At 65.2% G+C, this 56,145-nt stretch carries 56 protein-coding genes and 4 pseudogenes (2 of these 60 cut by a window edge); 37 read left to right on the forward strand and 23 right to left on the reverse strand.

The features are described from left to right. The 3 genes in view from ACZ50J_RS11810 to ACZ50J_RS11820 are tightly spaced (at most 5 nt apart) and all read right to left on the reverse strand, a layout consistent with a single transcriptional unit that may run on beyond the window. Nucleotides 1-116: the beginning of a DsbA family protein gene (locus tag ACZ50J_RS11810; protein ID WP_464297384.1), read on the reverse strand. The gene continues 625 nt to the left of window position 1, outside the view; the window shows 116 of its 741 coding nt (coding positions 1-116); its start codon is at nucleotides 114-116; its stop codon lies off the left edge, out of view. Next, nucleotides 113-607, reverse strand: coding sequence for a hypothetical protein (locus ACZ50J_RS11815; protein WP_464297385.1), 495 nt, complete (start codon nucleotides 605-607; stop codon nucleotides 113-115). Before ACZ50J_RS11815 ends, ACZ50J_RS11810 begins: the two co-directional genes overlap by 4 nt. A 5-nt stretch (nucleotides 608-612) precedes the next feature. Then, entirely contained in the window at nucleotides 613-1,278 is a 666-nt protein-coding gene (locus ACZ50J_RS11820; protein WP_464297386.1) for an ArsR/SmtB family transcription factor, read from the reverse strand. Between the two features lie 435 nt (nucleotides 1,279-1,713). Between ACZ50J_RS11820 and ctaD the strand changes: the two genes are divergently transcribed. The 4 genes from ctaD to lgt all read left to right on the forward strand — a co-directional run bounded on the left by ctaD (nucleotide 1,714) and on the right by lgt (nucleotide 5,216). Next, entirely contained in the window at nucleotides 1,714-3,396 is a 1,683-nt protein-coding gene (ctaD, locus tag ACZ50J_RS11825; RefSeq protein ID WP_464301344.1) for an aa3-type cytochrome oxidase subunit I, read from the forward strand. 42 nt (nucleotides 3,397-3,438) lie between these two features. Then, complete coding sequence (gene ctaF, locus ACZ50J_RS11830) at nucleotides 3,439-3,630, forward strand: aa3-type cytochrome oxidase subunit IV (RefSeq protein ID WP_464297387.1); 192 nt, start codon at nucleotides 3,439-3,441, stop codon at nucleotides 3,628-3,630. Next, nucleotides 3,617-3,841, forward strand: a complete 225-nt coding sequence (ctaF, locus tag ACZ50J_RS11835) for an aa3-type cytochrome oxidase subunit IV (protein ID WP_464301345.1) — start codon at nucleotides 3,617-3,619, stop codon at nucleotides 3,839-3,841. Before ctaF (ACZ50J_RS11830) ends, ctaF (ACZ50J_RS11835) begins: the two co-directional genes overlap by 14 nt. 475 nt (nucleotides 3,842-4,316) lie before the next feature. Beyond that, nucleotides 4,317-5,216: a prolipoprotein diacylglyceryl transferase gene (gene lgt, locus ACZ50J_RS11840; RefSeq protein ID WP_464297388.1), complete on the forward strand. Its 900-nt coding sequence runs from the start codon at nucleotides 4,317-4,319 to the stop codon at nucleotides 5,214-5,216. 188 nt (nucleotides 5,217-5,404) lie between these two features. On the opposite strand, the gene ACZ50J_RS11845 is transcribed toward lgt, so the two are convergent. Continuing rightward, entirely contained in the window at nucleotides 5,405-6,898 is a 1,494-nt protein-coding gene (locus ACZ50J_RS11845; RefSeq protein WP_464297389.1) for a SulP family inorganic anion transporter, read from the reverse strand. A 129-nt stretch (nucleotides 6,899-7,027) separates the two neighbouring features. Between ACZ50J_RS11845 and ACZ50J_RS11850 the strand changes: the two genes are divergently transcribed. Continuing rightward, on the forward strand, nucleotides 7,028-7,420 hold the full coding sequence (locus ACZ50J_RS11850) for a helix-turn-helix domain-containing protein (protein ID WP_464297390.1): 393 nt from the start codon (nucleotides 7,028-7,030) through the stop codon (nucleotides 7,418-7,420). An 87-nt stretch (nucleotides 7,421-7,507) separates the two neighbouring features. Here ACZ50J_RS11850 and ACZ50J_RS11855 read toward each other — a convergent pair whose 3' ends face one another. Further along, nucleotides 7,508-8,476 carry a phosphatase PAP2 family protein gene (locus tag ACZ50J_RS11855; RefSeq protein WP_464297391.1) on the reverse strand — a complete coding sequence of 323 codons (969 nt, stop codon included), beginning with the start codon at nucleotides 8,474-8,476 and terminating at the stop codon, nucleotides 7,508-7,510. A 404-nt stretch (nucleotides 8,477-8,880) separates the two neighbouring features. Between ACZ50J_RS11855 and ACZ50J_RS11860 the strand changes: the two genes are divergently transcribed. Both ACZ50J_RS11860 and ACZ50J_RS11865 read left to right on the forward strand, forming a co-directional pair. Continuing rightward, entirely contained in the window at nucleotides 8,881-9,384 is a 504-nt protein-coding gene (locus ACZ50J_RS11860) for a DUF2243 domain-containing protein (RefSeq protein WP_464297392.1), read from the forward strand. Nucleotides 9,385-9,444: 60 nt separating this feature from the next. Further along, entirely contained in the window at nucleotides 9,445-9,912 is a 468-nt protein-coding gene (locus ACZ50J_RS11865) for a cytochrome c oxidase assembly protein (RefSeq protein WP_123270045.1), read from the forward strand. Between the two features lie 230 nt (nucleotides 9,913-10,142). Here ACZ50J_RS11865 and ACZ50J_RS11870 read toward each other — a convergent pair whose 3' ends face one another. Further along, on the reverse strand, nucleotides 10,143-10,574 hold the full coding sequence (locus ACZ50J_RS11870) for a hypothetical protein (RefSeq protein ID WP_148043226.1): 432 nt from the start codon (nucleotides 10,572-10,574) through the stop codon (nucleotides 10,143-10,145). 11 nt (nucleotides 10,575-10,585) lie between these two features. Beyond that, nucleotides 10,586-11,020 carry a hypothetical protein gene (locus ACZ50J_RS11875; RefSeq protein ID WP_148043225.1) on the reverse strand — a complete coding sequence of 145 codons (435 nt, stop codon included), beginning with the start codon at nucleotides 11,018-11,020 and terminating at the stop codon, nucleotides 10,586-10,588. Between the two features lie 278 nt (nucleotides 11,021-11,298). On the opposite strand from ACZ50J_RS11875, the gene ACZ50J_RS11880 reads away from it, so the two are divergent. After that, nucleotides 11,299-11,817, forward strand: coding sequence for a cytochrome c oxidase assembly protein (locus ACZ50J_RS11880; protein WP_464301346.1), 519 nt, complete (start codon nucleotides 11,299-11,301; stop codon nucleotides 11,815-11,817). A gap of 78 nt (nucleotides 11,818-11,895) precedes the next feature. On the opposite strand, the gene ACZ50J_RS11885 is transcribed toward ACZ50J_RS11880, so the two are convergent. Next, nucleotides 11,896-13,092 carry an NAD(P)/FAD-dependent oxidoreductase gene (locus tag ACZ50J_RS11885; RefSeq protein ID WP_123270042.1) on the reverse strand — a complete coding sequence of 399 codons (1,197 nt, stop codon included), beginning with the start codon at nucleotides 13,090-13,092 and terminating at the stop codon, nucleotides 11,896-11,898. A gap of 71 nt (nucleotides 13,093-13,163) precedes the next feature. Continuing rightward, on the reverse strand, nucleotides 13,164-14,525 hold the full coding sequence (locus ACZ50J_RS11890) for an MBL fold metallo-hydrolase (protein ID WP_123270041.1): 1,362 nt from the start codon (nucleotides 14,523-14,525) through the stop codon (nucleotides 13,164-13,166). 130 nt (nucleotides 14,526-14,655) lie between these two features. Between ACZ50J_RS11890 and ACZ50J_RS11895 the strand changes: the two genes are divergently transcribed. The 4 genes from ACZ50J_RS11895 to ACZ50J_RS11910 all read left to right on the forward strand — a co-directional run bounded on the left by ACZ50J_RS11895 (nucleotide 14,656) and on the right by ACZ50J_RS11910 (nucleotide 18,256). Beyond that, nucleotides 14,656-15,477: a GntR family transcriptional regulator gene (locus tag ACZ50J_RS11895; protein WP_220093480.1), complete on the forward strand. Its 822-nt coding sequence runs from the start codon at nucleotides 14,656-14,658 to the stop codon at nucleotides 15,475-15,477. Between the two features lie 10 nt (nucleotides 15,478-15,487). Then, on the forward strand, nucleotides 15,488-15,838 hold the full coding sequence (locus ACZ50J_RS11900; RefSeq protein ID WP_123270040.1) for a rhodanese-like domain-containing protein: 351 nt from the start codon (nucleotides 15,488-15,490) through the stop codon (nucleotides 15,836-15,838). Next, nucleotides 15,835-16,695, forward strand: a complete 861-nt coding sequence (locus tag ACZ50J_RS11905; protein WP_123270039.1) for a sulfite exporter TauE/SafE family protein — start codon at nucleotides 15,835-15,837, stop codon at nucleotides 16,693-16,695. Before ACZ50J_RS11900 ends, ACZ50J_RS11905 begins: the two co-directional genes overlap by 4 nt. Nucleotides 16,696-17,116: 421 nt before the next feature. Continuing rightward, nucleotides 17,117-18,256 (forward strand): methyltransferase domain-containing protein, encoded by a 1,140-nt coding sequence (locus ACZ50J_RS11910; RefSeq protein ID WP_464297393.1) that lies wholly within the window; start codon nucleotides 17,117-17,119, stop codon nucleotides 18,254-18,256. Nucleotides 18,257-18,665: 409 nt separating this feature from the next. Here the strand turns inward: ACZ50J_RS11910 and ACZ50J_RS11915 are convergent, their stop codons facing one another. Together ACZ50J_RS11915 and ACZ50J_RS11920 are read right to left on the reverse strand one after the other, a co-directional pair. Beyond that, the gene (locus tag ACZ50J_RS11915) at nucleotides 18,666-18,908 is read right to left on the reverse strand and encodes a metal-sensitive transcriptional regulator (RefSeq protein ID WP_245988369.1); all 243 of its coding nucleotides are present in this window, start codon (nucleotides 18,906-18,908) and stop codon (nucleotides 18,666-18,668) included. 69 nt (nucleotides 18,909-18,977) lie between these two features. After that, the gene (locus ACZ50J_RS11920; RefSeq protein WP_464297394.1) at nucleotides 18,978-19,376 is read right to left on the reverse strand and encodes a DUF302 domain-containing protein; all 399 of its coding nucleotides are present in this window, start codon (nucleotides 19,374-19,376) and stop codon (nucleotides 18,978-18,980) included. A 258-nt stretch (nucleotides 19,377-19,634) separates the two neighbouring features. Between ACZ50J_RS11920 and ACZ50J_RS11925 the strand changes: the two genes are divergently transcribed. The 4 genes from ACZ50J_RS11925 to ACZ50J_RS11940 are packed head-to-tail and all read left to right on the forward strand — an operon-like array spanning nucleotide 19,635 to nucleotide 24,341. After that, nucleotides 19,635-21,023 carry an MBL fold metallo-hydrolase gene (locus ACZ50J_RS11925; protein ID WP_464297395.1) on the forward strand — a complete coding sequence of 463 codons (1,389 nt, stop codon included), beginning with the start codon at nucleotides 19,635-19,637 and terminating at the stop codon, nucleotides 21,021-21,023. A gap of 46 nt (nucleotides 21,024-21,069) precedes the next feature. Beyond that, entirely contained in the window at nucleotides 21,070-21,243 is a 174-nt protein-coding gene (locus tag ACZ50J_RS11930; RefSeq protein WP_181445428.1) for a hypothetical protein, read from the forward strand. A gap of 12 nt (nucleotides 21,244-21,255) precedes the next feature. Then, a complete protein-coding gene (locus ACZ50J_RS11935; RefSeq protein ID WP_464297396.1) occupies nucleotides 21,256-22,107 on the forward strand; it encodes a sulfite exporter TauE/SafE family protein in 852 nt (283 codons plus the stop codon). Then, nucleotides 22,104-24,341, forward strand: coding sequence for an MMPL family transporter (locus ACZ50J_RS11940; protein WP_464297397.1), 2,238 nt, complete (start codon nucleotides 22,104-22,106; stop codon nucleotides 24,339-24,341). Before ACZ50J_RS11935 ends, ACZ50J_RS11940 begins: the two co-directional genes overlap by 4 nt. A 1,076-nt stretch (nucleotides 24,342-25,417) precedes the next feature. Here ACZ50J_RS11940 and ACZ50J_RS11945 read toward each other — a convergent pair. Together ACZ50J_RS11945 and ACZ50J_RS11950 are read right to left on the reverse strand one after the other, a co-directional pair. Then, a complete protein-coding gene (locus ACZ50J_RS11945) occupies nucleotides 25,418-26,512 on the reverse strand; it encodes an NAD(P)-binding domain-containing protein (RefSeq protein WP_464297398.1) in 1,095 nt (364 codons plus the stop codon). Further along, nucleotides 26,509-26,871: an ArsR/SmtB family transcription factor gene (locus tag ACZ50J_RS11950; RefSeq protein WP_123270227.1), complete on the reverse strand. Its 363-nt coding sequence runs from the start codon at nucleotides 26,869-26,871 to the stop codon at nucleotides 26,509-26,511. Before ACZ50J_RS11950 ends, ACZ50J_RS11945 begins: the two co-directional genes overlap by 4 nt. An 88-nt stretch (nucleotides 26,872-26,959) precedes the next feature. On the opposite strand from ACZ50J_RS11950, the gene ACZ50J_RS11955 reads away from it, so the two are divergent. Beyond that, nucleotides 26,960-28,285: an NAD(P)-binding domain-containing protein gene (locus tag ACZ50J_RS11955; RefSeq protein ID WP_123270031.1), complete on the forward strand. Its 1,326-nt coding sequence runs from the start codon at nucleotides 26,960-26,962 to the stop codon at nucleotides 28,283-28,285. A gap of 72 nt (nucleotides 28,286-28,357) precedes the next feature. On the opposite strand, the gene ACZ50J_RS11960 is transcribed toward ACZ50J_RS11955, so the two are convergent. After that, nucleotides 28,358-28,705 carry an ArsR/SmtB family transcription factor gene (locus ACZ50J_RS11960; protein WP_123270030.1) on the reverse strand — a complete coding sequence of 116 codons (348 nt, stop codon included), beginning with the start codon at nucleotides 28,703-28,705 and terminating at the stop codon, nucleotides 28,358-28,360. A gap of 141 nt (nucleotides 28,706-28,846) precedes the next feature. On the opposite strand from ACZ50J_RS11960, the gene arsB reads away from it, so the two are divergent. The 3 genes from arsB (at nucleotide 28,847) to ACZ50J_RS11975 (ending at nucleotide 32,087) form a co-directional block, all read left to right on the forward strand. Continuing rightward, nucleotides 28,847-29,941: an ACR3 family arsenite efflux transporter gene (gene arsB / locus ACZ50J_RS11965; RefSeq protein ID WP_123270029.1), complete on the forward strand. Its 1,095-nt coding sequence runs from the start codon at nucleotides 28,847-28,849 to the stop codon at nucleotides 29,939-29,941. Further along, complete coding sequence (locus ACZ50J_RS11970) at nucleotides 29,928-30,608, forward strand: arsenate reductase ArsC (protein WP_464297399.1); 681 nt, start codon at nucleotides 29,928-29,930, stop codon at nucleotides 30,606-30,608. Before arsB ends, ACZ50J_RS11970 begins: the two co-directional genes overlap by 14 nt. 72 nt (nucleotides 30,609-30,680) lie before the next feature. Further along, nucleotides 30,681-32,087 (forward strand): FAD-dependent oxidoreductase, encoded by a 1,407-nt coding sequence (locus ACZ50J_RS11975; protein WP_123270027.1) that lies wholly within the window; start codon nucleotides 30,681-30,683, stop codon nucleotides 32,085-32,087. A gap of 771 nt (nucleotides 32,088-32,858) precedes the next feature. Here ACZ50J_RS11975 and ACZ50J_RS11980 read toward each other — a convergent pair. Next, entirely contained in the window at nucleotides 32,859-33,173 is a 315-nt protein-coding gene (locus ACZ50J_RS11980) for a hypothetical protein (RefSeq protein ID WP_123270226.1), read from the reverse strand. A 21-nt stretch (nucleotides 33,174-33,194) separates the two neighbouring features. Between ACZ50J_RS11980 and ACZ50J_RS11985 the strand changes: the two are divergent. Together ACZ50J_RS11985 and ACZ50J_RS11990 are read left to right on the forward strand one after the other, a co-directional pair. Next, nucleotides 33,195-33,456, forward strand: a pseudogene (locus ACZ50J_RS11985) (YnfA family protein); the annotation flags it as partial. A gap of 442 nt (nucleotides 33,457-33,898) precedes the next feature. After that, nucleotides 33,899-34,894, forward strand: coding sequence for an IS5 family transposase (locus tag ACZ50J_RS11990; protein ID WP_123270026.1), 996 nt, complete (start codon nucleotides 33,899-33,901; stop codon nucleotides 34,892-34,894). A gap of 138 nt (nucleotides 34,895-35,032) precedes the next feature. Here ACZ50J_RS11990 and ACZ50J_RS11995 read toward each other — a convergent pair whose 3' ends face one another. The 4 genes from ACZ50J_RS11995 to ACZ50J_RS12010 form a co-directional block, all read right to left on the reverse strand. After that, the gene (locus ACZ50J_RS11995; protein ID WP_123270025.1) at nucleotides 35,033-35,572 is read right to left on the reverse strand and encodes a type II toxin-antitoxin system RelE/ParE family toxin; all 540 of its coding nucleotides are present in this window, start codon (nucleotides 35,570-35,572) and stop codon (nucleotides 35,033-35,035) included. A gap of 71 nt (nucleotides 35,573-35,643) precedes the next feature. After that, a complete protein-coding gene (locus tag ACZ50J_RS12000) occupies nucleotides 35,644-35,979 on the reverse strand; it encodes a type II toxin-antitoxin system prevent-host-death family antitoxin (RefSeq protein WP_123270024.1) in 336 nt (111 codons plus the stop codon). 501 nt (nucleotides 35,980-36,480) lie between these two features. After that, on the reverse strand, nucleotides 36,481-38,223 hold the full coding sequence (locus tag ACZ50J_RS12005) for a recombinase family protein (RefSeq protein WP_464297400.1): 1,743 nt from the start codon (nucleotides 38,221-38,223) through the stop codon (nucleotides 36,481-36,483). After that, nucleotides 38,220-38,372 carry a hypothetical protein gene (locus tag ACZ50J_RS12010; protein ID WP_464297401.1) on the reverse strand — a complete coding sequence of 51 codons (153 nt, stop codon included), beginning with the start codon at nucleotides 38,370-38,372 and terminating at the stop codon, nucleotides 38,220-38,222. Before ACZ50J_RS12010 ends, ACZ50J_RS12005 begins: the two co-directional genes overlap by 4 nt. 165 nt (nucleotides 38,373-38,537) lie before the next feature. Between ACZ50J_RS12010 and ACZ50J_RS12015 the strand changes: the two genes are divergently transcribed. The 4 genes and pseudogenes from ACZ50J_RS12015 to ACZ50J_RS12030 form a co-directional block, all read left to right on the forward strand. Next, nucleotides 38,538-38,915: a hypothetical protein gene (locus ACZ50J_RS12015; protein WP_464297402.1), complete on the forward strand. Its 378-nt coding sequence runs from the start codon at nucleotides 38,538-38,540 to the stop codon at nucleotides 38,913-38,915. An 89-nt stretch (nucleotides 38,916-39,004) separates the two neighbouring features. Continuing rightward, entirely contained in the window at nucleotides 39,005-39,283 is a 279-nt protein-coding gene (locus ACZ50J_RS12020) for a hypothetical protein (RefSeq protein WP_464297403.1), read from the forward strand. Between the two features lie 43 nt (nucleotides 39,284-39,326). Further along, nucleotides 39,327-39,776: a carbohydrate ABC transporter permease gene (locus ACZ50J_RS12025; protein ID WP_464297404.1), complete on the forward strand. Its 450-nt coding sequence runs from the start codon at nucleotides 39,327-39,329 to the stop codon at nucleotides 39,774-39,776. A 397-nt stretch (nucleotides 39,777-40,173) separates the two neighbouring features. Further along, nucleotides 40,174-40,554: pseudogene (locus ACZ50J_RS12030) on the forward strand (carbohydrate ABC transporter permease); the annotation flags it as partial. A gap of 92 nt (nucleotides 40,555-40,646) precedes the next feature. On the opposite strand, the pseudogene ACZ50J_RS12035 reads toward ACZ50J_RS12030, so the two are convergent. After that, nucleotides 40,647-41,280: pseudogene (locus tag ACZ50J_RS12035) on the reverse strand (IS30 family transposase); the annotation flags it as partial. Between the two features lie 349 nt (nucleotides 41,281-41,629). Here ACZ50J_RS12035 and ACZ50J_RS12040 point away from each other — a divergent pair. The 3 genes from ACZ50J_RS12040 (at nucleotide 41,630) to ACZ50J_RS12050 (ending at nucleotide 45,122) form a co-directional block, all read left to right on the forward strand. Beyond that, on the forward strand, nucleotides 41,630-42,472 hold the full coding sequence (locus tag ACZ50J_RS12040) for a HalD/BesD family halogenase (protein ID WP_464297405.1): 843 nt from the start codon (nucleotides 41,630-41,632) through the stop codon (nucleotides 42,470-42,472). 72 nt (nucleotides 42,473-42,544) lie between these two features. Then, complete coding sequence (locus ACZ50J_RS12045) at nucleotides 42,545-44,257, forward strand: choline/carnitine O-acyltransferase (protein WP_464301347.1); 1,713 nt, start codon at nucleotides 42,545-42,547, stop codon at nucleotides 44,255-44,257. Further along, complete coding sequence (locus ACZ50J_RS12050; protein WP_464297406.1) at nucleotides 44,244-45,122, forward strand: hypothetical protein; 879 nt, start codon at nucleotides 44,244-44,246, stop codon at nucleotides 45,120-45,122. Before ACZ50J_RS12045 ends, ACZ50J_RS12050 begins: the two co-directional genes overlap by 14 nt. 116 nt (nucleotides 45,123-45,238) lie before the next feature. Here the strand turns inward: ACZ50J_RS12050 and ACZ50J_RS12055 are convergent. Further along, nucleotides 45,239-46,458: pseudogene (locus ACZ50J_RS12055) on the reverse strand (IS3 family transposase). 264 nt (nucleotides 46,459-46,722) lie between these two features. On the opposite strand from ACZ50J_RS12055, the gene ACZ50J_RS12060 reads away from it, so the two are divergent. The 4 genes from ACZ50J_RS12060 to ACZ50J_RS12075 all read left to right on the forward strand — a co-directional run bounded on the left by ACZ50J_RS12060 (nucleotide 46,723) and on the right by ACZ50J_RS12075 (nucleotide 50,842). Continuing rightward, a complete protein-coding gene (locus ACZ50J_RS12060) occupies nucleotides 46,723-47,925 on the forward strand; it encodes an IS110 family RNA-guided transposase (RefSeq protein ID WP_464297407.1) in 1,203 nt (400 codons plus the stop codon). A 213-nt stretch (nucleotides 47,926-48,138) separates the two neighbouring features. Next, nucleotides 48,139-49,416 carry an IS256 family transposase gene (locus ACZ50J_RS12065; RefSeq protein WP_464301335.1) on the forward strand — a complete coding sequence of 426 codons (1,278 nt, stop codon included), beginning with the start codon at nucleotides 48,139-48,141 and terminating at the stop codon, nucleotides 49,414-49,416. A 48-nt stretch (nucleotides 49,417-49,464) separates the two neighbouring features. Further along, on the forward strand, nucleotides 49,465-50,055 hold the full coding sequence (locus ACZ50J_RS12070; RefSeq protein ID WP_464297408.1) for a BON domain-containing protein: 591 nt from the start codon (nucleotides 49,465-49,467) through the stop codon (nucleotides 50,053-50,055). A gap of 253 nt (nucleotides 50,056-50,308) precedes the next feature. Then, nucleotides 50,309-50,842 (forward strand): Rv1733c family protein, encoded by a 534-nt coding sequence (locus ACZ50J_RS12075; RefSeq protein ID WP_464297409.1) that lies wholly within the window; start codon nucleotides 50,309-50,311, stop codon nucleotides 50,840-50,842. 14 nt (nucleotides 50,843-50,856) lie between these two features. On the opposite strand, the gene ACZ50J_RS12080 is transcribed toward ACZ50J_RS12075, so the two are convergent. Next, on the reverse strand, nucleotides 50,857-51,294 hold the full coding sequence (locus ACZ50J_RS12080) for a universal stress protein (RefSeq protein ID WP_464297410.1): 438 nt from the start codon (nucleotides 51,292-51,294) through the stop codon (nucleotides 50,857-50,859). Continuing rightward, complete coding sequence (locus tag ACZ50J_RS12085; protein ID WP_464297411.1) at nucleotides 51,291-51,962, reverse strand: BON domain-containing protein; 672 nt, start codon at nucleotides 51,960-51,962, stop codon at nucleotides 51,291-51,293. Before ACZ50J_RS12085 ends, ACZ50J_RS12080 begins: the two co-directional genes overlap by 4 nt. Nucleotides 51,963-52,155: 193 nt before the next feature. On the opposite strand from ACZ50J_RS12085, the gene ACZ50J_RS12090 reads away from it, so the two are divergent. From ACZ50J_RS12090 to mgtA, 4 genes are all read left to right on the forward strand, one after another. Continuing rightward, nucleotides 52,156-52,614, forward strand: a complete 459-nt coding sequence (locus ACZ50J_RS12090; protein WP_464297412.1) for an Hsp20/alpha crystallin family protein — start codon at nucleotides 52,156-52,158, stop codon at nucleotides 52,612-52,614. Nucleotides 52,615-52,639: 25 nt separating this feature from the next. Then, nucleotides 52,640-53,872: an acetate/propionate family kinase gene (locus ACZ50J_RS12095; protein WP_464297413.1), complete on the forward strand. Its 1,233-nt coding sequence runs from the start codon at nucleotides 52,640-52,642 to the stop codon at nucleotides 53,870-53,872. Between the two features lie 407 nt (nucleotides 53,873-54,279). Continuing rightward, complete coding sequence (locus tag ACZ50J_RS12100) at nucleotides 54,280-54,801, forward strand: flavodoxin domain-containing protein (protein ID WP_464297414.1); 522 nt, start codon at nucleotides 54,280-54,282, stop codon at nucleotides 54,799-54,801. 205 nt (nucleotides 54,802-55,006) lie between these two features. Beyond that, nucleotides 55,007-56,145 carry the start of a magnesium-translocating P-type ATPase gene (gene mgtA / locus ACZ50J_RS12105; protein WP_464297415.1) on the forward strand. 1,540 nt of this gene lie beyond the right edge of the window, so only the first 1,139 of its 2,679 coding nucleotides appear in the window; its start codon is at nucleotides 55,007-55,009; the stop codon falls past the right edge of the window.

The following is a 56,145-nucleotide window of genomic DNA, read 5'->3' on the forward strand; positions in this document are numbered from 1 at the left end:
GCGTTGTCTGAGTGGGTGGTCACCAACGCCACGACAGCAACCATCGCCGCGACGAGGGCAATGAACACCGGGGTCATTACCCGGCGTCGCGCTGCGCCGTTATCTGTTCCAGTCATTTCAGGCTCTTCCCATATTGATGGCCGCCCCCGGTCGGGTAGGGGCATTGCGTCTGGGCGGTCAGGCGAGCCCGCAGTGCCCACAGCAGCATCGCGACAGCCAGCAGCTGGAGGAACGGCTGTACAGGTTCGAAAATGCTGATCGCACCGGCATATCCCAACGCCAGGAGCACGATTTTGTTGCACACGGGACAGCCGACAGCGAAGAAGGTGAGGACACCAGCGGCCGTCCCCTGCCGTGCTGACCGTGGATTCTGCGCAGTAGCTTCGGGCGGTGCGAGATACGTCGCGGTCAGCATCCCCATCAGCAGGCTCGACACCAGCAATGCGGGCCAAGCCCACCACTGCGGCGACACGTCGCGGCGAAACAGTGAGTTCGGAATCAGGTCAGTAGGGATACCGATAACCGTCGCGGCAATGAGCGCCACGCCGACGGTAATCCCCCACTGCCGTGAGGTCCAGCATCGGATAGCCGCCAGTGCAGAAGACATCGTGCTCAGGCTCCCTGGGTAGCCCGCTCAAGGGGCAGCCCTGCCAGGCGCCATTCCAGAATTCCATCCTCCAAACGCCTGGCCTCCCGGCCACCGGCCGTCAGCAGCGCGACGGCGTCGTGCGCCAGCAAGCAGTACGCGCCGCGACAGTAGGCAATCAGATCGCCGGTGGGCAGCTCCGGCAGTGCCCCGGAGAATTTCTCCAGCGGCATCGACACAGCACCGGGCAGATGCGCTTCGTCGAACTCCTCGGGAGGCCGGATGTCCAGCAATGTCGTCTCCGGGCCGCCCAGGATCCTCATCAGCTCATTCCGGGTGATCACTTCCGGTCCGTCGTCGCCGGCTCCGAGGTAGGACTCACGGGCTGCCTTGACATCAGGAGAATGGACACGCGCGACCACACCGAGAGCTGTGAACAAGTCCGCCACATCTTCGCCAGCAAGCCGGTAGATGACTCGTGTTCCGTCCCGGCGAGACGCCACCAACCGGGACGCCCGCAGAATCTGTAGATGAGCCGACACCGTGCTCAACCTCTGACTCAACGCCCGCGCAATCTCCTCCACCGAATGTGGGCTTTGTGCTAGAAGTTCGATGATCTCCAGCCGGCGGGGGCTGCCGAACGCCTTGCCCACCACCGACAGCTCGTCGAAAAGCCGCGCCCGCGAATCCACATATCCTCCATGAATAGCTGGAATACTGGAACACATGGACCATGTCACACTTCGTCACTCTGCAGCAAGGCGACACTCTGCCGGACAGGCACGGCTAGCCTTCGCGTCCGGTGCCGACATCACCGACCGAGGTGGCCGGTCGAGGCCTGGCCCCGGCGCGGATTCGAGTGGCTGCAGTCTCTCCCGTGGCCACACGGGCGCGAAAAGCTACCCCCGCAGCGGTCCGCATGCGCCATTTGAGTCTGTTGCGCTACCACGTGTGCAAACACTCCACCGGGGTACGTTCGGGGTACGTTGGGTGATGGGCTCTGAGATCGTTCCGGAAGGAGCACGGTAATGGCTAGCATCGTCACACCGCCACGCGCGGAGCACACCGGTGGGACCGACGACGCCGGTCCGACGACGCCGTCATCCACTCACCATCCTGGCCGCACGATGGTCAAGTGGATCACCGCGACGGACCATAAGGTCATCGGCAACCTCTACTTCATCACCTCGTTCGCGCTCTTCCTGATCGGTGGCGTGCTCGCGCTGATGATCCGCGCCGAGCTGGTCTCGCCCGGCCTGCAAGTCGTGGACAACCCCGAGCAGTTCAACCAGCTGTTCACGATGCACGGCACGATCATGCTGTTGCTGTTCGCGACGCCGCTGTTCGCGGGCTTCGCCAACGCGATCATGCCGCTGCAGATCGGTTCGCCCGATGTGGCGTTCCCGCGGCTGAACATGTTCGCCTACTGGCTCTACCTCTTCGGCGCGATGATCATGCTGTCGGGCTTCCTGACCCCGCAGGGTGCGGCCGCATTCGGTTGGTTCGCCTACAACCCGCTGTCCAATGCGACGTACAGCCCCGGCGCCGGTGGCAACCTGTGGGTCTTCGGGCTGGCCTTGTCCGGTTTCGGCACCATCCTGGGTTCGGTCAACTTCATCACCACCATCATCTGCATGCGGGCGCCGGGTATGACGATGTTCCGGATGCCGATCTTCACCTGGGGCATCCTGATCACCTCGATCCTGGTGTTGATCGTCTTCCCGGTGCTCGCTGCGGCCCTGTTCGGGCTGGGTGCGGACCGGGTGATGGGCGCGCACGTCTTCGACCCACAAACGGCCGGAGCGATGCTCTGGGAGCACATGTTCTGGTTCTTCGGGCACCCGGAGGTCTACATCATCGCGTTGCCGTTCTTCGGCATAATCTCCGAGATCATCCCGGTCTTCTCCCGCAAGCCGATATTCGGGTACAAGACCCTGGTCTTCGCGACGATCGCGATCGCGGCCCTGTCGGTCAGTGTGTGGGCACATCACATGTACGCCACCGGTCAGGTGTTGCTGCCCTTCTTCGCGATCATGTCGATGCTGATTGCGGTCCCGACGGGGGTGAAGTTCGTCAACTGGGTCGGCACGATGTATGGCGGATCCCTGACCTTCGAGACGCCCATGCTCTGGGCGATCGGCTTCCTGGTCACCTTCCTCTTCGGTGGTCTGACCGGTGTGATCCTGGCCAGCCCCGCACTGGACTTCAACCTCACCGACTCCTACTTCGTGGTGGCACACTTCCACTACACCGTGTTCGGCACCGTGGTGTTCGCCATGTTCGCCGGCTTCTACTTCTGGTGGCCCAAGCTGACCGGCCGGATGCTCGACGAGCGGCTCGGCAAGCTGCACTTCTGGCTGCTGTTCGTCGGCTTCCACACCACCTTCCTGATCCAGCACTGGCTGGGTGTGAAGGGCATGCCGCGCCGGTATGCCGACTACCTGCCATCCGACGACTTCCAGTGGATGAACGACATCTCCTCCGCGGGCGCGCTCATCCTCGGCATCTCGATGCTGCCGTTCATGTACAACGTCTGGAAGACCTGGCGTACCGCACCGCTGGTCCAGGTCGACGACCCGTGGGGTTACGGCGCCTCATTGGAGTGGGCCACATCCTGCCCGCCGCCGCGGCACAACTTCGACTCGATCCCGCGGATCCGGTCCGAGCGCCCGGCCTTCGACCTGCACCATCCCGAAGCTGCCTCATGGACGGTCAAGGCCTCCGAGGACACGCTCACGCAGCTGGCCGGTCCGGCGGACCGTGGCGACCGCTCTTTCATGAACCGGTCGCCCAGGAACTCCAACGAATGACGTCAGCAGCCATGGACCAAAACATGCCCGAAGGAGCACGGAGTGAAAGTTGAAACAAAACTCTTCCTACTTCTCGCGGTTTATGGGCTCGCGGTGGGCACGATCTACGGCATCTTCAGCCGGTGGGACGAGCCCGTTGGCGCGGTCGCTTTCTACTTGACCGGCTTGGCATGCCTGCTGATCAGCGGTTTCCTGTGGTGGGACCGGCCGCAAAATCGACCTGCGCCCGGATGACGACCCGTTTGGCGAGCAAGAGGATGTCGAGGGTGACTACGGATTCTTCAGCCCGCACTCCTGGTGGCCGTTGTTCCTCGCCGCCTCGTTGGCTGTCATCGCACTCGGCTTGGCGGTCGGCTGGTGGCTGGTGATGCTCGCCGTGCCCTTCGTCGCGTTAGCCGCGATCGGCTGGGTCTTCGAGTACTTCCACGGGGAACATTCCTTGTAACCACCTTTGATCGACGCGGATCAGAAATGATGATGAGGTGAAGGCGATCAGGAACAGGGCACTCTACGGGTACGTGAATGACAGGTGCGTAGGAGAATGTCGGACAGCGTTGCTACGCAACGGCATTCCACGTCCGCCCGCCCTCAAGCTGGTCCTTCTGAAAAGTGCCAAATGATGTCTGGCTCGGTCCTTGCTGCAGCCGGCTCTTCACAGCTACTGCCAGCGCGTCCAGTGTCGGTGGTGCCAGGCCCGAAGCGCGGTGTCTGCCTCGCTGATACGGGTCGGGGGGCTGGGTCGAATGTCCCTGGCCATTCCGAAGGCGTGCGCACGATCCCATCATGAACGGTTGGGCTGAGGTTATGCCGGAACCCCGCTGCGGAAGTCGAAGCCCGTGCCTATTGCGTAGTAACGCGCACTCCTACGGCCCCGACCGGTCGCCGGAGTGTGTCCAGGTTGCTGGGCGACGATTGTCGGCGTGTCTGTTGCAGCGTTCGCCATACCCAGCCCGACGCAAGGCGTCTGGCATCTGGGCCCTTTCCCGATCCGCGGGTACGCCCTGTGCATCCTGGCCGGCATCGGTGTCGCCTTGTGGCTCACCCGCAGGCGCTGGGTCGCCAGGGGCGGAGAGCCGGCGACCATTGAGAGGATCGCCTGGTGGGCGATCCCGTTCGGGATTCTCGGGGGCCGTCTGTACCACCTGATCACGGACCCGGAGTTGTACTTCGTTCCCGGCCGTAACCCGTGGAACGCTTTCAAGATCTGGGATGGCGGCCTGGGCATCTGGGGTGCCGTCGCCCTCGGCGGTGTGGGCGCCTGGATCGGGGCGCGCCGGGCGGGCGTGTCGGTGGTCGCGTTTGCCGATGCGGCCGCGCCCGGTCTGGCATTCGCGCAGGCGATCGGTCGCTGGGGCAACTGGTTCAACAACGAGTTGTACGGTCGCCCGACGTCGCTGCCGTGGCGGTTGCGGATCTACCAGTGGGACTCCTCCGCCGGGCACGCCGTCCGCGACGCTGCCGGGCATGCCATCGTCAAGGGTTACTACCACCCGACCTTCCTGTACGAGTGTCTGTGGGACATCGGCGTCGGCTGCCTGGTCATCTGGGCCGGCAGAAGGTTTGACCTGTCCCGCGGCCGCAGCTTCGCGCTGTACGTCGCCGCCTACACCGTCGGCCGGGCAGGGGTGGAGGCACTGCGGATCGATCACGCGAACCACATCCTCGGCCTGCGCCTGAACGACTGGATGAGTCTGATCGTCTTTGCCGGCGCCATCACCTACCTGATCGTCCGCCGGCGCGGCGGAGCGCCCACCAGTGGCGGCGGTCGCACCCCTCGGCAGACGGTTTCGCGGGACGGGCAGACGATCCGTTCTCAATGAACGGCCTCGATCGTGACGGTGTTGAGCATGACCGGGTCAGCGGCACGAGCTGATTCGACGCGAGACCGTTGGAGCACCTCCGGCGCACGACGGCCGGGGCGTGGCTGTGTGAACTGCAACTGGGCCGCACCTCGACGATCAGACTTGGACCCGGCTTTTTGTGGTGCCAGGGTGTTGTCGCGGCCGGGTCAGTGTGATGTCAAGTGGCCGGTGAGGCGTTGGTACATGGAGTTACTGGCGGGGTTGAGGCCTTCGACGTCGACGTCGATGTGGTGTTCGTGGTATTTGGTCACGACAGCGTCGAGGGCGGCGACGGTGGAGGCATCCCAGATGTGGGAGTCACTGAAATCGATGACGACCTGCTGGGGGTCTTGGCCGTAGTCGAATTGGGAGTAGAAGTCGTTGCTGGAGGCGAAGAACAGTTCGCCACGCACTCGGTAGTGCGCAGTCACGGATCCGGTGGCGTGTTCGATGAGTTCGCGATCGACGGTTACCAGGTGCGCGACCCGGCGGGCGAACAGCAGGGCGGCGATGATGACGCCGACGCCGACGCCGATCGCGAGGTTGTTGGTCGCCACGACGACGATCACGGTGGCGACCATGACGGTGGTTTCGGAGCGGGGCATCCGGGCGATGGTGCGCAGGCTGTGCCAGTCGAAGGTGCCAACGGCGACCATCAGCATGACGCCGGCCAGGGCAGCCATCGGGATGTGCCCGACGACATCGCTGAGCGCGAGGAGCAGCACGAGCAGGAACCCGCCGGCTAGGAAGGTGGAGATGCGGGTTCGCGCGCCGGACTGGCGCACGTTGATCATGGTCTGTCCGATCATCGCGCAGCCACCCATCCCGCCGAACAGCCCGGAGACCAGGTTGGCGACGCCTTGCCCCCAGGACTCGCGGTCCTTGTCCGAGCGAGTGTCGGTGATGTCATCGACGAACTTCGCGGTCATCAGCGACTCGAGCAATCCGACCAGCGCCATACCGAGCGCGTACGGGGCGATCACTTGCAGCGTGTGCAGGTTCCAGGGCACGTCCGGGAGGCCGAACGGCGGCAGGCTGGTGGGTAGTTTCCCCTCGTCGCTGACCATCGGGACGTGTAGGCCGCCTGCCCACGCGATGGTGGTGATCGCCACGATGGCGACCAGGGGCGCGGGCAGGACCTTGTTGACGCGCGGGAACGCCACGATGATCACGATGGTGATGGCGACCAGCGGGTATACGACTGCTGGCACGTCGTGCAGGTTGTCCCATTGCGCCAGCGCCAGCAGGATTCCCAGGGCGTTGACGAACCCGACCATCACCGAGCGTGGCACGAACCGCATCAGCCGTCCGACACGGAGTGTGCCGAGCACGATTTGGAAGACGCCGGCCAGCAGCACTGTCGCGATCAGGTAATCCAGCCCGTGCTGTCGCGCCACGGGGGCGACCACCAGAGCCACGGACCCGGTCGCGGCGGAAATCATCGCGGGTCGGCCGCCGACGATCGCGATCGTCATCGCCATCGTCACCGCCGCGAACAAACCCACCCGCGGGTCAACCCCGGCGATCACCGAGAAGGAGATCGCCTCGGGGATCAGCGCCAAGGCGACGACCAGGCCGCCCAGGACTTCGGTGCGCAGCAGCCGTGGCGACCGCAACGCAGCACGAACATCAATGACAGGGCGCACAGCAGCAGACGACACGAAGGAGCAACCTCACGGGGAAGATTGGGGTCGGAAGTCCTGGGCGTGCGACGATGCCGCACGGGATCACAGAACCGCACCAACCTTACCGTTACGTGAGGGTTGGGGCGAAATTCGGTCGGAGTGACGATGAACACGGGCAGCGATGACGATGTTCGGCAGATTGGTGAAGTCGCCGAGCTGACCGGGCTGTCGCTGCGCACCCTGCGGCACTATGACGACATCGACCTGGTCACCCCGTCCGCGCGCAGCGAAGGCGGGTATCGGCTCTACACCGCCGAAGACGTCAACCGGCTGCTGTTGATCCGGCGCATGAAACCACTGGGCTACACCCTGGCGGACATGCGACAGGTCATCGCCCTGCTCGACGCCGGAGAGGAAGCCGACGCCCACCAATGGGAACAGGTCGTCGCTGAAGCAGACCAGCGGCGGGCCGATCTATCCGCCAAAGTCGCGATGGCCGATGACTTTCTCCAGCAATTGCATCAACACAGTCACTCGCGGCCGGTGCGGAAGAACTGAGTGCAGGCCGGTTCCCGCCCACTAACCCGGCAAGTCGCACATGGGCCAGTTCAGGCCGTCGAAATGGGCCACATCAATCCGTCACAGCTAAGGGTGGGTCGGGCGAGGCTCATCGGCTGATAGCAACCCATGTAGAGGCCCCTGGCGCAGCCTGCCGATGAAGCCGCGCAAGATCTTGCGCAACAGGGGGCTGACGATAAGTACGACAACGAGCGCGACGACCATCGCCGCGATGACGTCGTGCGGGTAATGCGCACCGACATACACGCGACTGACTCCCTCGAGGATGGCAAGGAGCGTGGCGATGATGCCGAGTCGGCGGTTGACAAAGTACAACGCGACAGCGACCGCGACCGCGAACGTCGTGTGCCCACTGGGTAGTGCGTAATCGGTTGGTGCGGGGCATTTTTCGATGATGAACGCGTGCGGCAATGACCGGCAGGGGCGCAGCTCGCCGATCTGGCTCTTGATCACCTCTGTGACCAGGAATGCCACGGCGACGCTGATCGGTGCGACCAGGGCTGCGGTCATCTGCCGGTCGCCGCGCGGACGAGAGATCCACCAGCCCACCAGCAGCAGAACAACGAAGACACCGATGCCGTAAGTGGTCCACGCCTCCACGGCCGAGCTGAGCCACCGGGTGTGCCGGGCAAATCGGGTCACGTCGTCGAACAGGGATCCGTCGATCCGTGCGCCGTCGTAATTGGGAATCGGCAGCGTCTGCAAGGACATGGGGTGGGTGTCGCCTTTCGTCCGGTGCGCCAAGCGCCGGCGCGCGGTGGCCCAGCCAACCATTGTGTGGCTGAGAACGCCCTGAGAGCGCGCAGAGAACGACCGCGGTGAGTAAATATTCCGTTGCGCGCACCCGACCAAAACCGCGGCTACCTTGGAAGGCCGTTGCGCAGCAGCGCGCCCTGCCCGACGCCTGTGGAGGTGCACACCGTGCAGCAGCCCACGCACCGTACCGATTGAGCCCACCATCGGCTTGTGGTGAAGGTGGTTGACGATGCGATCTGTGCGGTCCAGCGTCAGCAAATGGGTGACAACGGCGATCATGCCGAGGACGAGTGGGACGTCGAAGACCTGGCTCGGCGTCTCTTCCGTCTCGATTCATCGGCTGGGGTCGCCGGCGGGCTTCCTTCTACTCTCTTCGGCCGCTTCTCAAATCGTGGGACGAGGCCGATGGCTCCACCAAGCAGGGCTATCGGCAACAAGCTCGTCAAATGATCGCGGCCAAGCACGGTGACGCATCTCGGTGGACGATCGTCGGTCTCGTCACCGCTGGCCGAACGTCTATTGAGACGGCCGGGTCGCCGCGCGAGCGTGCGATGCGTGTTTGGGGTTCGTCTGTTGCTTGAGGTCCGAGATGTCGACGCACCGATTCATCCGTACGTCAGCGGGTAGCTGCTGTTGGCACGGGTCGCAGATCGTGCTCGTGTCGACATCGCGAGGAGGTCGTCGTGGAATCACAACCGAGGCTCGGTCCGATGGCTGGTGGCTCTGCCGGCCGTTCGATCCTGGCCGGCGTTTTGATGGGGGTAGGGGTGGCCGGCTTCATCGATGAGACGGTGTTTCACCAGCTGCTGCATTGGCACCACTTCTATGACAAGGGCAGCGCCACGGCCGGGTTGGTCTCAGACGGGTTCTTCCATGCCGGCAGCTGGATCTGCATCGTGGTGGGGCTGTTCGTTTTCGCCGATCTACAACGCCGCGGTGCCACGGTGCCCAAGCGTGTTTGGGCCGGTGCACTGCTGGGATGGGGCGGATTCCAGGTTTATGACGGACTCTTTCAGCACAAGGTGCTGCGTCTGCACCAGATCCGGTACCACGTCGATATCCTTCCCTACGACTTGGTGTGGAACATCGCCGGCGGAATCGGCATTCTGATCGGGATATGGCTGCTGTTGGGTCAGGCCCGATCTGTCAGCGAACGAAGAACCGAACGCACTGTCACGTCCGCCTGACATGGCACTTCTGATCGCGGGCTTGGACGCGTTCTTTGGCGCACTGTCCACCCTGCGGCGATGATGGCCACCGACGATGGGGCCAATCTGTCCCGCGCCACGCACGGGAGCGACGGAATGGGAGACATACCGACGATGCCGCAGCATGGCGGGGGTATGCCGGCTCATTCCATGACCGGGATGGCGCCTGTTTGGGTGCTTGTGCCTGTGATGCTGTTGGTCACTGTCAGCTACGGGTTCGCGGTCATGCGACTGCTGCGCCGCGGTGATGATTGGCCGGTGGCCCGCATGGTCGCGTTTGCCGCCGGTGTGCTCACTTTGTCCCTCGCGTTGCTGCCGCCGCTGGGGGACGCGATGGGCTTCACCGATCGGATCCTGCAGCACTTGCTGATGGCCATGCTGGCACCGTTGGCGTTTGCGATGAGCGCTCCGATCACCTTGGCGCTCCGTGCCCTTCCGCGTGCAGGCCGCCGCCGCATATTGCACGTACTACACAGCCGGGTGGCGCACGTGTGGCCGTGTAGGTGAGTTCCGACAGCGTTTGCCGATGAGTTTCGACAGCAGGTCGAGAGCGGCGTATTGGGTGTAGACGAGTTTCGACAGCACGCGCCCGCAAGCTCCGCTCAAGGTTCCTTTAACCAAGTCACTCTGATGGTCCGGCCCCAGCGGCGGCGTTCGGCCAGATCGCATGCGTGCCGATGTCAACGTGCTCGAGAGCCCGCGTCGAGACAGAAACTCCCGTTCGGCGAGCTGCCTAATTACGGGGTCAGTACTTCCCAAAAGGCTGCGGCATAAATTGGTCTCCCCATGGTTTCCTCAATTGAAGGAATGCTAATTGAGAGTGAGTCGTGAGCCGTGAAATGCTCAGGAAGCTGGAATCTCCACTCGGCTTCCCATGGCGCTTTTGTTCCACTAATGCGGGCAAAGTTGTCGCGCACGGGCTTCAGTTGCTCGCCACGCAGTTCAACAACAGGTCGGAAGGGAAGAAGGACACGATCACCGGGATGTGCGGATCGCGCAATCTCGGCATCTTCCTCTGCGGATGAAGCCGCGGACGGCTCCCACGTTTTTCCTTCAGCGCGCACTCTTGTGCCATCGGCACGTATGATGACACTCAAGATGTTGTCATGGGTGGCCACAGTTGCGAGGTAGAGGCTGATGCCGTCAGCCGCGTTACCGATCAGGATCACGTGTGCCTACGTTACGCGTGGCCGCCGCAGTAGCTGCTACCGCTGATCAGCGGTGTTCCATAGCTGTCGTAGACAGTGCCGTGGATGGTAACGCTGTCCCCGTAGAGGTAGCCATAGAAGGTGTTGGAGGACCAGTTGCCCCAGCTGCTCGCAGTGAGCCACTCGTTTTCGTGTGATCCAGTGTAGACGCCATTGCGATACACCTTTGTCACAAGCTCGAACCTGTCGTTGGACCCAAGTCCACCACCCCAGGCGCTGTATGCATACCCTGAATTTGGGATTCCCCCAACTTCCACGGGAGCCCCGCAGTAAACCGTCAGCGTGTAGTCTCCTCCGCCAGGCGGAGGGGGGATGCTGTTCGGGGAGTCAGCTGCGAAAGCGGATGGTGCGAGCAGTGCAAGAGACGCGAACAAAGACGCGATAAAACACAAGAACTTGACCTTCATGACTGCCCCTTAGTTCCCCTGCTGTACAACCGTCATGTAGCCGGTAAATCGATGTAAGCACTCAGTGGTAGCGGCGTCAATGGGTCTCTCGAAATTACAGCGAATTCCCAGGAACGTTCAAAATCGCGCATGGCGTGGTGGTGTGCCGTCGGTCGCTCGACACCGTCGGTGTGCCGGGTCCATGCTGGGTGGGCATCATCGTGGACGTGAGGTGGGTGGTGCCGCCGCAGCCGAGAGTGGAGTTGTTTGCCGCGATCAGGGCGGATCCCCGTTCGGGGATGCCTGGTTCGGCCCGGGTGCTGTCGAAACTCATCGGCAAACGCTGTCGGAACTCACCTACACAGCCACACGTGCTGTCACTGGGGATAGTGGTGGTTCTGCTTGAGGTTGGCGGAATGTATCTGTACTACCTCACACCGTTGTTCGGGTATACCGAGCGCCACATGTGGGCTCACGTTGTCGTGCACCTTCATATGTTTGCGGCGGGTTGCCTGTTCAGCTGGTACGTCGTGGGGCGGGACCCGATGCCTACCCGCCCCAGTATTTTGCGTCGTGGACTGGTGTTGTTCGTGGCAGCCGGCGCGCACGACGTTCTGGCCAAACTCATGTACGCCCATACCCTGCCGGCTGATGCCGGAACGATCGCGCAGCTCCGTGACGGGGCGCAACTAATGTTCTACGGCGGCGACATGATCGACCTGCTCCTCGCGGCAGCGCTGATGACGCAGTGGTATGCCCGCGGCGGCCGCGAACTCGACCGCTCCCACCGACGAGCAATCACCTTGTCCGCTCACTGACTGCGAAACACCGCGACTCCCAGGCTCAGCCGCTCAGGTGGGTGATCAAGTACGTGGAGCCGAGAGGCGGGTTTCGGGTTATGCCCGGCCGCGGAGCATCAGTTTCCAGTACATGAAGGGCAGCCCGAATCTCTTCAGGTACCACATGTCGCGCCGTTCCCTGCGGGTGTTGATCACGGGAAACGTGGGCGCGGGTTCCATGGTGTAGTCGAATTCGGCCAGCAGCATCTTGTGCCGCGAGGTCGTCAGCGGGCACGACGCGTAGCCGTCGTACTTTGCATTGAGCGGCGCTGACTTTCCAGCAGCAACAAAGTTTTCCGCGACGACGGGTGCTTGTTTGCGGATGGCGGCACCGGTTTTGGAGTTGGGTGAGGATCCGGCGTCGCCGAGCGCAAAGACGTTTGGGTAGCGAACATGCTGCATGGTGTGCTTGTCGATGTCGACGTACCCGGTGGGGCTATCGGGGACTGCCAGTTGGGTGGTTTTGAGCCAGTCCGGGGCAGACTGCGGCGGCACGACGTGCATCATGTCGTAGCCGATGGTTTCTTTAGTATCGGCACTGTTGTCAGCGATCACGGCTTGCTTGTTGTGGGGGTCGACCTCGACGAGTTCGCTGTTTTTGCGGACCTCGATGCCGTAGTGGCGGACGACCTTCTCCAGTTCGTCGGCGAACACCTTGACACCAAACATTCCAGGGGTCGGAAGGACCAGTACCACCCGGATGTCTTTGAGGACGTTGTGCTGGCGCCAGTAGTCGGCGGCGAGGTAGGCAATTTTCTGCGGCGCGCCGGCGCACTTGATCGGTCCTGCGGGCATGGTGAAGATCGCAGTGCCTGAGCGGGTGGCCTGGATGAGGTCCCAGGTTTTGGGTGCTAAGGCTTGCGTGTAATTGCTGGACACGTACGGGGTGTCTAGGCTCTCGGTCATCCCGGGCACTTTGTCCCAGTCGAGTTGGATTCCGGGGCATACGACGAGTTGGTCGTAGCCGTGCACGCCGTTGTCTGTGGTGACGGTTTGTGCGTCGGGGTCGATGTCCTGCGCACGTTCGCGGATCCACTGCACAGCTTTGGGCATGACGGAGGCCTCTGGCCGGCCGGTCTCCGCGATCGAGGCGCGGCCTCCTCCGACCAGTGTCCACAACGGTTGGTAGTAGTGGGTGGTGGCTGGGTCGATGACCCCAATGTCGGTGATGCCTGCGCGCTGGAGGCGGGCGGCGACGCTGATACCCGCGCTACCGCCACCGATGATGAGCGCACTGTGATGAGTCTGAACCATGGGTTCCTCCGTGAGCGTTATATGGCGTGTAGTGGGTGCGGTACTGCGTGTGGCCCGGCGAGGTAGGTCGATCAGGTGGTATCAAGGCCTGCCGTGGTGGCGTTGGCGTAGTCATCGTCGATGTACATGACTTCGTGACCGGCACGGTCGAGCAAGCTCGCGCCGATGCTTGCGCGAAATCCTGAGGCGCAGTGCACCCACAAGCGCCCCTGCGGGACATCGCCTAGGCGGGTGACTAGCTCGTTGAGTGGGATGTGCGCGGAGTTGGCAATATGGCCCTGGGCGCGTTCGTCGTCTCGTCGTACGTCCAGGATCACGTCTTCGTCTGCGGTTGCCTCGCGGGCGGTCTGCGCGAAGTCGACACGGGGGTAGCGGCGGCGTTCCTGGCCAGCGGCGACCGCCTCGAATTCACCGGAGGCGGCGCCGGCGAGCTGGTCGACGCCGATCCGTACGAGTTGGCGTTGTGCGTCGGCGACTTGCTGGGAAGTCTCGGCAATGATGGTCAGCGGGGCACCCCAGGGAGTGAGCCAGCCCAGGTAGGTGGCGAACTGGGCGCCGAGCGCGATACTGACGGTCCCGGCCAGATGGTCGGAGGCATACGCCACGCGATCGCGTAGATCGATCACCCACTCGCCGGCCGCGATACGAGCGGCCAGTTCGACGGGGTCGACTTTTTCGGGTGCGGACATGTCCGGGGCCAGTGGGCCTTGCCGGTTGAGCACGTCCATATGCGCGTAGTAGGCCGGGTATGCGGTCAAATTCGCGATGAGGTTGTCGACGAAAGTCTGCTCATCGGCCGTTGTGAGGGCGTCGTTACGGCGCTTTTCGACCCCGATCGTGCTGTCCTCGCCACCGGTCGCCGAACCGGAAGAGCAGAAACTGCCGAACCCGTGGGTGGGAAAAACTGGCGCCTGATCGGGTAGCGAGTCGGCCAACCGGTGCGCGGAATGGAACTGTGCGTGGGTCAACTCGATGGTGCGCGCGGGATCGACCAAGTCAGTTCGGCCAACACTGCCGTAGAGCAACGACCCGCCGGTGAACACCGCTGGTGGCGCCTCAGGGGCACTGATGTCGGTGATCACAAAGGCCAGATGGGTATCGGTGTGGCCGGGCGTGGCAACCACCGCGACCCGAAGATCGCCGGCAACCAGTTCCTCGCCATCACGCACGCCCACACGTTCGAAGGCGACGTGGTCCGCGGCGTTGACCGCGTAGCGGGCCCCGGCTCGCCGCGCGAGCTCATACCCTCCGGTCACATAGTCGTTGTGTATGTGCGTTTCGAGGACCAACTCAACCCGCACGCCCAACCGTTCGACAAGCGCCTCCACCCGATCGATGTCGCGTTGAGGATCAATAACGACCGCTACCCCACCGTCATGGACGACGTAGCTGCGGTCTCCGAGCTCGTCGGTGGTGATGATCTCGACCTGCATGTGGTAGCTCCCGCGTTCCCTCTAGCTCCGAAATGTCCGGACATCTGTTAATGTCTGGACATTACGCTGAACTCGGCAACACCACAAGGCCCCTGCACGCCAGGGGTGGAATCGGAAAGGAGGGGCACTCGTGGGCGCTGAAGTCGGTTCCGCATCTGCGGTGCAGCCCGATCGTGATGCTGCGCGTCCGCTGTGGGAACAGGTGCGCGATGATCTGATGCGGCGGCTGGCCTTAAACGAGTTCCGCGAGAGTTTTCCCGGTGAGCATGCGTTGAGCCAGCAGTACGGGGTGAGTCGCTACACGGTCCGTCAGGCGCTGCGCGGGCTTCGGGACGACGGCATGGTGACCGCGGACCGCGGCCGGGCGCCACGTGTCGCCGCCGATGTCGAGATTGAGCAACCCCTGGGCGCCTTGTACAGCTTGTTTTCCTCGGTCGAAGCGGCCGGGCTCGAGCAGCTCAGCGTGGTACGGATCCTCGACGTGCGCGCCGACCAGGTAGCTGCTGGGCATCTGGGCGTGGACGCGTGCGAGCCCTTGCTGCATCTTGAGCGGCTCCGCCTGGCCGGGGGCGAGCCGCTGGCCGTGGATCGAGTCTGGCTGCCGGCGCGCGTCGCACGGCCGTTGCTGCGCGCGGACTTCACCCGGACCGCGCTGTACGACGAACTCGCTCGGCGCTGCGGGCTCAAACTCACCGGCGGACAGGAAACGCTACGCGCCGTCATCCCCACCGAGACCGAACGCGGCCTGCTGGGCATCGGCGCTGACACCGCGGCCTTTCGCATCGATCGCCTCGGCTGCGCCGAGGCAGAGGCCGTGGAATGGCGCCACACCATCGTGCGCGGCGATCGGTTCAGCGTCACCGCCCAGTTCTCCGGCCGCAGCGGGTATCGCGTCGATCTCGCCGGCCGGCATCACCCGGCACCACCCTCGCACCAAGGCACCACCTTCTAAGGAGCAGATCATGACCGAACCAACAACCAGCCGCGGCGCGGACCTGAGCCCCACCGAAGCCCTGCTGGCCCACACCGACCAAAGCGCGGTGCTGCTGGACGTCCGTGAGCCTGAAGAGTGGGATGGCGGACACGCTCCGGGTGCGATGCACATGCCGTTGGGCGACCTGGACCCCACCGCCCTGGACCAGGACACACCGGTCATCACGATCTGCCGCTCAGGAAAAAGATCAGCCAAAGCCGCGGACGCCTTGGCACACGCGGGAGTGCCGGTACGAAACATGGCCGGCGGCATGAACGCCTGGCAGGAGGCCGGGTTGCCGACCATCCGTGACGACGGATCGCCGGGCCACATCGAATGACCATCGCCCTCGCGCTCATCTTCGGGGTCATCATCGGCGTCAGCCTCGGAGCACTCGGCGGCGGTGGATCGATCCTCACCGTCCCGGTCCTCGTCTACGTCATCGGCGAATCCGCGCGGGGAGCCACCACAGCCAGCCTGGTCATCGTGGGTATCACCGCACTGGTCGGCGCCCTGGGCCACGCCCGTTCGGGCAATGTCCGCTGGGGGGCAGGACTCACCTTCGGGATCATCGGCGTCGCCGCCTCCTACCTCGGAACCGCTCTCAACCGCCAGGTCAGCCCCAACGCGCTCCTACTCGCATTCGCCGTACTGATGCTCATCGCCGCCGCCGCGATGCTACGCAGAACACGCCAATCAGACACCCCCACCGATGAATCGCCCACCGCCGACCGGAGCTGTGAGAAAAGCGGGGATGAGGCCGGAAGCGTGGCGACCGCCGTGACTGCACGGCTGGCGCACTCACCGACCACAAAAATCACCACCCAAGTAGCGGTCAAGGTGCTCCTGGCCAGCCTCATCGTCGGGTTCCTGACCGGCTTCCTCGGCGTCGGGGGCGGATTCATCATCGTCCCTGCCCTCGTCATCGCCCTCGACTTCACCATGCCCGTAGCGGTCGGCACATCACTACTAGTCATCGCGTTAAACTCGATCGCAGCCTTAGGCGCACGCTCGGGCAACGAAAGCTTCCACTGGGCCGTCATCGTGCCCTTCACCGCCGCCGCCATCATCGGCTCGCTGGTCGGCAAGCGAGTAGCGGACAAGGTCAGCGGCACCACCTTGAGCCGCGCCTTCGCCGGACTGCTCATCGCCGTCGCCATCTACGTCGCCATCCGCAGCGGAATCGGACTGTCGTGAGCAACCGCCACACCACGCAAGAACACATAACCGCACCCCTGACACCGATCCGCACTGCAATACCGGTCAGCGCGCCCGCCGGGCCGGGCAGACCCTGCAAGGAGCCGGCCTCACCACACTCAGCGTCCCGGAAGGCGGGCTCGAGGCCTACGCCGTCTCAGCGCCGTCCACCGCAGAGTCCCCGTCCACCGCAGAGTCCTCAGAGTTGCCCGCTGCCCTGCGTGTTGGATGGGAGCCTCGAGCGCGACAGGTGCGTCTGCTCGCGGGTGCCCTGGTCGCCTCCAGCATCGTCGTCAGCGTCTGGGGCCCACAAGGCCACATTCCTCGCCGGCGCAGTCGGCGCCGGCTTGCCCGTGGCCGCGCTCACCGACACCTGCGCCGGTTCGAGCCCGACAGCACGCTACAGCGAGGAGATCCGTCCGTGGGCCGAGACAGCGCTGCACAGATAGACGACCGCGTTTTGACGCCTGAGCCGCAACGGTTCGAAGGCGCGCGCGATGCATTCGGTGCGTTGGCGCGAGTTCTCGGCAGCGCGAGCGTCCTGGTTCGGGCCTATCGCGGCGGCGTGCCGCCTGCCCGGCGAGAAGCGGTGATGGTAGCTGTAAGCCGGTCCAATACCTGCCGGGGCTGCAGCAACGTCCACCACCGCTGGGCTTTGCGAGCCGGTGTCAGCGCCGAGGATCTGCGCTCCATCGGACTCGGAGATCTCGCCGCTCTCGACGTCGCGACCCGGTCCGCGGTGGTCTACGCCACCGATAGGGCGGCACGGCGATTTCGGTCCGCAGCAGATCCCCAGCTGACCGCGAACGCGCGGTCGCGGCTCGGCGAGGCACAACTTGAGCAAGTTGATGCGGTGGCCGGTCTTATAGCGTTCGCCAACCTCACGATGAATACCGTCACCGGGGCGCTCAGGACGTCGCGCCCCCAGCCGCGGCCGACTTCGGCGCACCCGTTGTTCGCAAAGGTCTGGCGGATACTCTCCTCGAAAGCCATGTCCCATGAGGCTCGAAGCCAGCTCCTCGCTGGGCTGGAGGGCACCGTGGTCGAACTCGGCGCGGGGGACGGACTCAACTTTCGCCACTACCCCAGCACCGTGAACCGGGTCGTGGCGATCGAACCGGAACCGCAATTACGCTCCCTCGCCCAGCAGGCCGCACGAGGTCTGCCTGTGCCGACGACGGTCGTCGACGGCGCCGCGGAGGCGATTCCCGGCGCCGACGACTCCTACGACGCCGCGGTCATCTGCCTTGTCCTTTGCACGGTTCCGGACCAGGCGCAGGCGCTGGCGGAGATCAAGCGCGTCCTCCGGCCCGGCGGTGAGTTGCGATTCTATGAACATGTGGCCGCCGGAGATCGGCGACGCCCGATACAGCGGTGGCTTGATACCAGCGGCATCTGGCCCCGGCTGGGCGCAGGATGCCACCTTTCGCGTGACACGCTGCGCGCGATACGCGGCGCCGGCTTCATCATCGAGGAGTACTGCGAGCTCGAATCGGGGCTCGGCCGGCTGTCCCTGCCGCACATCGCCGGAGTAGCCCGGTTGCCCCTGTCTACGCCGTGAACCGTCTCGTCCACCAAATGAGGGCGGTCGAGCGACCGCGTGCCGGCGCGGATCACCCTCTGACGTGGGGGTTCACTGTTTGTGAAGTCAACGGCACAGTTTCGGTTACTCGTTCTGTCGCAGGTGTGCCGACTCGAGGTCTCGTGAGCAGGCGCAGGATTCGTCACCCAGCCCCTCTCGTCCGGGATGGGCTGGTTGCTTTAGGCAGTTCCGGCCGGGCGATCAGTTGCTCACGTTGTCGGCTTCACTTCGTTCTGGAGGACCCTTTGTGGTTCTTCACGGTCTTGCCGGGTGCGGTGTAGTCCCGACGTGGACCAGTGGGGTCGTCGAGTTCGCGGACGCGGTACGCAATGCGCGGCGGCGGCGGGGCCATGCGCAAGTGCGCAGCTACGCCAAGGCCGAGCAATGCCTATGAGAGCGTGAGGAAGAGCCTTTCCATCGTCGCCTGATCGTCGGCATTGATGCCACCGGGCGAGGCGAGGCATTCGCGCATGCCGGAGGAGACGATGGCGAAACCCGCCCGGTCCAGTGCGCGGTTGACGGCCGCGAGCTGGGTGACGACGTCCTTGCAGTCGCGGCCTTCCTCGATGAGACGGATGACGCCGCCGAGCTGACCCTGAGCCCGGCGCAACCGGTTCAGCACAGGGGTCATGTCATCGGTGTTGAGCGTGACCATGAGCGGGCCCTTCGCGTTCGGCCGAGGCGGATGTCTCGGCGGTGATCAGGATTGAGGTGTGAGCGCGGCAAGCGCACTGGTGAGTCTGTCGCGCGCATCGGTGGCGACGTCGGCGAGCTGTTCGTTCCCGGTGAGCGTCACCATCACTGCGGGATCCATCGCCTCCACGACCGTGTGGCTGTCATCGACGGCGCGGACGACCACGTTGCAGGGCAGGAGCAGTCCGATGGACGGCTCGGCCTGCAGCGCGGCGTGCGCCAGCGGCGGACGACACGCGCCCAGGATGATCTGCGGTGCGACGTCGGCGCCGAGTTTTGCCTTCAGGGTGGCGGCAATGTCGATTTCGGTCAGCACGCCAAATCCTTGCTCCGCGAGAGCATCTCGGGTGGCCCGAACCGTCTGGGCATACGGCTTGTCGATGGTGGTAGTGATGGCGTAGCTCATCGTGAACCTTCCTTTGCGTCAGTCAGTGACGTGACAAGTGGGGCGCTCGGATACCCGCTGGGGTATGTAACGCGCAAGGCACCCGACGTATTTCGACTCGGTTGGGATCGGGCCTGGCGGTCGACGTCCGGGAGGCTGCACGATTGGACAGGAATACCCCTGGGGGTATTAATGTTGGAGTAGTCACGATACCCCACAGGGTATCGCGCCGATAGTACAGAACCGGCCTCCGACCTCCCTACCGAGGAAATGATCGCAGTGACTGACTTCGCACCGAACGCTCCGACCGTGTTGACCCTGGACACCCCGACGCTGGGCGACCGGTCCTACCTGGCCCATGACGGGCAGGTGGCGCTGGTCATCGACCCGCAACGCGACATCGACCGGGTGCTGGACCTGGCCCGGCAGACCGGCGTCGCGATCACGCACGTTTTCGAAACGCACCTGCACAACGACTATCTGACCGGCGGCCTGGCGCTGGCGGAGGTGACCGGCGCGGCATACCACGTCAACGCCGAAGATCAGGTCGCCTACGACCGTGACCCGGTGCGCGACGGTGAGGTCATCGAGGTCTCACCGGTGATGCGGGTGCGGGTCATCGCCACCCCTGGGCACACCTTCACTCACCTGTCCTACGCCCTGGAGACAGGTACCGCCGAAGAGGTCGAAGTGGTCGGTGTCTTCACCGGCGGATCCCTGCTGTATGGCGCGACGGGCCGACCGGACCTGCTGGGCACCGAGCACACCCACGAGCTGCTGCACCAGCAGTTCGATTCCGTGCACCGGCTGGCACAGCAACTGCCCGACGACGCTGCCGTGTTGCCCACCCACGGTTTCGGGTCGTTCTGCTCGGCCGGATCGACCGGTGACGCAACGTCTTCGACGATCGGTGCGGAGAAGAACGTCAACCCGGCCCTGACCGAGGACGAGCGGGAATGGGCCGAGGCGACTCTGGCCGGGCTGGATGAATACCCGGCCTACTACGTGCACATGACACCGGGGAACGCCGGTGGGCCGGATGCTGCCGATCTGTCGACTCCCCGGGAGGTGGACGCCCAGGAGATCGCCGCCCGGATCGCGGACCGCGAGTGGGTCGTCGACCTGCGCACCCGGACCGCTTTCGCGGCAGGTCACGTGACCGGCACGCTCAACTTCGGACTCGATGGGCAGTTCGCCACCTACCTCGGGTGGTTGATTCCATGGGGCACGCCCCTGACCCTGCTCGGCGACTCCCCCGAGCAGGTCGCTGAGGCACAACGCGAACTGACCCGCATCGGCCTCGACCGCCTCGAAGGCGCGGCCACCGGGGGTCCGACCGACTGGACCGACCGCCCGCTCGGATCCTTCCCACAGGCAGTGTTTGCCGATCTGGCACAGGTACGCCACCACCGCCACGTCGCCGTCCTCGACGTTCGCCAGAAGAACGAATACGCCGCCGCCCACATCGCAGGATCGGTGAACATCCCGCTGCACGAGTTGCTCGGTCGGCTGGGCGAGGTTCCCGAGGGCGAGGTCTGGGTGCACTGTGCCAGCGGGTATCGCGCCTCGATCGCCGCTTCCGTGCTGGCGGCGCACCACAACCCCGTCATCGCTGTCGACGACGGATTCGACGAGCAAGCCGCTGCCAGCGGCTTACCGATCGCCTGACCTGCGCACACAACACCACCACCCGCATCACGAAGGAGCACTCATCATGTGTCGTCCAGTCACCTGCAAGACTTGTGGCAAGACCACCTGGGCCGGTTGCGGTCGCCACGTCGACCAAGTCATGGACCGCGTCCCCCGCGCGGACCGGTGCCCCGGTCACGCCGACCAGCCGCCGGGTCCGCAGGCGTCGTTCCTACGCCGGCTGCTCGGCCGCAGCTGACCACACACCTCGATGCTGACACTGATCGCCGCACTGGCGCTGGGCCTGCTGATCGGCGCCGGTCTCGGAGCCCTCGGCGGCGGGGGTTCCATTCTGACCGTGCCGGCACTGGTCTACCTGCTGGGTGAACCCGCGCAGGCAGCCACCACCGGCAGCCTGGTCATCGTCGGGATCACCTCCCTCATCGGTGCAGTCGGACACGCGCGCTCCGGCAACGTCCGCTGGGCAACCGGCGCCGTGTTCGGACTGACCGGCGTCGCCGCGTCCTGGCCCGGAAGCGCACTCAACCGGCAGGTCGACCCGAATGTCCTGCTACTGGCCTTCGCCGGCCTCATGCTGCTGGCCGCCGTGGGCATGCTGCGACACGCAGCAGGCAGGGACCGGTCACCGAACGAAACCGCCCTCACCGAGCGCAATGGCCTGCGAGCTGCCAAATTCGTGGCAGCGGGACTACTCGTCGGTTTCCTCACCGGGTTTCTCGGGGTGGGCGGAGGGTTCATCATCGTGCCCGCCCTGGTGATGGCGCTGGGCTTCCCGATGACCACCGCCGTCGGAACATCACTGCTGGTCATCGCGCTCAACTCCGCCGGCGCACTCGCCGCACGCGCCGGTCACACCACGTTCCACTGGTCGCTCATCGTTCCGTTCACCATCGCCGCGATCATCGGGTCACTGCTCGGTGCCAGAGCCGCGCAGCACACCCCCCCCAGGTCACCCTCCGCCGGGCCTTCGCCGGGCTGCTCCTGCTCGTCGCGGCATACGTCACGATCCGCAGCACCGCGAGCCTCGCCTGACCCGACCCCCGTCTGCACATCGCACCACCCGAATCCCTCACCCCTGCCGTCTTCTGGAGATCCACTGTGACCACTGAACGCACCACCTCCACCGACCCGCACGCCCGTCCGGCAACTGCTGACGGCGCATCCGGGCCCCCACGGCACACGGGACTAGCCCGACTGGGCGCCTGGTCGGCGTCCCACCTCGGCATCGTCCTGGCTCTCTGGTTGGTCGTGCTTGCCGGCTTCGGTGCCTTCGCGCCCAAGGTCGAGACGGCGCTGTCCGGTGCCGGCTGGCAAGATAGCGGCAGTCAGTCCGTGCAGGCCAGGGACGTCATCCAACACGACTTCGCGGGCATGGGCTCCACAGCGCTACAGGTCGTGGTCCACGACGGAACCGGCCCGATCGCCAAGGACCCCGCCGCCCGTCGGGTCATCGCGCAGGTCGAATCCACCCTCAAAGCAGATCCGCGGGTGAGCACCGTGGTCGCGCCCAGACCAGGTGTCAGTCTGTCCCGCGACGGGACGACTGCGATAGTGCAGGCCGGTGCAGCCCAGGACGCGAACACCATGGTCCGTGCCGCCGACGACCTGACAGCACCGTTGAGCCGACTGGCGACGTCGACGATCTCGGTGAATCTGACGGGATCCAGTGCTCTGTGGTCTGATTTCAACAAGGTCAACCACAGCGCGATGATCAAGTCCGAGGTGCTGTCGTGGCCGGTGACCCTGATAGTGCTCGTGCTGGCCTTCGGCAGCCTCGTCGCCGCCGGGCTCCCGCTGATGCTCACCATGGTCGGTCTGCTCACCGCAGCCGGTGCCCTGGTGATCGCCACGCACCTGGCTCCGGTCAGTGTCTGGGCACTCAACTTCGCCATGATGTTCGCGCTGGCCCTGGGCATCGACTACGCCCTGTTCCTCGTCGTCCGATACCGGTCAGCGCTACACCATCGAGGAGCCCAGCCGGGCGACCGGCGCGCCGCGGTCGAAGCCGTCGCCGAAACCATGGGCACTGCCGGAAAAGCGATCGCGTTCTCCGGAGTCACCGTCCTGGTGTCGCTCTCCACCGTCCTGCTGGTGCCGAGTCCCGCCTTCCGCTCCATGGCCCTGGGCATCATGCTCTCCGTCGTCGCCGTTCTCGCTGCGACACTCACCCTGCTCCCCGCCGTCCTGGGCAAGCTCGGGACGAAGATCGACGCCGGTCGCCTGCGCCGGCCCGGCTCCGACCGGCGGCCCGGCCGGCATACGACCACGCAGGGGACGACCCACCGTCGTGGCGTCGAGCAGTTGATGCATCGCTGGGGCGCGCTGCTGCACCGCCGGCCGTGGGCCGCCGGTGCACTGGCCCTCGCAGTTCTCGCGCTGCTCGCGGCACCTGTCCTGGGACTGCGCACCGGTATGCCGTCCATCTCGATCATCCCCGCCAACCAATCGGCCCGCGCCGGATACCAGCAGGTCACAGCAGCATTCGGGCAAGGCGCTCCTGGCACCTTGCAGGTCATCACCCCGACCCCCGACGCCGGAGCCGCACGAGCGGCGCTCGCACACGACCGGGGCATCGCCGCCACCGTGCCCGCCGGCGCGAACGACGGACGGACCATGCTGCTGGCCATACCCACCACCGACGCCTCCGCCCCCGCCACCGGCGCCACCATCGACCGGATCCGCACCGAACTGCCACACGGCAGCCTGGTCGGAGGCGCCGCGGCCGAGAACCACGACCTGGAGAAGGCGCTGTCCGCGAAGACTCCCGTCGTTTTCGCGCTGCTGATCGGGCTCGGCTTCCTGCTGCTGCTCATCGCCCTCGGCAGCCCGCTGATCGCGTTCGTCGGCACCATCACCAACCTCGCCTCCATCGGGGCAGCGTTCGGCGTCGCGAAACTCATCTTCGGCGACGGCCACCTCTCGGGCTTGCTGGGCTTCCAGTCACAGGGTTTCGTCGACGCCTGGGCACCGCTGTTCTTCGGCGCGATGCTCACCGGAGTCGCAATGGACTACACCCTCTTCCTACTGTCCGCTGCGCGCGAGCAATACGACGCGACCGGCGACCCGCAGCACGCCATGCGAGAGGCGCTGCGAACCTCGGGACGTGTCGTCGTCGCAGCCGCCGGCGTCATGGTCGCCGTGTTCCTGACCTTCGCGCTATCCGGACCGCTCGCTCCCAAGGAAATGGGCATCATCCTGGCCGTCGCCGTCTTCCTGGACGCGTTGTGTATCCGACTCATCCTGCTCCCCGTCGTCCTGCGGCTCACCGGCCATCGAGCGTGGCGTGCTCCCACCTGGCTGGCGAAGGTCCTGCCCGCCGTGCGGTTCACCCACTGACGTTCGGCCTAGCGGCAGGCTTCTTCGGCATCCTCTGCCAGCAACCTCGTCACCATCAGCCTGCGCCTGCGCCGCCGCACCGAGCATGACATTGTTCCGGATGCCGATCGGCTATCGGTCCGTCGATGGGCCTATCTCGCCGGTAAGCGTGCTTACCGGCGAGGGGGGTCGTCGCGGCTCGCGAACACCGGCCCGGCGAAGCGGGACCAGCGAACGAGGAGCGGATCCCAACGCCAGCGACTTGATCCGACAGGTGGCTCCTGCCCGGTGACCCAGTAATCGTGGTGGTTCATCCGGGTCCGGTTGCGCGAGTTTGAGGCCGGCGACGTAGGTCACCCGGGCCGCGTCGCCGACATGCAGACCGACGACATCGGGAACCTCAACGATGTCGGCGTAACGCGAAAAATCACGGGACATGGACCGCAAGCCTCCTTGCAGCCGATCAAGGCAACCGCCAAGGCTGAACTGCCTGGCAGGCCCTGCCAGAAGGCGATCCCTTGCGGAGTCGCTGCTCCTGTCAGATCGGCGCCGGCGAGCGCGAGGCCTGCTGCGCATCCAGCCGGTGTACGGTCCTGACATCGACCCTGGATGATCGCGTCGATCTGTGGCGAATTCGGTCGCGGGCATCATGGCGAAACTGCACCGGGCCGGGCACCAACTAGCCGCCATTCCACTGGTAGCCACCCGGTTGCGGGGCGCTCGTGGGTAGTTACCCTGTGCATCCGGCCCCATCAGGGTTGCCGAGGTCGACCGGGACTTCTGCGCGACCGACACGGCCTGGAAGTTCATCCCGAAGACTGCTGGCGTGCCGACCTTCGTCGCTCCCGAGTGGTCACGACCGTTGATCTCGTTGAGGATGGCCTGGACTTTGTAGCCGTCGTACTGCTTGGTGGCGGCCTCGATGTGCGCCCAGCCATCATCCTGCGGAAAGGGGGACACCCTTCGGCTCGACGGCCCTGTGCGTCGATCTCGGGACCGAAGAAGTCGTCGATGCTCTCCGTTCGAGCCCGGACCGGACCGTATGTGGAACGTCTACTAGGTGGCTGGTGTCGAACGGCACGAAAAGCACCAGCCACCTAGGCCCCTTCCAGAGGGCGGCTAGGTGGTTGCGCTGTTACGGGCTTCGCTGTGATGGCGTGCGCGGTGGCTCGGGCGGACGGGCCGACTCCGGCGAGTGTTGCGGATGCTGGTCCGGTCCAGTCGCCGTACCCGACGAGATAGAGCCGTGGTTCGCTGATGGCTCGGGTGCCGGATGCCCCGCCGACGGCGGGGTGACCGTTGTCGGTGCGGAGGTCGAGGTGCCGTAGGTGTCTGAGGGCGGGCCGGAAGCCGGTGCACCAGATCACCGCGTCGACGTTCTGGTGGGCGCCGTCGGCCCAGGCGACACCATCGCGGGTGAGCCGGTCGAACATGGGTTGGGCCTTGAGGACGCTGCGGTCGCGGGCCGCCCGGACGGCTTCGACCATGACGATGTCGCCCAGCCCGGCGACACCGGCATGGTCGCGGCCTTCTTGCAGGGCTTGGATGCGTGCCCGCGCGGCGGCGAACAATGCCCGGCCGTCGACGTCGTCGGGCAGAAACCGCGGTGGGCGGGTGGTCACCCAGGTCGTGTCTGCGACGGTGGAGATCTCGGCGAGGATCTGCGCGGCGGAGTTGCCGCCACCGACGATGACCACTCGTTGCCCGGCGAAGCGGCCGGGTTCGCGGTAGTTCGCGGCGTGCAGCTGGTGCCCGGTGAAGTGCCGCATCCCGGGGTAGCTGGGTACGAAGGGCCGGTCCCAGGTCCCGGTCGCGGACACGACCGCTCGAGCGGCGAAGTCGCCCAGATCGGTGGCCACGATCAGCCGCCCGCCGGGGTCGTCGTCGGCTGGGGTGACGGTGTGGGCTGTGCATGACCGGGTCACGTTCAGGTCGTACCGTTGCTCGTAGCGGGTCAGGTAGTCCACGACGTGGTCACGTGGTGGGTATCCGAGTTCGGCGTCGTTCCACGGCGGCATCATCCATCCGGGGCGGTTGGCGGCGTCGAGGATGACGAAGTCCTGCCCGGGGGTGAGGCCGGCGCGGCGCAGGTAGAACCCGGTTGCCAGGCCGGCCTGGCCGCCACCGATGATGACCACCTGGACGTTGCGCCTGGTCCTCGCGCCGCTGGCGGGTTCGTGGGCGGGGTTCATCCGGCGGTGGGCGTCAGCGCCCCGGCGAGTGAGCCGAGCACCTGCGGGGCGAGTGAGAAGTACGCCCACTTGCCGCGTTGCTCGCGGGTAATCAGCCCGGCGTCGGCGAGGACCTTCATGTGGTGGGAGATGGTGGGCTGGCTCAGCCCGGCCGGATCGGTCAGATCGCACACGCACGCCTCACCGCCGGCGGATGCGGCGATGAGGGACAGTAGTTTCACGCGGGTCGGGTCGCCCAACGCTTTGAACATCCGGGCCAGGGTGGTGGCGGCCTCGTCACTGACGATTCCTGCGGTGACCGGTGAGCAGCACGCGGCCAGGGCAGCATCCGGCTGAGTGAGCGGCAGTGCGGCGGGCATGTAACTCATTGTGCATAACGCATTGACATTCGTCGATGCGTTGATCACGATGCTCCCATCGATGTTTGTCAATGTGAGGACTGAGTTGATGAGTGAGCTTCCTGTTGTCGTGATCGGTGCCGGCCCGCAGGGTTTGGCGTCAGCGGCGCATCTGTTGGAGCGCGGCCTGGAGCCGCTGGTGCTGGAGTCGGGACGGGGCCCGGCGGCTGCGGTGGCCGAGTGGGGTCACGTCCGGCTGTTCTCCCAGTGGCCGGAGTTGATCGACCAGGCTGCTGCTCGGCTGCTGGAGCCGAGCGGATGGCAGGCTCCGGCCGCGGGGTATCCGACCGGCGCGGAGTGGGTCGAGCAGTACCTGGCTCCGCTGGCCGGAGCCTTGGGCGAGCGAGTCCTGTTCGACGCACGGGTCACCGGCGTCTCCCGCGCAGGCCGTGACCGGTTGGTGGACGCTGGCCGGGGCGAGCAACCGTTCACCGTGCACGTCATCGACGGGGACGGCGTCGAGCACCGATTCGACGCGCGGGCCGTCATCGATGCGTCCGGCACCTGGCGCCAACCTGCCCCGGCCGGCGCGAACGGGCTTCCCGCGCTGGGTGAACACGCCAACGCTGACGTGATTTCGTACGGCATTCCCGACGGCGCCGACCCTGTCCGATTCGTCGGTCAACACACGGTGTTGGTCGGCGCGGGAGCGTCCTCGCTGAACGCGATCATCGAGCTGGACCGCATCGCCCGGGAACACCCGGGGACGCGGATCACCTGGGCGCTGCGACGTGGCGGCACCGGAACCACCTTCGGCGGCGGCGCCGACGACCAGTTGCCGCAGCGCGGGGCCCTGGGGATCCGGGCCCGCGAGGCCGTCGAAGCGGGCCGGGTCGAGGTGGTCACCGGGTTCCGCACCGCGCGAGTCGACCGCGCCGGCGCTCAAGTGGTGCTGACTGGCGAGGACGGGCGCACCCTGGAGCCGGCCGACACCCTGGTGGTGCTGGCCGGGTTCCGCCCCGACCTGTCCTTCCTGTCCGAGCTGCGACTGGACCTGGACCCCACGTTGCAGGCGCCGCGTGCGATCGCAGCGGAAGTCGACCCGAACATCCACTCGTGCGGCTCGGTGCAAGCGACCGGAGCCCGCGAGCTGACACACGCCGGAGAGCCGAACCTGTACATCGTGGGGATGAAGTCCTACGGGCGCGCACCCACCTTCTTGGCGATGACCGGCTACGAACAGGTACGCAGCGTGGTCGCCATGCTGGCCGGCGACGTGGCGGCCGCCGAACGCGTCGAGCTCGACCTGCCCGACACCGGCGTCTGCGGAGGATCGGGCCTGTACGACGACCCCGACAGCACCAGCGGCGGCTGCTGCACTCCCCCACCCACCCTGCTCACCATCGGCGGCACCTCCTCCGGCGGTCAATGCTGAGAACCCGATACGTGCCGGGACGCCATGGGCAACACCGACGGAGTCCCGGCACGTCGTTCTGCGCACTGCTTTTCAGTGACGTACTGCGTCGAGCACGGTGAGGGCGCCGGCGACCGGCCGGTAATACACCCAGGTCCCGCGTCGCTCGGAATCGATCAACCCAGCCTCTCGCAGCTTGCGTAGGTGATGGGACACCGTCGGCTGCGAGACCCCGACGTCCTGGATGTCACAGACGCACGTTTCCCCGTCGCACGCAGCGATCCGGGTGTACAACCGCAACCGCACCGGATCCGACAGGGCCTTGAATACCTCGGCCGCACGCGCCGCGGTGGCGACGTCCAAACCGCTGCCCGGAGCACACGAGTCATCACACTCGCCGGCAGCATGCACGGCGGAACTCGTCTTCACGGTCACTGTCACCCCTCTATATTGACAACCATCAATTCAATGCGCAAGGCTGACTGCATCGACAGTTGTCTAATCAGAAGGTGGTCGGTCGTTGATGGTGTCCGTTGCCCGTGAACAGGTGCTCACTGGTCAGCCGCGTGTGGGGCTGGTCCGATGAGCGACACCGCAACGCGTCCCGCGCACGCCCCGGTGGTGGCGAAACTGTCCACCCTGGACCGGTTCCTGCCAATCTGGATCGGCGCCGCCATGGTCGTCGGACTGCTCCTTGGTCGGATCATCCCCGGACTGGACACGGCACTGAGTGCCGTGGAAATTGAAGGGGTTTCGCTCCCGATCGCGCTCGGGCTGCTGATCATGATGTACCCGGTGCTGGCCAAAGTCCGCTACGACAAATTGGACTCCGTCACCGGCGACAAGCGGCTGCTGGTCACCTCCCTGGTGCTGAACTGGGTGCTCGGGCCGCTGCTGATGTTCACCCTCGCCTGGATCTTCCTGCCCGACCTGCCCACCTACCGCACCGGCCTCATCATCGTCGGCCTGGCCCGGTGTATCGCCATGGTGATCATCTGGAACGACCTGGCCTGCGGCGACCGCGAAGCCGCCGCCGTGCTGGTCGCGATCAACTCCTTCTTCCAAGTCATCATGTTTGCCGTCTTGGGCTGGTTCTACCTGTCGGTGCTGCCCGGCTGGCTCGGCCTGCACCAAGAACACCTGGACGTGTCGGCGTGGAAGATCGCCGGGTCCGTCCTGGTGTTCCTCGGCATCCCGCTACTGGCCGGGTACCTGTCCCGGCGGCTGGGCGAACGCGCCAAGGGGCGTACTTGGTATGAGGAGAAGTTCCTACCCCGGATCGGCCCCTGGGCCCTGTACGGGCTGCTGTTCACCATCGTCATCCTGTTCGCGTTGCAGGGCCACCAGATCACCGGTCACCCGCTGGACGTGGTGCGTATCGCGCTCCCGCTGCTGGTCTACTTCGCCCTCATGTGGGGCGGCGGTTACGCCCTTGGCCGCGCCGTCGGCCTGGGGTACGAGCGCACCACCACGCTGGCGTTCACGGCCGCCGGCAACAACTTCGAACTAGCCATTGCCGTCGCGATCGCCACCTTCGGCGTCACCTCCGGGCAGGCCCTGGCTGGCGTCGTCGGCCCCCTCATCGAAGTGCCCGTGCTCGTCGGCCTTGTGTACGTCTCCCTGGCCCTGCGCAACCGGTTCACCACCACCCGGGAGTCCGCCCATGCCAGCACCTGACAGTCCCGCCCTAACCGCCCCAACCGCCCCAGCCTCTCCTGCGGACCAGACCGCACCGGTGCGCCCGGTCGACACGGCGGCGATCATCGAAGACCTGGCCTACCAGTTCGACGGCATCTTCAGTCGCGACCAAGTCACCGCTGCGGTGACCGGGGCCCGTGATCTGCTGGAACCACGGTCGAAGATCGCCACGTTCCTGCCGATCCTGATCACCCGGCACGCCAAAGAACAACTGACCGCCACCGCACAAGCCGGCGGCCAACTGGGCAGGACGGTCCCGGAAATCCTGTTCGTCTGCGTCCACAACGCCGGACGCTCCCAAATGGCCGCCGCGATCGCCGCACACCTCGCACCGGGGAAGGTGCACGTGCGCTCGGCCGGATCCCACCCCACCGGGCAAGTGAACCCGGTCGCCGTCGAAGCCCTGCATGAGCGTGGCATTGACCTGACCGAGGCGTACCCGAAACCGTTGTCCGACAGCGTTGTCCACGCCGCCGACGTCATCATCACCATGGGCTGCGGCGACGCCTGCCCGGTCTACGCCGGGAAACGCTACGAGGACTGGGACATCCCCGACCCCGACGGGCAACCCCTGCCCGTGCTGCGCGACATCCGCGACAACCTGACCACCCGCGTGAGCGCCCTGCTGCGCGAACTCAACATCTAACCCGCCCTCGCACCGCTGCTGTTCTGCTCGCTCACCCCTTGTGACCTTCCTGCTCTTGAAAGGCCAACGTCCATGCACCTGGTTGCCATCGGTGGCTCCGACGCCGGTATCTCCGCCGCGCTGCGCGCCCGCGAACTCGACCCCACCACCGACGTGACCGTCGTCGTTGCCGACGCCTACCCGAACTTCTCCATCTGCGGGATCCCGTACTACATCTCCGGCGAAGTCACCCACTGGACCAACCTGGCCCACCGCACCCACGCCGACCTGGAAGCCACCGGGATGCGGCTGCGACTGGACACCCTGGTCACCGACATCGACGTCCCCGGCCAACAGTTGCTCGTCCGCACCCCCGACGGCGGCACCGACATCATCGGCTACGACGAACTGGTCGTCGGCACCGGCGCCGTTCCCGCCCGGCCACCCATCGACGGCCTGGACCAGCTCGGCACGGGCGACGGGGTGCACCTGCTGCACTCCATGGGCGACACCTTCGCCCTGACCGACTCCCTGGACCGGATCAACCCCACGAACGCGCTGATCGTCGGTGCCGGGTACGTCGGCCTGGAAATGGCCGAAGGCCTCACCGGCCGCGGCATCCACGTCACCCAGGTCGAAACACTCCCCGAAGTCCTGCCCACCGTCGACCCCGACCTCGGCGCCCTCGTGCACACCGAACTGGACCGGCACGGCGTCGACGTGCACACCAGCACCACCGTCACCCGCATCGCCAAAACCGACACCGGGCTGCACGTCACCGGCACCGGACCCGACCAGCAACCCCTGGAATGGGACGTCGACCTGGTCCTGGTCGTCGTCGGCGTCACCCCCGACACCGACCTGTTCGTACGTGCCGGAGCCACCACCGGGCCACGCGGCGCCGTCGTCGTGGACGAGACCATGGCCACCGGGCTGCCGCACGTGTGGGCCGCCGGTGACTGCGTCATCACCCACCACCGCCTACTCGGCACCACCTACCTCCCGCTCGGCACGACCGCGCACAAGCAAGGACGAGTCGCCGGAGAGAACGCCCTCGGCGGCTCCACGAAGTTTGCCGGAAGCCTCGGCACCCAAGTCGTCAAGGTCTTCGACCTGGTCGCCGCGCGCACCGGCCTACGCGAACACGAAGCCATCGCAGCCGGATTCACCCCCGTATCGGCGACCGCGACACCGGACGACCACAAGGCGTACTACCCCGGGGCGCAGCCCATCACCATCCGCATCACCGGCGACCAACACACCGGCAGGCTGCTGGGCGCCCAGTTAATCGGGGCCCGCGGCACCGAAACCGCCAAACGCGTCGACACCTACGCCACAGCCCTCTTCCACGGCATGACCGTCGACGACGTGTCCCAGCTCGACCTGTCCTACACCCCACCCCTCGGCTCACCCTGGGACGCAGTCCAGATCGCGGCGCAAACTTGGGCCCGGCAACACGCCATCACACCGTCGGCCGCCGCGCGGACAGCGATGACGTGAGTCGATGCCCTTGCTCCTCTGCGTCAAAGGCCCCGGCCCGCACCAAATAAGACGCGTCTTCGTCAGCCCGGCCACATCCTGGAAATCGGTGTGCTACCAGCCAGTCCCCGGTTCGGTTGCATCCGGTACCGAGGACCTGGGTTTACCGTCGATCGATGAGCACACCAAGGCCGACACCAGTGGATGAGGCGTGGATACCGGCGGATACGTGCACCCTGCCGACCACGCAGCGACCAGTGCGGGTCGCCGGATTCGATGACTTGTTCGCAACCGCTGCCAGGGAAATAGACCACGCGAGCCCGACCCGAGCTCGGCTCGCGCTGGTCGGCGAATTAGACCCGAATTAGACCTGGTCGCGCGAGTGGAGGAGCTGACGGCCCGAGAGACAGCCTGCTGCTCGTTCTTCACGTTCACCGTCACCTCGAGCGCCAGTGCCGATCCGAATGAAGTCCGTGTCGTGCTCGACGTTCAGGTCCGGGAGGCCCGGGCCGACGTCCTCGCGGCCCTGGTCACTCGGGTCCGTGTCAGCCCGCGGGCCTGGCCTGAACAATGGCTGAACCCGGCGAGGGGCCTGCGGCCCGGGCAGGTTGCCGACCAAACCGGAGCCAATCGGGAAGCACATCGCTAGTGCGAACGATGCGGCCGAATCACCGTGCCCAGCCATTAGTCGAGTCTCGACATCGTCTGTCGGTGAGTTTCGACAACAACCGATCCGTCCATTGGATGTCAGTGAGCATCCTGGTGGCCGCTCGGTTGTCACATCCTTGGTCGTCAGCCGTGATTCGCGGCAGCGGCACGCTTCAACGCGTGCCGTAGCTCGCGCCCGTCCGGCACACCCTGCCCGCCCGGGTACATCCGGCACGCAAGAGCCGGCACGGCATCCGTTACCGCGAACGGGTCAACACCATCGATCAGGATCGTCGGCGAGCCCACAAACCGGTGCCGCTCGGCGGCCGACTGACTGTCGATCACCACCACGTTGACACTGACCTTGCCCAGGCCGACCTCATCCAAGGACGACCGGAGCAAGCGCAACGCACCGTCCTCGTTGACGCAATCAGGCACGACCAGAAGTTCAACACGCATGCCCACATCATCCCCCGGGTCGGCGCGGGCGTGGTGTCCCTCGGCGTGCACGGATTCGTCGCCACTTTGCAACCCGGCGCCGCGTTCGGACGCATCCTCGCCGATTACGGCGGCGTTTTGTCGCTGGATCCCTGATCTGGGAATGGTCGCCGATGGCTAGCGACGCGATCGGTGGGACGTCGCCGGAGCCCTCGTCTGCCTCCTCGGCGTCGCTTTGATCATGTACGCCCCGCGCGGAAACCGATCGCGGATGGTCAAGCGCGTAGCGGACAGCCAGGTCTGATCCCCAGGAGTGCCCGAGAACGATCCACAAACGGCTACTCCCGGCACATCAATTCCCGCCCCTGCCAGTTTTTGCCGGGCGACGGAAGAGCTTGAGCGAGCATGGCCCCGTCGCCCGTGTGCAAACCTCGCACTATGTTCTGGAGGTTCTTGCTTACTGCCGTCCGATCCCGATATAGTGTTTCGCCGCTTGGGCGGCCAGGATCACACCGGCAAGACGTGCATCCGTAGCCATCATGAAGTTACGTCCATAGGTTTGTGTACGACCGATCCGGTGATCGTGTCGCTGCGACGTGAGCGCGATCGCCGCCGCTCGCGCTAAACCCGCACGGCGCGGCTGCACCATCGTTCACTCGACCCGGCGCTCGGTTCGGTTCAGTCAGCCCTAGGGAAACGCTGATCTATTGACGGTCTGGCGCGCCGGTTGCTGGGAGAATCGGGGCATGCCTGGTTCTGATGCGCAGCAGCCGAGTTTCGCCGATGTGGAGTATGGGAACCGCCGTCGGCGCACGCGCCGGGATCAGTTCCTGGCGATGATGACCGAAGTGATCCCGTGGGATGAGTGGACGGGGCTGATCGTGCCGTTCTATCCCACGACCGGTCGCCGAGGTCGCCAGCCGGTGCCGGTGGAGACGATGTTGCGGATGTACCTGCTGCAGGTGTGGTTCTCGTTGTCGGATGAGGGTACCGAGGATGCGATCTACGACTCGTACGCGTTCCGCACGTTCCTGGGCTTGGACTTCACCCCCGCCCAGGTGCCGGACGCGACCACCCTGTTGCATTTCCGGCACTTGATCGAACAGCACGACCTGGGCAAGGCGTTCCTGGATGCGCAGACCCGGTTCTTCGAGGCCAACGGGTGGATCATGCGGGGCGGGTCGGTGATCGACGCGACGATCATCGCCGCCCCGAGCTCGACGAAAAACGCTGCCGGAGCGCGGGATCCGGAAATGCATCAGACCCAGAAGGGCAATCAGTGGCATTTCGGGATGAAGGCCCACACCGGCGTGGACGCAGGGACCGGGTACGTGCATACCGTCACGGTGACGGCGGCGAATGCCGGTGACATCACCGAGGCGGCCAAGCTGATGCGACCCGACGACGAGGTCGGGTACGCCGACGCCGGATACCAAGGCGTACAGAAGCGGCCGGAGATCATCGGCGATCAGCAGCTCGCAAAGATCGAGTGGCGGGTCGCGGCGCGCAAGTCCAAGCTGAAGTTGATGCCGGTGCACGATCAGCAGGTGGAGTCACGCAAGGCGTCGGTGCGGGCGAAGGTCGAGCACCCGTACTTGATCGTGAAACGTGACTTCAAGTTCACCAAGGCCCGATACCGCGGGTTGGCTAAGAACCACAACCTGCTGCAGGTGTTGTTCACCAGTGCGAACCTGCTGATGCGTACCCGAGCGGTCCAGATAGCCGGGGTGCCCGGGCGGTAGCCTGCCCACAAACCGGCAGCAGGCCCCGGAAATCCCGGGGAACCGGCCAAATCGCAGTGGTGTCAACCCTATTCGCAGTGCCCCACGCGACCTGCCGCACCAGGGTCGCCCCAAAATGGCACTTAGATCAGCGATTCCCTAGCCGTCTTGCCCTGTTCCCGAGATGTGCTCGGTCCATGCTCTCTCTGCTTCTTCGAGGCTCATCGCCTCGACCCGGGAGGCCGGCAGGCGCACCACGTACAGCAGTGCATCAGTCAACCACTTCGGGACAGGCTCGGGCCGTTCCGGTTCAGGCGCCGCGGTCAGGCCGCGTGCCTGCGTGGCAAACAGCTTGAGGACCTCGGTCAGTGCTTGGGTCTTGGTTGAGGATCCGGTGTCAGCGACACGTTGTTGAATCTCTGCGTAGACCTCGCTGTCCTTGCGGTAGCCGACTGCCCAGACCTCCGCGATCTCGATCCGGAAGTCGCCCACGTCGTCCTGACCGACCCGCCAGACCACACGCCAGTATCGATCTCCGACGATGATCTTGCGGTAACCGATGAGACCGCCGAGCAGCGGATCTCCTGCATAAGGGTCCCGTTCGAGCTGTAGCATCTTCTTCAACGCCCACCGCACGATCTGCGGGTCCGCTTTGAACAGGGTGCGCAGGTCATCGACGGCGTCGTCGGTCAGCCGCACGACGCACCCAGGGACATCCGGGTGCTTCTTCTTTTCAGGCACGCCCTATTCCAGACCCGTCGGCGCGGGGATCACGCGCGGCCCGCGGCGATGTCGGCGTCGAGCTCGGCCTCAAGTTCCGCCCGATCGAACCCGAACGACGCGATAACGTCATCCAACTCCGTGCGGTTGCCGCTGTCGGACAGCTCGCGCGCCAAAACCAGAGAGGCAGCGATCAGGTCAGCGCGGACACGATGCAGCTCGTCGAAGTGCTCCACCGAGATGACCGCAGCGACCGCGCGACCGTGGCGCTCGACGATGAGGTCCTCGCCATGTTCAGCGTCCTTGACCAATCCCGCGACACCGCGCCCCGTCGCCGCGGTCACGGATAGGGTCCGCTCGGGGTGCACGTCAACGAAGCTGTCCATGGATAAAACTGTACAGGAAACTGTATAGATCGCAAGCGACTCTCACGCGCCTGGGCGAGAGTTCACCGCCCGGACGCGGACCACGACGATCACTTCGCACCATCCAACCCGACTCGGCCAGGTGCTATCAGCCGAGCTTGAATCTCCCGGACATCCTCGACCTGACCCGGGCTGCGGGAGCTGCGCTGCACCAGGTGCTCCCAGATAGTTTCCGATACAACTGCACTTTTATCGGGTTCTATCGTGGTGGCGATGTCGTTCTCGCGCAGCTCGAGCTCAGCAGCTGGTACGAGGCGCCGCACCCCGAAACCAACGGCCGGTGGCACCGACCTGCCTGCGCGGACCGGCCACATCGATCCGGAAGGCACGCGCCGCGACGTACGAGACGGCCCACAGGTTCAATCATGAACACCTCCGCCCACTTGCGCGCCCAGCCCGACGTCGGTGGCTCGCTGGCCGTGGCGGTCGATCACCTCAACGCCACGATCGAGAAAGGGCTAGCTACCCAGCGAGCCTAAAGCTACCGGAAATCCGCGGAATCCCGGCCTTCGAGGTGGTCGGGATAACGGACAACTCCCCCTCCGGACACATATTTGCTCGACCACCGTTTCGGTGGTCGAGCCCGCCCAGCGCCAGAGACGCTTCAACTCGTCTCTGGCCTGGGTGGTAGGCGAGATGCAATCCGAGTGTGCGATACAGCTGCCCCTTCTCCTGAGGGCCCGCGATCGTCAAGATCCTGGTCACTCCCCCGAGAGCCTGCGCGATCTTCGCCAGGTCCTCTTTCGTCGGCGCGGCCTGGAGGATCTGGGCGAGTTCTGCCTTATATGCCTGACGCTCCTGACTGCGTGACTTGATCATGGCTGCAAGCTCGGCGACTTCTTCGGCTACTTCGGCGGTCGCCACGAGTGCGTTGATCTTCTTGTCGAGCGCCTTGATCTTCTGTCGCAACTCTGAGGCGCGGGCTGTGTGTTCGGATTCCGGTCCCGGTATCGATGCCAGGACTTTGGGAGTGGCCAGCGAACCGATCCACGTGTCGAGTGCACTGACGATGGTCGATTCGTTGACGGTCAGCGAGCGCGGATGCTCAGGATAGGCAGCTGGAGGCAGCGAGCGCTGATCGCGAAGGCTGCAGCGATACAGGATGCGCCGGCTCCCGTCTTTCCTGACTCGCGAGTGCGCGGCGCCCTGCATACGGTGGCCGCAGATGCCGCAGAACAAGATTCCCCGCAATGGGTACTCGTATGACGTCGACCGCAAGCGGCGCTGAACGTTACCCGGTTCCGTCAGCCGCTGGCGCACGTGCGACATCAACTCAGGTTCTATGAGTACTGGATGGGTTTGGGTCGTGGCTCGAACCCACTCCGCTGGACTGTTCCAGCGCATACGGGTCACGTTGCCTGCCGCGACGTCCTCGGGGTCGATCAGCGACTCCTGCTTGCGTTGCTTTCCCCACACTCGGTAGCCGCTGTAATTCTCGTTCATCAGGATTGCCCGAACCGCGGTGTGCGCCCAGCCCACGGGGTCACGGTGCGGGTTGCGAGCCGGATCGTGGGCAGACGGACTTGGAACACCCTCTGTGGTCAAGACGTCAGCGATAGCTCGGAACGACTGCCCATCTGCGTACATCCGAAAGATCCGTCGCACGGTTGGCGCGGTCTCGTCGTCCAGAGCCAGTCCGTGGCGGCGCTTGCCGTCGGCCGCCTTCGAGGGGTTGGGGTGCGGACCCGCGTCGACGAGACGGTATCCGTATGGTGGCCTTCCGCCCATGTGCCGGTCGCCCTTGAGCGCGAGGTCAGTCATGGAAGCTTTTGTTCGGAGTTGGATCCGGGTGCGCTCTCCTTTGGACATGCCACCGAACAGGGTCATCACGATGTCGTGCGCTTCCGAGCCGGGGTCGATTCGTCCGCCGACCTCAGGTACCCAAAGTTCCACGCCGTAATGAGTGAGCACAGGGAACGTCAGCCCGAACTGGTTGCCGTAGAAGGCTCGTTGTGGCTCTCCGGTGACGACCGCGTCGAACGGGCGGCCCGGTCGTTTGATCTCCTCGAGCAACGCCGCGGCCCGCGGCCGGCGTTTCCACGGGATCGAGCGAGACTGGCCGATGTCGAAGTACTCCGCAACGATCGTGCCGTCGACCTGCTCGATGATCTGTTTGGCGCGTCGAATCTGCCAGCCTCGCGATGCTTCGGGATCTTGGTTGTCTTCCGTGCTGACTCGACCGAGGAAGGCGAATGCCTTACTCATGCGGCGTCCTCGTTGTTGTCGGCACGCTGGGCGTGCAGACGCCGGAGGATGTTGGCCAACACGGCCAGTGCTTCGGGAGGCAGCTCATAATCCGACGGCAGCGAGTCAGTGTCGAACTCGACCCTCTCGGCGGAACGTTGCGTGCTCATGTCCTGCACAGTGCGACGCAGCCTTCGCCCGAGGTAACCGTTCGTCAGCCCGTCACGTCGTCGTCAAGAGGATCAGGGTGGCGCGGTGGTTGACTGACCATGGGTGGCGGCCCCGCTGCCGACGATGAGCGGAACACCCTCCGGTTCTTACTACGGCGGCACCGCGTGGGCGGTGACCAAAGTTCCAAGCAACCGGCGGCGGCCGCCGAGTTCGCCCGGTGGCTCGGCGAGAACCCGCAGGCGATCAAGGCACGCGGTGACGCCGGATCGGCATACCTGGCCTATCCGGGCATGACCGATGTCGCCAAGAAGGTCCACCATGCCAGTTACTTCGGCAACGACATGTACTCCGTCTTCGACACCGCGTACCGATCGGTCAAGCCCGGCTGGCAGTGGGGTCCGGACTGGGACGTCAGCAACACAGCCTTCACCGCTGTGTTCGGCAAGGTCGGTGCCGGTTCGACGGTCCCGAAGGCGCGGTCCGCGGCGCAGGCCACGACCGTCTCCGGACTGAAGCAGAAGGGCTTCGCGATCGCGAAATGAAGCCTGCCGCCCGACCCCTCGCCTCACCGGCCCGGCCGTAGCGCCGCCGTCTGTCACCGGACGGTGGCGCCCGGGTCGCGGCGCTCTATTTGGCGCCGTTCTTCGTTCTCTTCGCGCTGGTGATGATCGCGCCGATCATCTACGCGATCAAGCTGAGCCTCTTCAGCGAGAAGCATTCCGGACTCGGTTTCGGTGGTGTCAAGACGGTCTTCTCCGGGCTCAGCAACTACCGCGAGGTGCTGCAATCCTCTTCCTTCACCTCCGGATTCGCACACCTCGCTCTCTACTGCCTGCTCTACATCCCGGTGATGCTGATCGGCGCAACGCTTCGCGCTCCTGGTGGACGCCACGGCCGCCCGGATGCGTAAGACATTTCTGACACTAGTCTTCCTGCCGCACGCGGTGCCGAGTGTGATCGCGGCACTGATCTGGTCCTACCTGTTCGCACCCGGCATCAGCCCGATCGTCGCCGCACTGGGCCGCATCGGCATCCACACCGATCTGCTGTCACCGCACCTGGTGATGGGCTCTATCGCAGGCATCGGCGTGTGGGAGTGGACAGATTACAACGCGATCATCATCTTCACCTCATTGCAAGCGGTACCGCACGAGATCCTGGAAGCCGCCCGGGTCGACGGCGCGTCCGAACTGCGGGCCACGCTGAGCATCAAACTGCCGCAGATCCTGCCGGCCCTCGCCGTCGCTCTGCTCTTCACCATCATCGGGACCCTGCAGTTATTCACCGAACCCCCATCCTGGCGCAGTCGACATCCAGCGTCAGCAGTGGCTGGGTGCCGAAAGTGTGGGCCTACAACGCCGCCTTCAACGATCACAACCTCGGCCACGCGGCCGCATCGCTGATCATCGCCGTCGTCGCCGGCGCGTTGTCGTTCGTGGTGACCCGGCTGAGCTCGAAAGTGAACGCGTCATGACCGCCGCCTCCGTCCCGGCCCACCAGCGGTGCGGCCGCTCCCGCGCCGGCCGCATCGGACCCGGCACGGGCAGCGTCTTCACCGTCAACATGCTGCTCGTCCTCGGCTGCCTCTACATGGTGCTGCCGCTGGTGTGGTTGCTCATCTCTGCGACCAAGAACAGTGCCGACCTCTACGACACCGGCGGATTCACCCTGGGCAAGTTCAACCTATTCGACAACATCCGGATGGTCGCCACCACACAGGGTGGCATCTTCTGGCGGTGGATGCTCAACAGCATCCTGTATGCCGGGGTGGGCGCCGTGATCGGCAGATTCGTCTGTGTCATGGCCGGTTACGCGTTCGACAAGATCAGCTTCGCCGGCAAAGACGGCATCTTCGGACTCGTCCTGGTCGGAGTGCTGATCCCCGACACCGCCACCGTCATACCGCTGTATCTACTGGCGTCCGAGGTACACCTGACCAACACGATCTGGTCAATCATCCTGCCGTCGCTCTGCAACCCGTTCGGTGTCTACTTGGCGCGTGCCTTCAGCGCCGGGTACGTGCCGAACGAGACTCTCGAAGCAGCCCGGATGGACGGTGCCGGATCGGCGCGGACTTTCCTGTCAGTCGCTCTGCCAATGCTCCGGCCCGGGTACGTGACCATCGGCCTGTTCCAGTTCGTCGTGATCTGGAACGACTTCATGCTGCCGCTGGTAATGCTGCAGACCAACAAGCTCTTCCCGGTCAGCCTGAGCATGTCCATCTGGCAGGGCTACACCAAACCGCAACCCGACTTCATGCCACTGGGGCGAGTTCAGGCGGTGAGTGCAACGTCCCGGATAAACTTGTCGAGCCTCTCACACGGTGTAGCCCATTCGAGTGTCTTGCGGGGTCGGGTGTTCAACAGGTCTTGCATGTGTTGGATCTCGATGTCACTGATCTGGTTGAAGTCGGTGCCCTTGGGATAGAAGTCGCGGATCAGCCCGTTGAGGTTCTCGTTACTACCGCGCCGCCAGGGTGAGTGTGGATCACAGAAGAACACCGGACAGTCGGTCGCCACGGTGAACTGCGCGTGTTGGGCCATCTCGATTCCCTGATCCCAGGTGATCGTGCGACGCAACGTATCCGGTAGCTCGGCGATCATGCGGGTCAATCGGTCGATCACGGTGTCTCTGTCCCGGGCGCCGGGCAGCCGTCCGATCAGCGCGAACCGGGTCGTGCGCCCAACCAGAGTGATGATCGCGGAGTGGCCGGCCCGACGACCAGATCACCTTCCCAGTGGCCTGGGACGGCCCGGTCCTCGACCCCGGGCGGTCACTGAGCCGGGCACCCTGCAGCCAGGGACGGCTGGACGCGCGCGGCAGCCGCGACTGCGGGATACGACCGGTGCGTCCGGACCGCAACGCCTTCACCATCAACTCTTGCCGCAACGCGCCCTTTCCCTGCACCGGTCGATGGTTCCATCCCCGGATCAACAGGTACGCCCAGATCACAGTGCGCTCCAAGCCCCGGGGATACCGAAGGCACCCCGCGCGCTCATCGAAGTCATCCTACTTTCGGCCGCCGCCCCGGGGCGCCGCGCCGTTCGCGCAGCCGAGAGCGACCTACGACACCGGCAGGTAATCCGAACAGTGCTCACCGCTCGAGTCGCTACAGCCGCGGTGTCCTGTCCAATGCCGCCTGCAATCGCAGATGCTGACGACGGGACCGTTCTATCGGAGGGGAGGAGACTGTCCTGTTGGGCAGTGTCCGATTCGAAGCGTGTCGGATTCACTGAATGGGTCTGAAGGAGGGCCGATGGTCACCATTGGTATGACTCGCGTGATCGACACCGACCGATATGAGTTGGCCGACCCTGAGCTGATCGCTGAAGTCCGTGCAGACCTCTCGGGCGACGGGTGCAGTGTTCTCCCAGGGTTTGTCCGGCCGCAGTTACTGACTCGGCTGGAGAGCGAGGGAGTGGATCTTGCGCGCAACGCCAACTACGACGTTGCGACGGTGAACGTCTACAACACCGCACCAGACCCCTGCTTACCACCTGATCATCCCGCAAACGTGACGATGCGGCGCGGCAACGCGTTTGTGGCGCGCGACCAGATCCCAGCGGACGCGCTGATCCATCTGCTATATACAGATGTTCGCTTTCAACGGTTCGTTGCGGCGTGTGTGGGAATGGAACGGATCTTCGAACTCGCTGACCCGCTGGCGGGGCTGACTTTGAATGTCGTGGAGCCGGGCAAGTCGCACCCTTGGCACTTTGATACCAACGAGTTCGCCCTGAGCATGATGACGCAGGCGTCGGAGTCGGGGGGTGAGTTTCAGTATTGCCCGGGCATCCGTTCCAAGGAAGCGGAGAACTTTGCAGATGTCCGTGCGATTCTTGAAGGTCGGCAACAGGAACGGATCCGTCGATTGACGCTACGACCGGGTGACTTGCAATTGTTCCGTGGACGATTTGCTTTGCATCGCGTCGCGCCGGTCGGCGGAACTCGCGCACGGCACACTGCGATCTTTGCCTACAGCGAGCGTCCGGGGGTGATCGGCACTCTCGAACGCACACGACAGCTGTTCGGGCGTCTCGATCCTGCGCATCATGCCGCGGGCAACCAGGCCGGCCGCGCCGACGCGTTGCTGGACTGACACGTGGCATCGAGCGAGCCACCACCACCGGCCCAAACGTTTGCGTATGAGGACGACCTGCCACGATTGCCTGTGCCGCCCCTGCCGTCTACGTGTGACCGGTTCTTGGAGTGGGTCGAGCCGCTGCTGACCGACGACGAACTCACCCAGACTCGGTACGCGATGCAGGAGTTCCGTTCCGATGCGGGTATCGGTAAGCAGCTGCAGGAGTTGCTGGTGCGCCACGACCGCACTCCGGGACGCGCAACCTGGGCCGACGAGTTCTTCCACCAGCGCTACTTCGGCCGCCGCACGCCCGTTGCGATCAATGCCAACTACTTCTTCCTCTTCCAGTCCCATCCGGGTATCGGGCAACTGCAACGCGCTGCCCGATTAGTCAATGCAACGCTGCAGTTCAAGCAGCGCGTAGATGACGAAACGCTGGCACCCGTCACCAGACGAGGCCAACCGATGTCGATGGAGCAGTACAAATATCTCTTCAGTGCCACACGAATTCCCGGTGAACCGCTAGACAGCAGCCGTGCGCCATACACATCCGAGTGGCCAGGACCTTCCCGAGAACGACACATTCTGGTGCTTCATCAGGGGCACGCCGTCACACTGGACGTCTTGGACGAGAACGGAACACCGTACGACGTCGACGAGGTGGAGACTGGGCTGCGCGCAGCCGTACGTGCCTGCGAGGACGATACCAATGGAGAATGGGTCGGAGCGTTCACGACCAGTGATCGGCCAAGGTGGGCGCGGAACCGGCAAGCCTTGATCGACGCCGGCAACGACGAGGCGCTCGACAGAGTCGAGCGGGCGTTGTTCTGTGTGTGCTTGGACGACGTCGCCCCAAGTTCCGCGACCCAGGCGTGTGACCAGTTGCTGCACGGAAATCGCGAGAATCGGTGGTTCGACAAGGCGGTGTCCTTCATCGTGGCCGCGGATGGCACCGCGGGATTCAACGGCGAGCACTGTCGGTTGGACGGCACTACCGTCGTCGGGTTCTTGGATGTTGTTTTGACCGCGACCCCGGCTCCGTCCACAGGCCGTGATCGGCACCCACGCGCCGAACCGGTGACTTTTCAGACAACGCCGCACCTGCGCGAGGAACTCCGTGCCGCACGGGCAAGCTTCGACGTCGAAGCCGCAGCCACGCTCGGCGTCGCCTTGGCGGTCGACTTCTCTGCTACGAGAGCCAAGCTCCTCGGGGTATCGCCGGATGCGTTCGCGCAGCTGGCCTTTCAGCTTGCCAATTTCCGCGCAACAGGGGAGGTCGGATCAACCTACGAGTCAATTGCGACAACCGGCTATCGTCACGGCCGCACCGAAGCGATGCGCGTTGTCACGCCGCAAAGCGTGAAGTTCGTGCAGTGCATGGATAAGCCGGGTGTGGGCGATGACGAGCGACGGAACGCGTTCCGCGCCGCTGCCGAGCAGCACGGACGCCGAGCCGCTCAATGCCGTGCGGGGGACGCCCCAGAGCAGCACCTCTGGGAGCTGCTCATGACGCATCAGCGGCGGCGAAGCGGGGCAATCGCACTATTCGAGTCACCGGGCTGGGCCATCGCACGCGATGACCGCCTCAGCACCAGCGCGGTCCCCTCACCTCACGTGTCCTATTGGGGTTTCGGCCCGACCAACGAGCAATGCCTTGGTGTCGGTTACGCCCTGCTACCGGACACCTTTCATCTCTACATCAGCGCCCGGCACAGCCAAGCGCGCCGTCTGAGCGACTTCGTCACCGAGTTGCCGCGCGTCGTCGAACAAATAGAGGAGCTGCTCCGTGACCATCGATGAGACATCCGTGAGCCGCGCGCCAGCGTTGGTGGGTAAGGCCGACTTCAGCGAGCTGTATGTCCGCCCTGACCCCAATGCGCTCTTCGACGTCCTGTCGCCGTTGCAGTATCAGGTGCCACAGCACGCGCTGCCGGTCATCGAACAAGTGCTAGCCCGCGGCGGTGGCGGGACCGTTTTGGATGTGTGCTGCTCCTACGGACTCAACGCGGCGTTGCTGTGCCACGATCTAGACTTGGTCGAGCTTGGCAAGTGGATGACAGCGCCGGAGCGACAGGCACTGAGCACAGCCGAAATTATTGAGCAAGATAGAGCGATGTTTGCCCGACGCCGCCGCCGAACTGACTTATGCGTCCTCGGGCTCGACACCTCCGGGCCGGCAGTCGAGTACGCCCGTCGCGCAGAGTTGATCGCCAACGGCTGGAGCGAAGATCTGGAGTGTGATGCGCCGTCAGAACAACTAGCACAAGGCATCACGAACGTTGATGTGCTGGTCTGTACAGGCGGCGTCGGATATGTCGGAGCCTCCACGTTCGATCATATATTCCGCGCTATCGCCCGACCGTCCGAGGCGTGGGTAGTGGCCTCCGTGCTTCGAGCGGTCGACTACCGACCTATCGCGAACGCTTTGCGCAGGTACGGCCTTCAGACCCGTAAAGTGCCTGGTGGGCCCGTCCGTCAGCGACAGTTCATCTCCGCCGAAGAGGCGACCTCCGCCGTCGCCCAAGCTGTCTCCACCGGTCACGACGTCGCTGGCCTGGAGGAATCCGGCTGGTTCTACGCCGACATCTACGTTTCCGGTGCGAGTGGATTTATCGACGATCTACGCCTAAATTCACCTAGTGGATTGGGCAAGCACGATGGCTAAAGCTAACCCAGCATGACATCGGCAAGACCTGCGGGTGCGGTGCAAAACCGTCGAAACAACCATTCCTCGACCGGGACCGTGTTTGGGACTGCTGCACGTTTCGGTGACAGTTGTAGTCACGCAGCCTGAGCGGCTGGTGTCGTCATGGTGACCTCGAATTCGATGGGCGTCAATCGGCCGAGGCGGTCTTGGCGTCGACGTCGGTGGTAGGTCCGTTCGATCCAGGTGACGATCGCGATGCGCAGGTCCTCACGGGTGACCCAGTGGCGGGTGTTCAGGACGTTCTTTTGCAGGAGCGAAGAATGATTCCATCGCGGCGTTGTCGCCGCACGCGCCGACCCGACCCATCGATCCGACCAGGTCGTGGTGCTTGAGTCGTGTGACGAACTTGCGGCTGCGGAATTGCGATCCGCGGTCGCTGTGCACGATGCACCCGGCAACAGGCGCGCCGTTAGCTGCCCGGCGTGTGACGGCTGAATTCAACGCTGCCACAGCGAGTTTGGACTTCATCCGGGAATCAATCGAGTAGCCGACGATCCGCCCGGAGCAGGCCTCCTTGATGGCGCACAAGTACAACTTCCCTTCACCGGTCCGGTGCTCGGTGATGTCGGTCAATCACACCGTGTTCACCTGCTCGGCGGCGGTGAAGTCGTGCCGGGTGCAGTCCTTGTCATCCTCGAACGCGAGCAGGTCGTCATGCACCGGCGGACCTGGACATGGACGACCAGATCGCTTCTTGGCGAACACCGACCACCACGCGTTGGCCGAGCAGATCGCCCACGCGGTCCGCGGGCACATCTCCTGGCCATCGGCGCCGGCCTCGTCGCGGCAGTACCGGTACCCGAACGCCGGGTCGTCACGGTGGGCGTCGAACAACGCGTTCGCCCGGTATGCCCACGCCAGGTCAGCGTCGGTGACCGGCTGCTGCACCCATCGGTAGTACTGCTGGCGACACAGCTTCGGCACCCGACACGTCACCGTCGCAGGCACCCGGACACTTTGAGTACGTGGTTGCGTAAGGCCGACGTCGACGACGGGTCCAAGCCCGGTGTCACGACGAGCGAGTCGTCCGAGCTGCGTGACCTGAAGCGGCGAAATCGGTTGCTGGAGCAGGAGAACGAGGTGCTGCGTCGCGCCGCGGCGTATCTGTCGCAGGCGGATCTGCCCCCAAAATGGGGTTCCCGCTCGTCCGCGAGTTGGCCGCACAGGAGCGCCCGGTTTGATCTCGTGGATCCTGAAAGTCCTTAGCGACCTGCACCAGCGTCACGCCCGCTTCGCGGGCGCGTGCGACGCGCACCACGTCGTCGCGGAACTCTTTCGGATAGGGCTTGGGCATAACAACATCCTTCCAGGCCGCCCTGTCGGGCAAGCCAGATCAGATGTCCCTACCGTCGAAGTGGGCCCTGATTCTAGAGTCGGGGCACCTCAGGACGCGGGGTATGGCTTTCAGATGTCTGCTCCTTGAGGGCTGTAGGTGATTGGCCGCCCCGCGTCCGACGACGACTCGACCGCTGATTGAGATCTGCGATTCATCGCTCTGTAGGGACTGGCCGGAGAGACGTCGACGAGGCACCCCACTCTCCGTAGACAGGAGCCCAACATGACCTATCCGCCTCGCATTTGGATCGGCATCGACATCGGCAAAGAACATCACCACGCTGTCGTCCTCGACGAAGATGGCACAAGTCTGGTGAGCCGGCGACTGGCAAACCGCGAGGACGACATCCTCACCTTGCTCACCGACGCTCACCAGGTCGGTCAGGTCGTGACCTGGGCAGTCGACCTCGCCAATGGCCTGTCCGCGCTGCTGCTGGCGATTCTTCTCGGCCGTGGGGAGCCGGTGGTGTACCTGTCCGGTATCGCCGCGAACCGCGCAGCTCAGGGCTACACCGGTGCCGGTAAGACCGATGCCCGCGACGCACGGATCATTGCTGATCAAGCTCGGATGCGCCACGATTTGCGGCGCTTAACCATCCGCGATGACACGGCTATCGAGCTCGAGCTACTGACCGCGCGTCGAAGCGATCTCGTCGCCGAGCGCACCCGGACGATTAACAGGATGCGCAGCCTGCTGAACAGTCAATTTCCTTCTCTTGACTCAGTACTCGACTTCCGCAGCCAGGGCGCGTTGACGCTCGTAGCTGGCTACCAGTCACCAGCCGCGATCCGAGCTCTCGGTCCCGCACGGTTGGAGCGGTGGCTGCGCAACCGCAAGGTCCGCAACGCGGCGACCCTGGCCGCAACAGTCCATGCGGCAGCGCGCGAGCAGACCGTGCTCGTTCCCGGTCACCAGGTCGCAGCTCAGCTGATTCACGACATGGCCACCAGCGCCCAGCGACTCACCAACGACGTCGCCCGGATCGACGCTCAAATTCAGGAACGGATCGATACGCACCGACTCGCACCGATCATCGCGAGCATGCCAGGGTTCGGGACTCTCATGGCCGCAGAGTTCCTCGCCGCCACCGACGGTGACATGGGCCGCTACAAGTCGCCCGACCATCTCGCGGCCCACGCCGGACTGGCACCAGCACCACGAGACTCGGGCAAACGAACCGGCAATCTGCACCGCCCACGCCGGTATGACCGCCGCCTGCAACGCGTGTTCTATACCTCGGACCTGCTCAGCATCCAGACCAGCACTTCGTCACGGACCTACTACGACCGCAAACGCGCCGCAGGGCATCGCCACAACCAAGCCGTCCTCGCCCTCGCACGCCGACGCGTCAACGTCCTGTGGGCGCTCCTGCGCGACCAACGCAACTACCTCGAACCAACTGCTGCGCCGCTCGAAGCAGCTTGACAACCGCATTGAGAATCACCTATCCGTGCGGGACTATCGCAATTTCGGTGTTTCTGGTCCGTGACACGCCCCATGGTTGGGGCGGGACCGGAGTAGTAACGCATGACACTGCAGGACGTGAACAACAGCAACGAGGAGCCGGCAGGGACGCGACCTGCTCGGCGTGAGCCCGCGGACCGCCGACCGAAGAAGACCGACGTGGAACGTCGCCGCATGGAAGCGCTCACCGAGCTGGTGCGCGATGCGCGCGCTAACGGTGACTCGTTGACTGGCCCGTCGGGTCTGTTGAAGGATCTGACCAAGATGGTGCTGGAGATCTCCTTGGAGGAGGAGATGACTGAGCACCTCGGACACGGCAAGCATCAGCCATCGTCAGCATCAGCGGACGACACCGACACTGCCTCGGAAGCTACGAGTGAGGGTCGTATCCGCAACGTTCGCAACGGCTCCCGGACTAAGACGGTGCTGACCGACAACGTCGGCAAAGTCGACATCACGGTGCCGCGGGACCGGACCGGCACGTTCGAGCCGGTGATCGTGCCCAAGCACCACCGCAAGCTCGGCTCGGTCGAGCAGGTTGTGCTCTCACTGACTGCGAAGGGCCTGACCACTGGGGAGATCAGCGCCCACCTGGAAGAGATCTACGGCGCGTCGGTATCCAAGGACACGATCAGTCGGATCACCGATCGGATCAGCGAGGAGATGAACGAATGGCTGGCTCGCCCGCTGGATCCGGTGTACGCGGCGATCTTCATCGACGCGATCGTGGTCAAGGTCCGCGACGGGCAGGTCGCTAACCGGCCCTTCTACGCCGCGATCGGTGTCACCGTTGACGGGCGGAAGGACGTGCTCGGGTTGTGGGCCGGCACTCCAGGCGATGGTGAGGGCGCCAAGTACTGGCTCGCGGTGTTGACCGAGCTGAAGAACCGCGGCGTGGCCGACACCATGTTCGTCGTCTGTGACGGCCTCAAGGGGCTACCTGCCGTGGTGGAGAGCGTGTGGCCGGACGCGACCGTACAAACATGCGTCATTCACCTGCTGCGCAACTCCTTCCGGTTGACGTCGCGAAAGTACTGGGACCAGATCGCCAGGGAACTGAAGCTGGTGTACACCGCGCCGAAGGCTGAGGCGGCACGAGCGGAGTTTGCGAAGTTCACCGACACCTGGGGCCAGCAGTATCCCGCGCTGATCCGGTTATGGGACAACGCGTGGGAGGAATTCACCCCGTTCCTGGCCTACGACGTCGAAATCAGGAGAATCCTGTTCAGTACCAACGCGATCGAGTCGCTCAACGCACGTTACCGGAGGGCAGTCCGTGCCCGTGGGCACTTCCCGAACGAGCAAGCAGCACTCAAATGCCTCTACCTCGTCACCAGGTCACTGGACCCGACCGGGCGTGGACAGGCACGATGGACCATGCGATGGAAGCCAGCACTCAACGTGTTCGCGACCGTCTTCGAGGGCCGCTGGCCCACCGCAGAGAAGTACTAATCAATCAGGGCCAGAAACACCGAATTTCGGACACTCCCGACCGCGACGGTGAACGCCGACGAGGTCGGCGTGTCCGTCAACGACGGCGTGGTCACGTTGTCCGGAGAAGTGGACGCCTACCCGCAGAAGGCGTCCGCGGTGGCGGCAGCGTTGCGGGTAACCGGGGTGACCTCGGTCGTCGACGAGATGACAGTGCGGTCCACCACAGAGCGTGATGACGTCGGCATCGCCGTGCACGCAAAGCATGCTCTGGACACCAGCGCCTCGCTCCCACACACGGTCCACGCCACCGTGCACGACCATCGCGTCACGCTGACCGGCACGGTTCCGTGGAACTACCAGCGCAAAGTCGCCGGCCGGCTGATGGCGGAGATCCCGGGAATCCGGTTCGTGCGCAACGACATCGCGGTCGTGCCTCATCTGCCCTTCGCCGCCAAGACGGCCGAGAAGAACATCCGGGCGGCGTTCGTCCGCAACGCCCAGCTGGACGCCGACCGTATTCACGTCACCACCACCGGTACCGAGATCGAACTGACCGGTAGCGCTCGAACGTGGGCCGAATGCCAAGAAGCTGCGGACGTCGCCTGGAACACGCCGGGTGTGACGAACGTGCACAACCACATCCACATCACCCGTTGAGACACGGAACGTTGGCCGGCGCGCCGACCGACGAGTCGCAGACCGAGGGAAGGTCACAATGTCACGACCTCACCGCCGTCCCGGTGATCGGCCTCGCCCGGATGGTGAGCGCCGACACGATGAGCCCGGAAATGAGCGGGACCCACATTCGTCGCGCGCCCTCGATGCATCGGGCATACGTACGGCTCGCGACGTCATCCGGAACACGGCGCCGTACTGGTGGTGGCACCGCCGACGCACCGCGGGGTGGCCAATGCGGCGTAACCCGTTGTGCCGACGCAGCGATCGGCTGCAGCGTCTCTCTGCGTGGTTGTGGTTCCTCGTCGCGGCGCTGACCATCCCCGTCGTCACTGTCGCGGTCGCGCCGAGCGTGGTCGATGGCTGGCAGGCACCGGCGATGGCGCCGACGACCGCAGTGGTCGAACACGTCTCGGACGCTCCTGTCGTTGTCGGTCCGTCCGCCGAGGTCAACATCCGCCGGATGTATGACGTTCGAGTGCGATGGGTCAACCAGTCCGGTGCCGTCCGTCGCGCCAGCCTCAAGGTCTCGACCGCCCCTCATCAAGGCGCTGAAATCCGGATCTGGTCGAGCGCTTCAGGCAATCGCATCGCGTCTGCGGAGCCTCGGGACTCGCGCCTGCTCAACCTGATCGTGCTGAACTTCAATATCGCCTTGGATGTCTCAGTGGCCTGCTACGGATTGCACCGACTTCTACGATGGCGACTCGATCGGTACCGGCAGCGCGCGTGGGACGCCGATCTCACGTCCTTGCTGTCGCGGAAGTGACCGCTCGCTGGATCTCAGCGGACGACGACCACCGGGCAATGGGCGTGCCGCACGCAGTAGGCGCTCACCGAGCCGAGAACCGCTTCGGTGAGCGCACCATGACCTTGACTGCCGACGACGAGGGCAGCCGCGTGCTCCGCGAGACTCACTAGGACCTGTCCCGGACGACCCTCATGCACCGCAGTTCTTACTGCACCGCGGCGCAGCGTGACACCTGCGCGAGCCTTCTCGACCACTGTCCGAGCCTCACCGTCCGGATCGAACGCCGGCCAGAACACGGGCGCGCCATACGACAACGGCCACTGCCATACGGTCACCAGAACGAGGTCGGCACCGCTGAGGTCGGCGAAATCGGCAGCCCACCGGAGCGCTCGTGCACCGTCCGGCGACCCATCGATACCTACCACGATGCGCTTCTCCGGGCCCTCCGCCCGCTCGAGCGTGCGACTCACCGGGCGATGTGCAGGTTGTTGTGCACCTTCGTCACACCCGGCGTGTTCCAGGCGATGTGTGCGGCCTGGTTGCGCTCGGCCCAGGTCTGCACCGTTCCGGTCAACTCGATCTCGGTGCCGTTGGTGTGGAGGTGGATGTGGTCGGCCTCGACCTGGGCGTTACGCACGAGCGCCGCCCGGATGTTCTTCTTCGCAGTGTCAGCCGCGAAAGGCAGTTGCGGCACGAGCTTGATGTCGTTCTGCACCGAGTAGACACCTGGGAGGTTCTCCATCAATCGCCCGGCGATATTGCGCTGATAGTTCCACGGCACGGAACCGGTCAGCGTCACTTGATGATCGTGGACGACTGCCTGCACGGTGTCGGGCACCGAGATGCTGCTGTCGATGGCCTGCCGGGCATGCGCGGCAATGCCGGTGTCGTCGCGGTCGGTGCTGTGGGACCACACCGCAATCTCGTCGGCGACCGCGGTCACACCGTCGACGCGAAGCGCCGCTGCGACCGCGGCGGACTTCTCGGGGTAGGTGTTCACCTGCCCCGACAACGTGATGGCGCCACGATTGACGGATACACCGACGTGGTCGGCGTTGACGTTGGAGGCCCAGGACAACTCTTCGGCGACCTTTGCCCTGAGCTGGTGATCGGTGGTCTGTGTCTGTGTCTGTGTCATACCTCAACGGTGCCGTCGGCCCCGCGCCGAGTAGAGGGCCCAAGGTCCTGGATAAGAACCTGGGCTGCTGAACCGACTCCCCCGTCGTTCGCCCGCTTCGCATGGCTACACAAGTGCGCATGCGGGCCTTTGGTCCCTGGCGGCAGACGATCGTCGGGAATGCACTGAAAAGGCACAAGGCACACCACAGGTCGTGGAGGACCACATGATGAGTACTGACAGCCACACCGACACCACCGTCGCACGGCGAACCCGCCCGGTGTGGCCGGCTTTCGGACCATGGCCTGTTGCCCAGCTGCTGCACGAAATCTGGCCCGAGCCAAGCGAATTCGGCGCAGATGCACCGGGGGCAGAGCTGCGCGAGACAGATGACAGCTTCATCGCCGAGGTCGACCTGCCGGGAGTGGAGAAGGACGCGGTCACCATCGATGTCACCGGGAAGCGGCTACAGATCCATGGCGAACGGCGCACAGTTGAACGCGAGGGGATCCTGCGGCACTCGAGCCGTTCCACAGGCGCGTTCACCTACGAGGTGACACTGCCGCTCGCCATCGACGAAACAGCTTCCAGTGCGAACCTGACCGACGGCGTGCTGACCGTCACCATGCCCAAGGCACCAGCAGTCAAGACAACCCGTCTGACCATCGACTGATGTCTGGCCCTCAGGGACGGCCACGATGAATGTGCTCGTGATCAACACCGGGTCGTCGTCGTGCAAGGTGCAGCTCATCGACCCCGCTGTGCAGGAGCCGGCCGCAACGGCAGTCGTCGAGAGACTCGGCAGCGACACCGCCACCTACCGCGTACACGTCGGCAGTAGCGGGATACCTGGCGCCACCCGGGTCACCCATGTCGCCGCAGCACTCGATCTGGTCCTCGCGCAATTCGCTCGTCTGGGACTCGATCTGGCCGAGAAGCCACCGGCCGCGATCGGGCACCGGGTGGTGCACGGCGGTCCATCGCTGACCAGATCGGCCCGGATCGACGCACGGGTAGTTGCGGCGATCGAGTCGGCGGCGATGTTCGCCCCGGCGCACACCGCAGCTAGCCTCGAGGGGATCACCGCCGCACGACGGTTGTTCCCCGATGTACCGCAGGTCGCAGTGTTCGACACCGCCTTCTTCGCCTCCCTGCCGGCCGCCGCATCGACCTACGCGATCGATTGGAAAGTAGCGGCGCAGAACGACATCCGTCGTTATGGGTTCCACGGGATCTCTCACGAGTACGTATCGGCGGAAGCCGCCCGGTGGCTCGGTCGGGACCTCACCCAACTGCGTCAGATCGTGCTGCACCTGGGCAACGGTGCGTCCGTGTCAGCCGTTGACCGAGGACGACCGGTCGACACATCGATGGGCATGACTCCACTGGAGGGCCTGGTCATGGGCACCCGCGCCGGGGACATCGACCCCGGCGTGCTGTTGCACCTGATCCGGACGGCAGGACTCAGTGCTGACGACCTCCAGGTTCTGCTCGGTGAGCGTTCGGGACTGGTCGGCCTGACCGGACGCAGCGACATGCGGGATGTCGTCGAGGCCGCAGGCCGGGGCGACTGCGCCGCACAGCTGGCCCTCGACGTGGTGGGCCACCGGCTTCGCAAGTACATCGGCGCCTACGCCGCGATCCTCGGGGGCATCGACGTCCTCACCTTCACCGCCGGCGTCGGGGAGAACAGCGCCGACGTGCGTGCCCGCGCTGTCGCCGGACTCGACTTTCTCGGGATTCGCCTGGATACGACTCGGAACACTGCGAATTCGTCGGGTGCGCGGCTGATCTCAGCGGATGGGTCCCGAGTCGCTGTGCTCGTCATACCGACCAACGAAGAACTGGGCATCGCCCGACACGCGGTCGAGGTGATCGAGCGCGACTGTCAGGACCTTGGTCCCTGCCGGAGGCCGGGGCCGAATGGCTGAATGGACTCATCGCCACCGGCAACGGAGGCGATACCGGAACAGCACCGACGAAGCTCTCCTTCTGGCGAGACCAGGAGCGAGACCCTCCCGGACGAGGAGGGCGCGAGGCGTCGTCACGGACTGAACCCCGGCCGCTCGGTGACGTCAGACCGGGCAACGGGGCCAGGGATCCGTCTCTTTCGATGAACCCCCGGGCCCCGCGCACTCGGCCTGGGGAGACGTGAGTGCGAATGGCGGTGCGGTGACCTTCGTCAGCACACCGCGGCGGCGGCCCCGAGCCGTGGTCGGGGCCCACGACCCGAGGCCGCCGCCTTCACCTGTCGCATCGCCCCGAACGGCACACCCCGGGAACCACGACCACCATCCACTTGACTGCGCGGCAGTCGGGACCACGAATGGCACAGCCCATGAGCAGCAATTCGAGAGTGTTCGTCGGATACGCGAGTGCCCACGGCTCGACACAGTCCGTCGCGGGCCGCGTCGCCGCACGGCTGGAGGAACGCGGCGTGGCTGTCACGGTCGGCCCGTTGTCCGCGGGTACCCACCTGCCGTCGGACGGTGCGGTCATCATCGGCAGCGCCATACACAATCGCGACTGGCTCCCGGAGGCCACCGCTTTCGTTCGCGCTCACCGTGAGCAACTGCTGGTACGTCCGCTGTGGCTGTTCAGCGTCGGTATGACGGCCGCGTTGCCCCCTCCCCTCCGCCGACTCGGCAGATTCGAAGAACGGGCGATCGTGCGACGGGCCGACCTCGGGGACTCGGTCCGTGGCACAGCAGTGTTCTCCGGCCGGGTTGCGCCGGAACACTTCCCGGCGCGTGGCAGCCGCTCGGCATTTCGCCTCCTGGGTTGTCGCTACGGAGACTTCCGCGACTGGGCTGCGATCGACGCCTGGGCGGACAGCATCGCCGCGGACCTCACTCAGTGAGTTCCGCCGCGCCCGAGCACCCGCAGCGCGACCGACCCGGCTTGCGTGGGCCTCTCGGATCGACTGCGGTTGCACGGTTTCCATACGCCCACGCCCGTCCCGGAGCGGTTCCTGGATGGGCCGAAGGTCTCTCGGCTCCTGGTTCCTCGATGGTGAGGGACCTTGGCCCCTGTGCCCGGCGTGTCGGACGGGCGAGCCTGCCGGTATGACGCTCGCTCGTGTGGCCCCGCACCAGGACGCGGATCCGCCAGTGGTCGCCAACGCCGCATGCCCGCTGGAAGCGGTCCTCGCGGCGGTCGGGTCGAATGATGACGCGGGCCTGACCTCCGGCGAGGCCGCGCGGCGGCTCGAGCAATTCGGGCGGAACGCCGTGGCCTCCCATCGGGCGCGGTTCCTGCCGGTGCTGGGCCGGCAGCTGAACTCGCCGCTGCTGCTCCTGCTGGTGGTCGCCGCAGCTGCGTCGTTCTTCGTCGGGGAGCGCAGTGACGCCGTGATCATCGGCGTGATCGTCGCGCTATCGGTCGGACTGGGGCTGGTCAACGAGTATCGCGCCGAACTCGCTGCCGAGGCACTGCATTCGGCGATCCGTCATACAACGCTGGTCACCCGCGACGGCAGGTCGTTTCCGGTCGACGTGACCTCGCTCGTTCCCGGTGACCTGGTCCGGATCGGGCTCGGTGACATCGTGCCCGCGGATCTGCAACTGCTCGACGTCGACGAGTTCGAGTGCGATGAGTCGGTGCTCACCGGTGAGTCCCTGCCCGTCGTCAAGGCGACAGCCCCCGTCGAGGCCGGCGCAGTGCTCGCCGAGCTGACCTGTTGCGCGCTGATGGGCACCGTCGTGAGTGCGGGCAGCGCGCACGGCGTCGTCGTCGCGACCGGGCGCTCCGCCGCGTTCGGGCGACTCGCTGCGGGCCTTGCACACCGGCAGACCGAGACCGAGTTCCAGTCCGGCCTGCGGCGATTCTCGATGCTGTTGCTGGTGGTGGCTGCCGCCCTGACCTCCGCCATCTTCGCGGTGAACGTCGCGCTGCACCGGCCGCTGATCGACGCGCTGCTCTTCTCGCTCGCGATCGCCGTCGGCATCACGCCCCAATTGTTGCCCGCGGTCGTCTCGACCAGCCTGGCTGCCGGATCGCGCCAGATGCGGCAGCTGAAAGTCCTGGTCAAGCGCTTGGTGTGCATCGAGGACCTCGGCGACCTCGACGTCGTCTTCACCGACAAGACCGGCACACTCACCGCGGGCCGGATCACGTTCGCAGCGGCGGTCCCGGTCGGCGGCACGACGGCCTCGGAGCTGTCGCGCTGGGGACTGTTGTGCACCGAGACCGCTTCCACCGAGCG

The sequence above is a fragment of the Flexivirga sp. G2 genome, assembly GCF_055397625.1.

Coding starts and splice junctions, on each gene's coding strand:
- ctaD (WP_464301344.1), top strand. CDS start 1,714: ATGGTCAAGTGGATCACCGCGACGGACCATAAGGTCATCGGCAACCTC.
- ACZ50J_RS11915 (WP_245988369.1), bottom strand. CDS start 18,908: ATGACCCCTGTGCTGAACCGGTTGCGCCGGGCTCAGGGTCAGCTCGGC.
- ACZ50J_RS12005 (WP_464297400.1), bottom strand. CDS start 38,223: ATGAGTAAGGCATTCGCCTTCCTCGGTCGAGTCAGCACGGAAGACAAC.
- ACZ50J_RS11875 (WP_148043225.1), bottom strand. CDS start 11,020: ATGAAGGTCAAGTTCTTGTGTTTTATCGCGTCTTTGTTCGCGTCTCTT.
- ACZ50J_RS11930 (WP_181445428.1), top strand. CDS start 21,070: ATGTGTCGTCCAGTCACCTGCAAGACTTGTGGCAAGACCACCTGGGCC.
- ACZ50J_RS11885 (WP_123270042.1), bottom strand. CDS start 13,092: ATGGTTCAGACTCATCACAGTGCGCTCATCATCGGTGGCGGTAGCGCG.
- ACZ50J_RS12040 (WP_464297405.1), top strand. CDS start 41,630: ATGGTCACCATTGGTATGACTCGCGTGATCGACACCGACCGATATGAG.
- ACZ50J_RS12000 (WP_123270024.1), bottom strand. CDS start 35,979: ATGGACAGCTTCGTTGACGTGCACCCCGAGCGGACCCTATCCGTGACC.
- ACZ50J_RS11935 (WP_464297396.1), top strand. CDS start 21,256: ATGCTGACACTGATCGCCGCACTGGCGCTGGGCCTGCTGATCGGCGCC.
- ACZ50J_RS11955 (WP_123270031.1), top strand. CDS start 26,960: ATGAGTGAGCTTCCTGTTGTCGTGATCGGTGCCGGCCCGCAGGGTTTG.
- ACZ50J_RS12065 (WP_464301335.1), top strand. CDS start 48,139: ATGGAAGCGCTCACCGAGCTGGTGCGCGATGCGCGCGCTAACGGTGAC.
- ACZ50J_RS11865 (WP_123270045.1), top strand. CDS start 9,445: ATGATGGCCACCGACGATGGGGCCAATCTGTCCCGCGCCACGCACGGG.
- ACZ50J_RS11815 (WP_464297385.1), bottom strand. CDS start 607: ATGTCTTCTGCACTGGCGGCTATCCGATGCTGGACCTCACGGCAGTGG.
- ACZ50J_RS11970 (WP_464297399.1), top strand. CDS start 29,928: ATGCCAGCACCTGACAGTCCCGCCCTAACCGCCCCAACCGCCCCAGCC.
- ACZ50J_RS12060 (WP_464297407.1), top strand. CDS start 46,723: ATGACCTATCCGCCTCGCATTTGGATCGGCATCGACATCGGCAAAGAA.
- ACZ50J_RS12100 (WP_464297414.1), top strand. CDS start 54,280: ATGAGCAGCAATTCGAGAGTGTTCGTCGGATACGCGAGTGCCCACGGC.
- ACZ50J_RS11920 (WP_464297394.1), bottom strand. CDS start 19,376: ATGAGCTACGCCATCACTACCACCATCGACAAGCCGTATGCCCAGACG.
- ACZ50J_RS11990 (WP_123270026.1), top strand. CDS start 33,899: ATGCCTGGTTCTGATGCGCAGCAGCCGAGTTTCGCCGATGTGGAGTAT.
- ACZ50J_RS11890 (WP_123270041.1), bottom strand. CDS start 14,525: ATGCAGGTCGAGATCATCACCACCGACGAGCTCGGAGACCGCAGCTAC.
- ACZ50J_RS11850 (WP_464297390.1), top strand. CDS start 7,028: ATGAACACGGGCAGCGATGACGATGTTCGGCAGATTGGTGAAGTCGCC.
- ACZ50J_RS11950 (WP_123270227.1), bottom strand. CDS start 26,871: ATGCCCGCCGCACTGCCGCTCACTCAGCCGGATGCTGCCCTGGCCGCG.
- ACZ50J_RS11855 (WP_464297391.1), bottom strand. CDS start 8,476: ATGATCGCCGTTGTCACCCATTTGCTGACGCTGGACCGCACAGATCGC.
- ACZ50J_RS12075 (WP_464297409.1), top strand. CDS start 50,309: ATGCGGCGTAACCCGTTGTGCCGACGCAGCGATCGGCTGCAGCGTCTC.
- ACZ50J_RS11905 (WP_123270039.1), top strand. CDS start 15,835: ATGACCATCGCCCTCGCGCTCATCTTCGGGGTCATCATCGGCGTCAGC.
- ACZ50J_RS11900 (WP_123270040.1), top strand. CDS start 15,488: ATGACCGAACCAACAACCAGCCGCGGCGCGGACCTGAGCCCCACCGAA.
- ACZ50J_RS11975 (WP_123270027.1), top strand. CDS start 30,681: ATGCACCTGGTTGCCATCGGTGGCTCCGACGCCGGTATCTCCGCCGCG.
- ACZ50J_RS11980 (WP_123270226.1), bottom strand. CDS start 33,173: ATGCGTGTTGAACTTCTGGTCGTGCCTGATTGCGTCAACGAGGACGGT.
- ACZ50J_RS11945 (WP_464297398.1), bottom strand. CDS start 26,512: ATGAACCCCGCCCACGAACCCGCCAGCGGCGCGAGGACCAGGCGCAAC.
- arsB (WP_123270029.1), top strand. CDS start 28,847: ATGAGCGACACCGCAACGCGTCCCGCGCACGCCCCGGTGGTGGCGAAA.
- ACZ50J_RS12085 (WP_464297411.1), bottom strand. CDS start 51,962: ATGACACAGACACAGACACAGACCACCGATCACCAGCTCAGGGCAAAG.
- ACZ50J_RS12095 (WP_464297413.1), top strand. CDS start 52,640: ATGAATGTGCTCGTGATCAACACCGGGTCGTCGTCGTGCAAGGTGCAG.
- ACZ50J_RS12010 (WP_464297401.1), bottom strand. CDS start 38,372: ATGAGCACGCAACGTTCCGCCGAGAGGGTCGAGTTCGACACTGACTCG.
- ACZ50J_RS11880 (WP_464301346.1), top strand. CDS start 11,299: ATGCCTGGTTCGGCCCGGGTGCTGTCGAAACTCATCGGCAAACGCTGT.